This window comes from Bradyrhizobium agreste (assembly GCF_016031625.1).
Taxonomy (GTDB): domain Bacteria; phylum Pseudomonadota; class Alphaproteobacteria; order Rhizobiales; family Xanthobacteraceae; genus Bradyrhizobium; species Bradyrhizobium agreste.
In genome coordinates, this window is record NZ_JACCHP010000032.1 from 1 (window position 1) to 56,492 (window position 56,492).

Genomic DNA, 56,492 nt, shown 5'->3' on the forward strand with positions numbered 1-56,492 from the left:
AACGTTCCGAGGTCCGTCTGGCCGCCTCCGCCAGCATCTCCTCGCAGGTGAACGCCTCGTTACGCAATAGCCGGGTCAGGCGAATCTCTCCCGCCCGATTGCCGCCCAATCGACGCACCCGCAGCTTTCGGCCGCCCGACGCGACCAGCCGGCCCAGGAGAAAGGCCCCCCTTTTTCCAGGCGACGGTCGCCAAACCGTCCCAGTCCAAGCTCCATGCCATCCTCCTCGACAATGAGAACAACACGGAATCAGACATTCTGCCCGTCTTCAACTTCGATGTGTGAATGCCGTAGCCCTGGAGGGGGAGGGTCGCTTCGCATGAAGCGCAGCGGAATGCGGAGCGGGGTGGGGTGATCTCTCCACACGGGCAGTCTCCGTGTGGAGAAATCACCCCACCCCGCTCGGGCTGGCGCGCGATCGACCCTCCCCCTCCAGGCCAGCGTTGGCTTTAACTCGCGAACACCTTGGCCAACCCCGCCTGGGCTTCCTCCTGAATCCGTTTCAGGTGCTCGGGGCTGCGGAAGCTTTCGGCGTAGATCTTGTAGACGTCCTCGGTGCCGGACGGCCGCGCGGCGAACCAGCCGAAATCGGTTTCCACCTTGATGCCGCCGAAGGGCTGGCCGTTGCCGGGCGCCTTGCTCAGCGTCGCGCGAACGGGATCGCCGGCGAGGTCCTTCAGGCCGAGCTGCTCCGGCGTGACGGATTTCAGGATGGCCTTCTGCGGCCCCGTGGCAGCGACATCGATGCGCGCGTAATGCGGCATGCCGAACTCGGCAGTGAGCTCATTGAAGATCTGGCTGGGATCGCGGCCAGTCCTGGCCATGATCTCGGCAGCGAGCAGGCCGAGGATGATTCCGTCCTTGTCGGTGGTCCACACCGCGCCGTCGCGGCGCAGGAACGAGGCCCCTGCACTCTCCTCGCCGCCGAAGCCGAAGCCGCCGGTGAGCAAGCCATCGACGAACCATTTGAAGCCGACCGGCGTCTCCACCAGCTTGCGGCCGAGCTTTTTGGCGACGCGGTCGATGATCGAGCTCGACACCACGGTCTTGCCGATCGCGGCATCCTTGCCCCAGTCCGGGCGGTGCGCGAACAGGTAGAAGATCGTGGTCGCGAGGTAATGGTTCGGATTCATCAACCCGCCGGAGCGCGTGACGATGCCGTGGCGGTCGGCGTCGGTGTCGTTGGCAAAGGCGACGTCGAAGCGGTCGCGCATGCCGATCAGGCTCGCCATCGCGTAAGGCGAGGAGCAGTCCATGCGGATCTTGCCGTCCCAGTCCACCGTCATGAAACGGAAGGTCGGGTCGATCGCCTCGTTCACGACATTGGCGCTCAGGCCATAGCGCTCGATGATCGGATGCCAGTAATGGACGGCGGCGCCGCCGAGCGGATCGATGCCGATCTTGACGCCGGCGGATTTGACGAGGTCGAGATCGACGACATGGCCGAGATCGGCGACGTAGGGCGTGACGAAGTCGTAGGCGTGAACATTCGCGGCCTTGCGCGCCTTGGCATAGTCGATGCGCTTCACGTCCTCGAGGTCGCCTGCGAGATAGGCATTGGCGAGCTTCTCGACGACGCCCGTCACATCCGTATCGGCCGGGCCGCCGTGGGGCGGATTGTATTTGTAGCCGCCGTCCTCGGGCGGATTATGCGAGGGTGTGATGACGACGCCGTCGGCGAGGCCGCTGCTGCGGCCCTTGTTGTAGGTGAGGATCGCATGCGAGACGACCGGCGTCGGCGTGTAGCCGCCGTCCTTGTCGATCATGACCTCGACGCCGTTGGCGGCGAACACCTCGATGGCGCTTGTAAGCGCCGGCTCGGCCAGCGCATGGGTGTCGATGCCGATGAAGAGCGGGCCGGTCAGGCCCTTCTCCTTCCGGTAATCACAAATCGCCTGCGTGGTCGCGAGGATGTGGCCTTCGTTGAACGTGTTCTTGAACGAGGTGCCGCGATGGCCCGACGTGCCAAAGGCCACGCGCTCTGCCGGATCGGACGCATCCGGCTTGCCAGCGAAATAGGCCGTCACCAGCCGCGGAATATTGGTGAGCGCGTCCGGCGAGGCCTGCTTGCCCGCCGCGGGATGAACATCAGCCACTGGAATATCCTCGTCCTGTCGTGAGTGCGGGACACCATAGCATCGGCCAAGCCCCCGCCAAGGGCTCAACACGCGCGAGGGGGAAGGCGTTCCTGGGGAAGCGAAAGTGGTGTTCGTGCTATGCTCGGCAGCATCGCCCGTTCGAATCGCCTCATGATCCCCTCTCGCAAGCTGCTCGTGCTGATCGCCGGCCTGATCCTGGCCGGCGCACCCGCGCGCGCCGCGGAGTTCTACATCGAGGACCTGCGCATCCCGATGGCGGAGGCCGGACCGCAGGGGCTGGAGGCGTTCCTGGTGCGCCCGGCGGGGACGAAGCGCTATCCGTTGGCGCTGCTCAGCCACGGCTCGCCGCGCAAGCTCGCAGACCGCGCGGAGATGTCAGCGCACAAATACTACGGCATCGCGCTGGAATATGCCCGGCGCGGCTTTGCCGCGCTGGTGGTGATGCGGCGGGGCTACGGTACTTCGCCCGGCGGACTCGTGGACAGCGCCGGCAGCTGTGCCCATGCAATCTACCTGCCGGCGAGCGCGGTCGCAGTGGCGGACCTGCGCGCCGCGATCGATGCGATGGCGCACCGGGCCGACGTGACGACGTCTGGCATGATCGCGGCCGGGCATTCCGCCGGCGGGCTCGCAACGGTCGCGCTGAGCGCGCAGGCCCCGCCCGGTCTCGTCGCCGCGATCAGCTTCGCCGGCGGCCGCGGCTCGCGCGACGTTGACGACGTCTGCAATCCGGATGGGCTGGTGCAGGCTTTCGCCTTCTTCGGCAAGACCTCGCGCGTGCCGATGCTGTGGGTCTATGCGAGCAACGATTCATACTTCGACCCCGCCCTCGCGCGCCGCCTTCATGAGGGGTTTCGCAGCACCGGCGGCAACGCGACATTCATCGCGGCGCCGGCTTACGGCGACGACGGCCATTATCTCTATTCGGTCGCGGGCCGGCCGCAATGGACGCCGTATCTCGACGCCTTCCTGCGCGAGCGCGGGCTCGGCCGTGAACTCCTGAGCCTGCCCGATCCGCTGCCGCCACCGCCCATGCTCAACGAGACCGCACGGGCCGAGTTCGCGCGCTATCTCGCCAGCCTGCTGCCGCACAAGGCCTTTGCGGTGTCGCCGAACGGCGGTTACGGCTGGCGCACCGGCCGCGCCACGGCTGAGGAGGCGAGGCGCGACTCGCTGGCGGCCTGCATGAAATGGTCGCCCAGCTGCACGCTCTATGCGGTCGATGACCAGCTGGCGGAGCCGTCGCAGGCCAGATCCACCGACCAGAGCGCCCGCGCCCGACAGTGACACACCCGCCAGAGGCCGGTTTGTTAACTCCGGCGCTCTATGAGAAGCCCATGCTTTGGGATCGGGCACGCTTCATTCTCGGCGCGACGTGGAGGCACGTTGCGGTCGCCCTGCTCGTGTCGGCGCCGATCGGCGCCCATGCGGGCGACGGCAGCAGCGAACTCGGCGCCGGCGAAACGCCGTCGTCGCGGGCGATGATCCGGAAGATCATCGAGCGGGAAACCAAGAGCACCAATCTGCCGGCCGATATCGCCGAGGCGGTCGTCTTCGTCGAAAGCGGCTATAACCCGTTGGTCATCGGCAGCGCGGGCGAAATCGGCCTGATGCAGGTGCGCCCCGAGACGGCGGCGATGCTGGGCTTCCGCGGAAGCAATGCGGAGCTGGCCGAACCCGACGTCAACATCCATTACGGCGTGCTTTATCTCAGCCAGGCCTGGCGGCTTTCGGGCGGGGACCTCTGCCGCGCCCTGATGAAATACCGGGCGGGTCATGGCGAAGAGGAGATGACCGCGCGTTCACAGGTCTATTGCAACCGGGCCCGCAACCGGCTTATCGCGATGAGCGCGATGCCGGGAGAACGCGAAGCTGCGGCTGCTCCGGATCCGGCACCCGCGGTTGCGATTGCTGCGCCCGTAACACCGGCGAGCCGCCCGAAGGTGCCGGTGCAGCCCAAAGCGGTCTATGCCCGCTATCGTCAAGGCACCGCGGCCGCCAGCCGGGCCTATTGGGCCGCCCACGAGGCGAGGGTCAGCCAGATCAAGGCGCGCATCGAAGCACGCTGGAAGCGCGTCGCATCGCGCTGACCACGATGTTGCGGGACCCTTCGCCATCGGATGCGCCGGCTCCCGAAAGCTTGGATCCAGGCACCCCGCTGCGGCTTGCTCCCCCGTGAGCTTCACATCTACTGTGCGTCCAAAGGTTTGCATTCGGAGGTGGCGCATGGAGGTCATACTGCTCGGCACCGGCGGTCCGCGCCCGGACCCGCGTCGCATGGCGACGACCACGCTGATCAGGCTCGGCGACGAGAACATCCTGTTCGACGCCGGCCGCGGCGTCGTGGTGCAGCTCAGCAAGGCCGGTGTGCCGCTCGGCGGCATCAACACGGTCTTTCTCACCCACCATCACTTCGACCACATCGGCGACCTCTACGACGTGATGCTGAATTCATGGATGCACGGGCGCAAGGACGAGCTCCGCATCTATGGACCGCCGGACACCGAGCGGCTCGTCAACACGCTGATCACGCAGGTCTACGACAAGGACATCATTTGGCGGGACAAGGGCGAGCCCAGCTTCGGCGGCTGGAAGCCTGTCGCCGCAAAGGACATCGTGCCGGGTCCCGTTCTCGACACCGGCCGCTGGAAGATCAGCGCAGAGCTGGTCTCGCATGGCGATGGTCTCGACATGCCGCCGGCCTTCCTGGCGCGCTGGATGTGTATCGGCTACCGCTTCGAAGCGGAAGGCAAGGTCATTGCTATTTCCGGCGACACCGTCCCTTGCCCCGGGCTCGAGCGGCTCGCTGAGGGAGCCGACCTGCTGGTGCAGTGCTGCTTCCTCGCCACGCCAGAGATCAACAACGAGCATTTGCGCCGGCTTGCGAAATACACGATCGCCTGCGGCGACACTGTCGGCAAGATCGCGGCCAAAGCCGGCGTCAAGAAGCTCGCGCTGACCCATCACCGTCCGCGCACCGACGATGCGATGCTGACCGCATTGCTCGATGATGTCAGGCGGGACTACGCAGGACCGGTCGTGCTCGGCGAGGATCTCACGCGCATTGAGGTCTGAGCATCATCGATCAGCTCGCCGCCTCAGAAGGATCCGACCTCGATGCGGAACGACAATTGCTCTTCCGCGCCGGCTGCGATGTGCATCAGCCCCGGCTTGCCGGTGAACTCGCCTTGGAAGCCGGCGGGACTTGCATAGCCGCGCCAGGGCTCGATGCAGAGGAACGGCGCGCCTGATGGTTTCGACCAGACGCCGAGCTCGCGAAATCCGCGCCAGGACATCTTCAGCCATGGCCCGGTCGATGCATCGCCCGCCGCTTCATAGCGGACCGAACGGCTCTCGATGCGGTCGAAGATGATGGCGTCATCGACGAACAGGGAGTCCGATAAAGGAAGCGAGGTGCCTTTGACCGGGCTCGGCTCCGCTGCCTGCCGCAGCAATCCAGCCTCGAGACGACGGATCGGAGCCGGCTCTGCGCTCGCGAAGGTCAGCGCATAGCTCTCCTTTGCGGCGCCGGGCTGCAGCGGCCAGTTGAAGGCGGGATGGCCGCCGAGCGACGCCGGCAACGTCTCCTTGCCGGTGTTGGCGATCGTGAGCGTCAGATCGAGGCCGGACTCATCGATCGCGTAGGCCGCCGTCAGCCGAAACGGGAACGGATAAAGCGCGCGCGTCGTCTCGTTGTCGTCGAGCACCAGGGTGCAGCGGCTCTCGCTGCGCTCTGCCCACACAAAGCGGCTGTCGCGGGCAAAGCCGTGCTGCGTCATTCGGTACGTCTTGCCCTGGTGCCGCAATTCGTCACTGGCAAGGCGCCCGACGATCGGAAACAGCAGCGGCGCGTGACGCGGCCATTCCGGCCCGGCCTGCCAAAGGAATTCGGTGTCCCCGCCCTTCAGCGAGCAAAGCTCGGCGCCGTGCGCCTTGACAGTCGCGCTGAGCGAGCCGCTGCGAAAGGAGTGGGTGTCGTCGGTCATGGCCGACCTCTACACCGCGGCCTCGCACGCAGCAAGGCGGCGCCGGCCATGCAGGCGGCGCCTCCGAGCCATGCCGAGCTGCGTCATATTTCTGTACCTAACGATTGCTCACGTGCGGCTCCTCCACCGCGAGCTCCCCGCGAACCCGGCCGGAACTCCATGAACCATCGTGGTAGTCAATTGAAATTGTTCATCAACGGCCGCTTTCTGTCGCAAAAGCTCACGGGCGTGCAGCGTTATGCCGCTGAAATGGTCAAGGCGATCGACCTGCTGCTCGCATCGGAGCAGATTCCGGCCTCGCTGCGCAACGCAGACTGGCAATTGTTGAAGCCTGCGGATGCAAGCGAGGTACTTGATCTCGACCGGATCAAGATTCGCCCTGTCGGCCGGTTGCATGGGCACGCGTGGGATCAAATCGATCTCGCCCGCGCCGCCGCCGGAGGCCGCTTGATCAGCCTGGCCAATTCCGGACCCGTCTTCCATCGCGACCATATTGTCGTGATACACGATGCCCAGGTCTTTCGCAGGCCCGACTTCTTCAATTGGCGCTATCTGACCGTCCATCGCACGATGGGTCGGATGCTCGCCCGGCACGCAAGCATCGCAACGGTGTCGGGATTTTCCCGCAAGGAGCTTGCAGACGTGCTGAATCTCTCGGCATCGCGCATTCCGATCTTCCCCAACAGTGCCGAACACTTCGCAGCCACGAAGCCCGATTCCGGCATTCTGGCCCGACTTGGCGTTCAGCCGCAGAAGTTCTTCCTCTTCGTGGGCTCGAAGACCAAGAACAAGAATCTGTCCGTCGCCATCCGCGCCATCCAGTTGCTCGATCGGCCCGACGTTCCCCTGGTCATCGTCGGCGGCGACAACAGCAAGATCTTTCAGGATAATTCGGGCGAAGGGGCTTCCGGCCTGCTGCTGGCCGGCCGCCTGACCGACAGCGAGATTGCCGCTCTCTATGCGCATGCATTGGCCTTCGTGTTTCCCTCGCTCTACGAGGGGTTCGGCGTGCCGCCACTCGAAGCCATGATCTTTGGCTGCCCGGTGATCGCCTCGAGGGCCGACGCCGTCGTGGAGACGTGCGGCGACGCGGCTGAGTATTTTAGCGCCACGGATGCCGAAGCGCTGAAGCAGCTCATGCTCGAAAGACTGGCAATCGGCGCGATCTCGGACCAGGAACGCAGACGGCAACAGGATCGCCTTGCATTCTATTCGTGGAAGAAATCGGCGAAGGCGTTGCTCGATCACCTCGCAGCGCCGGCGAGCGTCGCCAGCGCTGCGTGAAACGCGGCGCGGTTCGCCTATCGCGCGCAATGGTTTTTGCACAAACGATTTGCAACTCGCGGCTCTCGGCACGGTTCCATGAAACTTCTTCGTCGTTCTTGCGATGATCGCAAGCACGCGCGCCTTGGCGCAACATCACCACATCGCTGCCCCATTATCGCTACGTATTCGAGGAACTGTGTTTCGCACTAGCGAACACAGAACAGGGATACTCGATGTCCGGCTCTCCAACGCGGCCCTACGCAAGGCAAACGATGAAAGTGCTGCACATCGCCGAAACGATCCGTGGCGGGATCGCGAGCTATCTGAACGAGTTGCATCCGCAGCAGCAGGCCAGCTTCGGTGCCGAGAACGTGCATTATGTCGTGCCGTCGGATCATCGGGACGACCTCGGCGCGATCGATGACAACCAGATTACGACATTCGAGCGATCCGGCCGCAGCATCGCCGGCCTATTCCAGATGCTACGTGCCAGCATGCAAGCGCTGGATGCCTTCAGACCGGACGTGGTGCACCTGCATTCCTCGTTTGCAGGGCTCGTGCTCCGGCCCGCGCTGGCCGCCCGCTCGGGCGGGCCGCGAGTCGTGTACTGTCCGCACGGCTGGGCGTTTTCGCGCGAGACCGGGCGCCTCAGTCACGTACTGACGAAGGCGGCGGAGAACCTGCTTGCGCGCACGTCGGACCGAATCATCTGCATCTCCGGCGACGAGTATAGCGAGGCGGTGCGTGCGGGAATTCCTGCCGACCGCCTCACCGTGGTCCACAACGGCATCTCGAAGAGCCGCACGCCCCAGCCGGTCTCGGCGGACTGGACCTCCAAGAAGGTCAAGGTGCTGTTCATCGGACGCTTGGATCGGCAGAAGGGCTTCGATCTCCTGATCGAGGCGGCGAGCGCGCTCGAGGACGTCCTCGACATCCGCATGATCGGCGCCTCCGTGGTCAACAAGTATGAAGGCCCGACGGTGCCGTCCAACGTGTCCCTGCTGGGCTGGCTGGACCGGCCGACCATCGAGACCCAGCTCGAGGCCGCCGACCTCGTCGTGATTCCGTCACGATGGGAAGCCTTCGGCCTCGTTGCCCTGGAAGCGATGCGCGCGGCCAAACCCATCCTGGCATTCCGCAGCGGCGCCTTGCCCGAGATCGTCGTCGACGGCGTCACCGGCGTGCTTTGCGAGCCGGTCGCGGTGCAGCCGCTCGTCGACGGCTTCCGTCGAGCGCTCGATCTCGACCTCAAGGTGCTGGGACAGCGCGGCTACGACCGTTTCAAGCAGCTCTATGACGTCGAGAAGACGCATGCACAATTGCAGCAGGTCTATGTCGAGCTGCTTCAGGACGACCAGACGCCCGTCGAAGCAAAGGCGGGGCTGCAGTCGGATCTCTCCAAGAATTTCTGATGATCGACATGCTCGCTTGCCCTCGCAGATGCGGGAGATCGCGATGGCGATGCTCTCGAATGTCACCGCCCCTGCTTCGCGCGTGAGCATGATCTAAACATGACACGCCCACGCACGTTGCTTCGCGACAATGCCCTTCGCCTCGCGGGCCTCATCTCGGCCATCGTTTTGTCGGTGCCCGCCTGCGCTCAGCACGCGCAACCGCTCGACGCCCGATTCCTGCTCGGTGTCGGCACCCACCAGGGGCTGGGCGGGCCGGTGAGCGCGCGGGGATACGTGCCTGCCGAGAACATCGCCCAGATCAAGCAACTCGGCCTCAACGCCTTCCGCGACGATTTCCCCTGGTCCGATTTCGAAACGGCAGGGCGCCGGATGGGCTTCACGCCCAGACTGGGCCGGCTCGAGGCGCAGGTCAGGTCCGGCATTGCACGCCCGCTGCTGATCCTCGCCTTCGGCCATCATCTCGTTCCGAATTCCTCGCCGCCGACGACCAATGAGGCGCGGCAGCGGTTCGCCGACTATGCGGCAGCGGCGGCGCAATCCGTGGTGGCGCAGCATCCCCTGTTCGAGCTCTGGAACGAGTGGAACCTGGCGGCAAAGAAGGATGCCGCGTTCTCGCCGGAAAATTATCTGGCGCTGGCACAAGTCGCACGACCTGCGGTCAAGCGCGCTGCGCCGAATGCGCCGTTCCTGGTCGGCGCCCTCGGCGACGACCTGGGCTGGACATGGACGGAGAAGATGCTGCGGACCGGCATTCTGCAGTATGCCGACGGCGCTTCGATCCATCTCTACAATTTCTGCATGGGCCCGAGCAAACGGACCTCGGCCGAGATCATCGAGCGGCTCACGGCGTTTCACCGGCTCGTCGGCCAAGCCAGTGGAAACCCCGACTTCCCGGTTTATGTCACCGAGACCGGCTGGACCACGGCCAGCAACAAATGCGGCGTCAGCGAGCAGGCCCAGGCCGACAATAGCGCGCAGCTCATCCTGTGGGCGGCGACCGCGGCGCGCTGGCTCAAAGGCATCTGGCTCTACGAGCTCAAGGACAGCGGGCAGAATCCGTCGGAGCTGGAGCACAATTTCGGTCTCTACCGTTTCGACAATTCGCCCAAGCCCGTGGCCTGTGCGGTCCAGAGCGCCTGGGCTTTCATCCGATCCAGCCTGAGCGCCGAGCGACGCGAGCTCGCCAGTGGCGTCGTGTCGATCGCTGCAACAACGACGTCCGGCGGCAGAGTTGCGGTCTGGTCCGAGACTCCCGACCGGCGTTACGAGATCCGGATCAAGGGCGATCAGGACGGCGCAACGTTTGCGATGCCGTGCGACTCGGCCGCAAGACCGGCGTCCGGTGCCTGGATTCCGGTTTCGAGCACGCCGGTTCTCATTGCAGCGAGCAACGGTGCGATGCCCGTCCTGGAGATAAGGCCGGCGCGGTAAGCGCGATTTTTGTAAAACATGAGGTTACGCGATGAAAGTTCTTTTGACGTCCACGCTTTATCCGACGCCTCAGGCTCCGAAGATCGTCGGCGGCGCAGAGATCTTCGCACGGCGCTTCGCCGAAGGCCTGGTGCAGCGCGGAGACGAGGTCGAGGTGATCCGGGCCGCATCGGCCCATGGGCAGGAGCGCGAAAGCTGCAACGGCATCAACGTCTATTCCGCGCCAGTACAGAACATCTATCTGCCCTTCACCGAGCAGAAGAACGTCGCGCTGCGCAGCATCTGGCATGCGGTCGACGACTGGCAGATGCAGGCGCCGCTGATCGCGGAACGCATCCGGGCCTTCAAGCCGGACGTGCTGCACTCCAATAATTTGTCGGGTCTCACCACCGCGATCTGGCGCGTTGCCGCCCAGCTCGGCGTCCCGGTGCTGCATACGCTTCACGACTATTATCTGACCTGCCCGCGCTGCTCGCGCTTCGACAAGGGACGCTCCTGCGAGCACACCTGCACGAGCTGCGGGATCCTGACCTTCCATCGCAAGCGGGCGACGCATTGGCTGAGCGCCGTGGTCGGCGTGAGCGAGCGCGTGCTGTCGATTCACACCGACATCGGCATGTTCGCGGAGACGCCGATCCGCACCGTGATCCGCAACGCCTCGACCGAGCCGCCGCGTGAGCCCTACCCTCGCCCGGTCTGCACCACGGAAGTGACGTTCGGGTTCATCGGCCGGCTCACTGAGGAGAAGGGCATCGACAACCTGATGCATGCCCTTGCCATGCTGCCCCCCGACCGCATCCGGATGATGATCGCCGGCCGGGTCAGCGAGGAGGAGCAGCGCCGCCTCAAGGGCCTCGCGCCGCATGCGCGCATCGAGTTCATGGGCTTCGTGGCGCCGGACGATTTCTACCAGCAGGTCGACGTGGTGGTCGCGCCATCCATTTGGCACGACCCCGGTCCGCTCGTCGTCGCAGATGCCAAGGCGGCCGGCAGGCCGCTGCTCGGAACGCGCTTCGGCGGCATGCCCGAGGTGATCGAGCATGGCGTGACGGGCTGGCTGACCGAGGCCGATCCGCAATCCCTGGCCGACAGCATGCTCGCAGTCGCGTCCGATCCGCACAAGATCGACGAGATCAGCCGGCGGCTGATTGCCGATACCAGCAAATGGATATTTGCCGACGTGCTGTCATCCTACAAGAATCTGTATGAGCAATTGCGTGGGCAGCGAATGTCGCGCGTGCGCGTGGCAAAGACTGAAGCGCCACGGGCCGTCGGCAAGGAGCGCCTCATTCCGAGATGACACGCCTCTTCGCGATGGCGGGCTACGTCTATCAGAGTGCCGCGGCGATCGTCCTGATCTTCGCGCTCAGTCATCTGTTGCCCGCCGCCGACTACACCAATTTCTCGTTGGCACTGGCTTCGAGCCAATTGCTCTGCGTCCTGATGTTCGAGTGGCTGCAGCTCGCCGGATTGCGTTTTCTGGCGGCAGCCGGGGAGAACCAGGCGGCGCGGCTGAGGTGGTCGCTCTTTGCGGCAGGCCTGTCGAGCGCGGGCGCGCTCGTCGTGGTCGGCAGCTGCGCATCTCTGGCCAGCGTGCTCCCGGCCGGGATCATCGCGCTGGGCCTCGGCATATCGGTGCTGCAGGGTCTGACCGATCTCTATTTGCTGTCGGTCCGCCTGTCCGACCGGCTGGGTATCGCCTCCTCTCTTCTGGCGTTTCGCGCGACCGCTCTTCTGACCGGGGCCGCCGCAGGGGCGGCGATTTGGGGAACGGCGGAAGCGGCGATGCTCGGTGTCAGTGCGGGCCACGCACTGGGCCTGCTCGTTGGGCTGGTGGCCTATCGCACCCCACTGGAGCGCGTTCCGCTGCGGACGATGCTGGCCGACTGGAAGGATTTCTCCCGCTACGGCATGCTGGCGGCAGGTGCGTCCGTCATCCATCTGTCGGTGCCGGTGCTGCTCCGCTTCATCATCATCGGCCGGCTGGGCGCGACGGGCGCCGGCGCCGGATTTTCGATCGCGCTCGATCTGCTGCAACGCCCGTTCTGGGTCCTCAATGCAGCGATCCACACGGTGAGCTATCCCGATGTCGTGAAGGATTTCGAACACGGAACCGTCATGAAGTCGGTCCAATCGGCGCGGCGGATGTTCGAGTTCATGGTCTGCACGACCCTCGTGCTGCTCGGCGGTCTCATCGGCTTCATTCCGGACGCAGCCCGGATCCTGGTGCCGCGGGACAGCCTTGACGGCTTCCTGACGACGGCGCCTGTTGTGGCCGTCTTCTATTTCCTGCACACGCATCTCCAGGCGACCGTCGCGGTCGTTCCGCACCTGGAGAAGCTCGCGACGAGGCTCGTGGTCGTTGCAGCCGGCCAGCTCGCGATCGTCGCTGCCGTCGCGCTGGCCGCCGCGTGGGTCGGCCTGTCGCCGCGACAGGCGGTCGGCTGCGCTTGCCTCGCCACGCTCGTGACGATCGTGGTCGCGCTCGGCCCGACGCTGCGGTTCGAGGCATTCCCGCGCTGGCCCCTGGTCGCGCAGGCGATGGTAGCCGCGATCCTTATCGGATCGCTCGGCGCGATGCCGACCGAGCCCGCGGCCTGGCTCGCCGGCAAGATCGTGATCGCCGCGCTCGCAACGGCGATCGTCGGATGGCGCGGCGACTTTCTGATGCTGGCCCGCCGCGGCTAATTCGACGCTCGCATCGTTTCTTGCCCGCCCGATAGCGATCCTGTTCCTGCGCGGAACCGTCAGCCCTTCCCGGCAAGCCGAGCGACCAATCTCCGTGAAAATACGGACACAACCACCGCGCTCAAATCCATCACCTTACTCGCGCATGAAAGCGGCATGACTGCCGGCTCGCTGTGCAATCCGATGATCTCGCACCTTATGCGCATATATTCAGCAACGCAGATCGCGAAAATCTTCAAATCGCCTTCCTGACGCCACGCTGCACGGGCATCGCATCGAACATTCCGCTGCAACGCGAGTCGAACTGTTCCTCCACAAGGAACAGCATTTCGCTCGCATTTGTAGCTCCGGTTTTTATCTGAAATTCACACTCGACAGAGAAGGTTGAACGCAAATCCCCTGCGAGCAATTTCGTTCGCGCTGAAATTCGAGTGTGCAATGTCCGATCAAACCATCCTATCTGCCAGCGGCTTCATCAACTCCATCGGCGTCAACACGCATGCCGGCTTCGGGTGGACCGGCTACAACAATCTCGCGCTGATGGCCGATGACCTCAAATATCTCGGCGTGACCCATCTCCGCGACGCGATGGGAACCAGCCCGGCTGCGCAACCGGTGGTCGAGGGTCTCGCCGCTGCCGGTTACAAGTTCGACTTCCTGGTCTCGTCCGCTTTGCCGCAGACGGGCACAGTCGGGCTGCAGAACTACATCGCCTCGCTGCAGAAGTTCGCGACGACCCACGCGGGCAGCATCAGCGCCATCGAGGGCCTCAACGAGGCCAATCACCAGCCCTTCAGCTACAATGGCAGTTCCAGCCTCTCGGCCGCGGCTCAGTTTCAGAGCGCGCTCTATCAGGCCGTCAATTCCAACGCCGCGCTCGCCAGCATCCCCGTCTACAATCTGTCATTGGCCTACAACGATCCGCAAGGTTACAGCCAGCTCGGCAACATGTCGGGCTCGGTCGACTATGCCAACGCCCACGCCTATGTCAGCACCAGCCTGACCACCGGCAGCTCCATCGCGGCAACGCTCAGCGCCGTCATGAGCGCGGCACCGGGAAAGCCCGTCGTCATCACCGAGACCGGCTACACCACGCAGGCCAACACCCAATATCTCGGCGTCAACGAGACGGTGCAGGCCAAATCGATCCTGAACACGCTGGTCGACGCCTACAAGGCCGGCGTCAGCGCGACTTATCTCTACGAGCTGTTCGACCGCGACTCCTCGGCCGCCAACACCAATCCGGAGGCGAACTTCGGATTGTTCAATTCCGACGGCACGCCCAAGCTCGCCGCGACGGCGATTCACAACCTGACGACCATTCTGGCCGACGACGGCAAGGGCGGCCTGCAGCCGACTGACCCATTGAACTACACGTTGAGCAACATGCCGGCCACCGGCAACAGCATGGTGCTCGGCAAGAGCAATGGCGCCTACGAGCTCGTCGTCTGGGCCGAACCGAAGCTCTGGAACGACGCCACCGATACCGAGCTGTCCAATGCGGCCCAGACGGTCACAGTGAACCTCGGCTCCGTCCACCATACCGTGAAGGTGTACGACACGCTGACCGGCACCACCGCGATCGCCAGCTACACCGACGTCAGCTCGATCACGATCCCGGTCAGCGATCACCCGCTGATCATCGAGATCGACGCGCCTGCGACGACGACGCCGCCGCCGGACACGCGGACCAGCGTCAGCGGCACGGCGGCCGAGATCGTGCCGCAACTGTCCGACCTCAGCAAGTCGACCGCGCTACAGACCATCACACTGACCGACTCGCATGTCCTGCCGGTCGCCTCGAAGGCGACCATGGACTACATCATCTCCCATTACGACAATGCGCTCTCCAAGATCCAGGGCGGATACTCGTTCTCGGTGACGAATGCGGCCGCGACCTGGAGCAGCACGAAGACCTACAACGCCAGCGGAACGCTGCTGTCGAAGGCCGACACCGGCCTGAATTCGAGCGGGCAGCCGACCTCGACCACCGTCGCCTACACCGACGGCTCGAAGGACCTGATCAGCTACACCAACGGTGTGATGACGAAATTCGTGCATATCGGCACCGATGCGACCCGGACCACCGATACGTACAACACGGCGGGCACGCTGCTGAGCGAGGTCGTGCAGAAGCCCGACGGCTACTATTCCACCACGCTCTACACGAACGGCGTGAAGACCGCCGCCTACGTCAAGAACGCCGACGGCTCGCAGGACAACTACACCTACGGCATCACGGGCAAGAGCTTCACCACGCAGGTGCAGCACCTCGATGCCTCCGGGAAGGTCACCTCGGTGACCCGCAGCCATGCCGACGGCTCGCTGGACTCGACCCAGGTCTACAACAGCGACGGCAGCAGCGTGATCACCACCTACAGCGCCACCGGCGTCAAGCTGGTGCAGACCACCTATCATGCCGATCACAGCAAGGACGTCTGGACCTACAATATCACGGGCCAGAACTACACGACCGAGCACGACGTCTACAGCTCGACCGGTTTCCTCACCAACCTGACGCGCCTGCACAGCGACGGCACCCTCGCCTTCAAGCTGGTTCAGGCGCCCGATGGAACCAAGACGACCGATTGGTACAACGCCGCCGGCAGCCTCACCAGCGAGGTCGTGCAGAAGGCGGACGGCACCACCTCGACGACGACCTACAGCAACGGTGTCAAGACCAACACCTATGTCAAGAATGCCGACGGCAGCCAGGACAATTACGCCTTCGGCATCACCGGCCAGAGCTACACGACCCTGATCCAGCACGTCGATCCGTCCGGCAAGATCACGGCGGTGACCCGCAAGCATGCCGACGGCACGCTCGACTATACGCAGGTCATCAACGCCGACGGCAGCAGCGTCGTCACCAATTACGATGCGGCGGGAACGCGGATCAAGGAAGCCGACTTGCACGCCGACGGCAGCAAGGACATCTTCCTCTTCAACATCACCGGCCAGAACTACACCACCGAGCACGACATCTACGACGCGACCGGCTTCCTCACCACGCTGATCCGCAAGCACGCCGACGGCAGCATGGCGTTCAAGCTGGTGCAAAGCAGCGACGGGACCAAGACGACGGACTGGTACGACGCAAACGGCGTGCTCACCAGCGAGGTGCTGGAGAAGGCGAGCGGCTACAGCTCGACCACGGTCTACACCAATGGCGTGAAGACCGCGGCCTACATCACCAACGCCGACATGAGCCACGACAATTACAGCTACAACATCACCGGCCAGAGCTATACGACGCAGTACCAGCACCTCGATCCGGCCGGCCGGACAACGGAGGTGATCCGCTGGCATGCCGACAACTCGCTCGACTACACCCAGGTGATCAACAGCGACGGCAGCAGCGTCGTCACCAACTACGATGCATCAGGCGTCAAGAAGACCGAGACCGACTATCACGCCGATGGATCGAAGGACGTGTTCCAATTCAACGTCGTCGGCCAGAACTACACCAACGAGCACGACACCTACGATACGACCGGCTTTCTCACCAACATCGTGCGTACCCACGCCGACAACAGCCTGGCCTTCACGCTGGTGCAGAGCGCGGACGGCACCAAGACATCGGACTGGTACGACGCCAACGGCCTCATCACCAGCGAGGTCACGACCAAGAGCGACGGTTACAGCTCCACGACGGTCTACACCGCCGGCGTGAAGACCGCCGCCTACATCAAGAATGCCGACGGCACGTCCGACAACTGGAACTACAACGTCACCGGGCAGTCCTACACCACACAGCATCAGCACCTCGACGCTTCGGGTAAGCTGGTCGAGCTCACCCGGACCCACGCCGACGGCACGCTGGACTATACCCAGGTCATCCACGACGACGGCAGCAAGCTGACGGACATCTACAACAGCGCCGGCGTCAAGACCCAGGAGATCGCCAACAACGCCGACGGCACCAAGGACGTTTTCCTGTTCAACTTCAACGGACAGAGCGGCACGACGCAGCACGAGAACTACAACAGCGCCAACGCGCTGCAGTTCTTCGATCAGACCAAGACCGACGGCACCCACAACGTCACGGCCGTCGCTGCCGGCGTGACGATCCAGGGCGGGTCCGGCAACGACGTGTTCTCGGCCGCGCCGAGCTCGACCACGATCGCCTACGATCACGGCCAGGACCAGATCCTGAACTTCCAGGCCGGCGACGGCACCACCCACGACGTGGTCCAGATCTCGAAGCTTCTGGCCGCAGATTACAGCCACCTGCAAATGACGCAGTCCGGCACGAACGCGCTCATCACGTTCTCGGACAGCGACTCGATCCTGCTGAAGAACGTCTATGTCTCGAACCTGACGAGCCACGATTTCGTGTTCGTCTGAGCAGGGCGCGATTTGCCCAAACGGGCATCAACAGCGCGGGGGCCGGGACCATGTCCCGGCCCCCGTTCGTTTGTCGGGCGGCTGCCTCAATGATGAGCAGCGGCGGCAGCCATCCGCAATCGGATGGGCCGCATGAATTCGGATGGATCGCCGCGACGGCGCTGCGCTTGCGAACTTGCGTCACAATTCGTCTCTAGAAGACAGACGACCCGTGCAAGGACTCCGAGGCCCGATGGAAGCCAGTGAAGCCAGACGTTTCGTCGTCCTCGACTTTTATCGCTTCGTTGCCGCCCTCGGTGTCTTCATCTTTCATCTCAAGATGATCGACCCGGGCATCTCGCCGGCCTGGAACGGGTCCTTTGGCCTGTTCGTGGACATGTTCTTCATCCTGTCCGGCTTCGTGATCTCCTATTCCTATCCATCCGACGCGCGTGGCCTCAGGGCCTATTCCCGGTTCATGATCCGGCGCATCGCGCGGATCTATCCGCTGCACCTGCTGAGCCTGCTCATCTTCGTGGTGCTGATCGGCGTCGGCATGGAGCGCACGGCGCGGTCGACCTCGCTGGACTTCCTCTACAACCTCCTGCTGCTCCAGGCCTGGGGCGTCACCGACCATCTCAGCTTCAACTCGCCGTCATGGTCGATCAGCGCGGAATTCTTCTGCTATCTGATCTTTCCGGTCCTGATGCTGCTTGCGCGCAAGGTCCAGCCGGTCGTACTCGGCGTCATCGTGGCCGCGCTCTATCTGGTCCTTGCCCACGGCCATCTGCCGATCTGGCAGGAACGATCGCAGATGTACGGCGCTAATTACGACTACGGCATGCTGCGCGCGTTGCCGAGCTTCCTGAACGGCATCCTGCTCGCCATCCTGTTCCGGATGTCCGGCCCCTACCGGCAGAAGCCGGTGGTGTTCGCCGGCATCGCCGTGTTCGGCCTCTCCGTGCTCGTGCTCAACGTTTTTGCCAAGCCGGATTTGGCCATTCTGCTGTTCTCCTGCGCCATCCTGCTCACCGCAATCGGCGAAAGCGCCTTCAAGGAATTTCCCGGCGCGCGGCTGCTCGGACGGCTCGGCAACACCTCATACGCGATCTACATGCTGCACGACGCCATCCTCATTGCCGTGTTCAAGCCGCTGTGGACCTGGCTCGAGCTGCGCCCGGATCAGTTCGGCCTGTTCGCCCTGGCATGCTGCGTGGTCCTCACCGTCATCGCGGACCGTACCTACGCCTATTTCGAGAATCCCGCGCGGCGCCTGATCAATCGCTGGGCCGACATCGGCGTCGCGTCCCCGCGCAAGGCTCAGGCGGCCGAACCGGCCCTGCGCTTCGACAACACCGAGCGGGCGGTCAACTGACGCCGTGCCGATGACAAGAGCATGATCCGGAAAAGTGCGTAGCGGTTTTCCGAAAAGATCATGCTCAAACAATAAACCTAAAGCGCGATGACAATTCATCCTGATCGCATCGCGCTTTAGGAGGCGTTCAGGCCACCTTGCCGCCGGCCTCCGGTGCCATCCGGATTGCGCTATCGCCGAGTAACGGTGCGATATTGGCCCGCGACAGCTCCATGACATCAGGCAGCGCCTGACGGACCTGGTCGCCGGCAGCCTCGTAGGTACCGAGGAAGTGGGCCACAAACTGCTCGAAGCTGTCGCCGTTGAGGAACTGGGCCGGCGAGAGCAGTAGCTGCTCGCTGATACCGAAATGCGCGAACAGGCCCTGGAACTTGTCCTGGTAGGTGATCGCCGCGACGGGCGTTCCCTGTCCGAGCGCCGCAATGGCGAGGTGCATGCGGCCGGTGATCACGCCATCGACCAGCCCGACGACGGCCTTGATCTCGCCCGCCGACAGCGTCTGTTCGACATGGTGCACGTGCTCGCCGAGCGTGGGCTTGAGCCGGTCGGCCAGCGGCCGCAGGCAATTGTCGTCGGCGATCTCGGGGCGGTAGTCATGTGCAAGCAGCACCCAGCTGACATTGTGCTGCCGCGACAGACGCTCCATGGCGCCTGCCGCGAGCTCTATCATCTTCCGCAGCTTGGCCGGCTCCGGCTTCTTGAACAGCATCGGGTGGATGTTGAAGACAAAGACCTTGCGACCCTGCGCGCGCTGCCGCGCGATCGTGGTCGCGATCGCCTTCACTGCGTCGGTGTCTGCTCGCGGCGTCAGCATGAACGCGGCATCGGCCACGAGCCGGGCGCGCTTCCGGGCGAAGTCGTCGAACCGCCGAAGCGATATCGCATCGCGCAGATTGAGGACCACGCCGGGATCGATCAGCCGGAATACTTCGCGCAGCGCTTTCGCGGGACGGGAGTTGAAGCTGAAGCCGAGCACGCTGACCTTGGCGCCGAACGCCGCCATCAGGTCGGCGACGAGCAGCATGCGCGCGGCATCCACCGGAGAATAATAGCCGTCGAGCACGTCGGCGCCCAGGATGACGCCGAAATCCGGACGGGTGATCGAGAGCTCCTGCGCGACCGTCTCATAGGAAAACGGCTGCTTCCAGAGTTCGAGCGGCTTGAAACCCATGGCGCGAACGTCGGCGCTGGCCGCTGCGGTGGCGGTGACGATGTAGATCTCGAGGTCCGGATAGGCCCGCTTCATCTCTCCGGCGGCCGCCTCGATCATGGCCTCGTCGCCGCGCGACTGATGAATGCTCCAGGGATCGGAGGGCAGCACCAGGAGGCGGCGCGGATTGTTGCGCGGAGCGGCGTTGACGCCGACATCCTTCCGGGCGATCTGCCATCTGCGCAATTCGAGCAGATCGACCGCGAACGGCGTATTCTTCGCGCTGTTGAGCCAGCCTCGAAGCTGCCTGCGCACGGGTACGGGGATCAATTGCTTCACGTCGTCCTCCTCGTCTTCCTCAGGCGGTCACACCGCGCTTCACGACGAAATCGATCAGGGAGAAGAGCTGCTTCCGCCAGAACAGCAGAATGCTCATCAGATAGGTCGCGCCGAAACATGACGACAGCAACCCCATCCGCAAATACGGGTTGATGTCCGGCGTCGCCGCGCGGCACAGTACGACCGCGCCATAGGCGAGGACGATGGCGCACAGGCAGCCCGCAATGGGCCGCAGGAACTGGCTCCAGCTCAAGCCCAAGAGCCGGAGCGCCAGCGCGAAGGTCACGGGGGTCACCACGAGCTGCGCGAACGCGAAGATCGTCGCCAGCTGACCAATGTCGCGCGAGGGCAGCAGGAACATCGCAGGCACGACCGTGCAGAACTTGAGGATGTTCAGCGCAAAGACGTAGTTCGGCTTGCCCAGCGCGCCGAAATAGGCGCTGTTGACGAATTGCACCGTCTGGATCGCGCCGACGAGCATCAGCGGCCGCATCACCGCTTCGCTGCCGCTCCACTTCGCGCCGAACAGCAGCAGGGACACCTCCGGCGCGATCGCCGCAAGCAGCACGAAGACGGGCGATCCGACCAGCGCGCCGAGACTGACGCTGCGCAGATAGGCGCCGGCGATCCGGTCGCGTTCATGCGCGATCCTGGACAGCGCACTGAGCGCGACGTCCATCACCGCCTGGGTGAGCAGCTGCATCAGGATGATGTAGACCCGCGCACCGACCGTGTAGATGCCGAGGGCCGCAACGCCATAAAGCGTCAGGATGATCATGTCGATGGTGCGAACGATGGCGAAATCCAAGAGCCGGTTCAGCACGACATGGACGCTATAGCCGGAAAGCTCGCGGAAGCTTCTGGCATCGTAGCCGCGCATCGGCAGCCAGCGCGGCTGGCTCCAGAGCCACAGGCCGCTGACCGCGCTCTGAACCACCACCTGGATCACGAGGCTGAGTGCACCGAACCCGGCATAGGCGCAGGCAATTCCCACGACACCGGAGATAGCGGTCGCCACCATGGTCCTGACCGCGAGCACGCGAAAATCCATCTGACGCTTGTAAAGCGCCTCCTGGAACAGGGTCGCGGTGCCGATCGGAAGCGACAGGCTGGCGGCGGTGAGCAGCGGCGCGAGCCCCTTCACGTCGAACCAGCGCTCGATATCCGTCGCCAGGACGGCAATCAGAATCGCCAGGATCGTCGACGCTGCAAAGGAGCAGAAGAAGGGCAGCGTTACATCGGCCGGTTCGAGCGTCCGCCGCTGGATCAACGCATCACCGAAGCCGAACTCGGCGACCGAACTCAAAAGCAGCAGGATGAACGCGACGAGCGCAGCCAGGCCGAAATCCGCAGGATTGAGCAGCCGGGCCAGCACCAGGAACAGCACGAACGACAGCGCCCGGCCGCCCCAATTCTGGGCAAGCGACCAGAACAAGGCAATCACGACCTGATGCTGTTTGCCCGTGACGTTCATCAACAATTCGACCCAATTCCGACAGATCCGACCACAATCGTAGGCTAGACGCGTGACATGCGATGCTGCCGCGACGTCACCATCTCCGATCACGGCGGAGCACTGAAAGCTCGCTACATTACGACGGAGTGATGGCAATCAGATGAGTGCCGTCACGATTCCGATTTAGAGTGGAAGTGAGTTCAAATCGTGGACTACACTCCGATCAACTTTGCGAAGTGATGCAAAATGGATGCCTTGATGAATCCGCCTGCTCAGCGTTCTCTCCGCAGCTCCAGGCGCTTGCGTGTGGCCATCTACGCACCGCATTTTGCGGAATATTCCTATCGTCTCGCGTCCGGATTGGCCCGCCATTGCGATGTCCGGCTGGTGCTCAACCGCAAAGACGCCAACCAGCAATGGGAACTGGCCGATATTGCCGTCACGGCTCCGTTCGAGACGAGAATTCGCGACTTGAGCCTGCGCCGCGGCGGTGCGATCGGTATCCCGGCCTCATTCCTGGACATCATTTCGTTTCGCCCGGACGTGATTCATTGTCACGAAGTTCCGGAGATCTACACGTCCAAGCTGATCCAGTTTCTCCGTCCGCTCGGCATTCCCCTGGTGTTGACTGTTCACGATGCGATCCCGCATTCGGAAGGCGGCTCCGGCACGTCGGCGCGCGAAGATGCATGGCGGGGTCGCATGCGCGCGGCAGCATCCGTCGTCACCACGCATGGCGAGAGCTGCATCGCCGATTTTCGCCGCGCCTCGCCCGACTTCAAAGGCGAAACGATCTCCAGCATGCACGGCGTGCTGATGGTTCCGCCGGCCGGAGGTGCGATCACCGCGCCTGAAGCTGCACGCATCCTGTTTTTCGGGAGGATGTGGGCTTACAAGGGTCTCGACGTCTTCATCGATGCGATCGACTTGTTGACCAAGCGCGGGGTGGCCCATGAAGCAATCGTCGCCGGCCGCGGCCCCGAAATGACACGGCTCGGCGCGCGAATGGAGGCGATGCCGACGGTCAAGACCATCAACGCCTATATCTCGCCTGCGGATACCGGCCGATTGTTTCAGTCCGCCAGCGTGGTTGCCCTGCCCTACAAGGATGCGACGCAGAGCGGCGTGCTTGCATCCGCCTATGGCAATTCCCGGCCAGTCGTTGCCAGCGCGACCGGCGGCATTCCCGACGTGGTGACGGATGGCGTCAACGGGCTGCTGGTTCCACCCGGCGACGCCACGGCATTGGCCGACGCACTCGAACGCGTGCTGACCTCCAAACCTCTGGCCGCGACGTTGACCGAAGGCGCGCGCCAGACTGCGGCCGGCCTCCTCAACTGGGATCGCATCGCCGACGGACTGCTGGGGTCCTATCACAAGCTCGCCGGCCGCACCGTGAGCTGAGCGCGACCGGCGCCCTCAAACCGATTGCTCGATCTGCGGCCGGAAGAACATGCCGCGGATCGCGCCGTCCAGCAATCGCCGCAGCCTGACCTCGATCAGCTCATAGCTGATCGCGCTTGCGACCAGCGACATCACCAGCCCGAGCCCGATGAAGCCGGCCCACAGCAACCAGCGGTCGACACCGACGGCGACCAGCTTCAGGCCGATCACCTGCAAGGGGAAGAGCACGAACGGGTGCACGAGATAGAGGCTGTAGCTGATCTTGCCGACATATTGCAGCGCCGGTGCGCTCAGCGCCTTGCCGAGGCCCGAGTCAGGAGCGAGCACCATGCCGAACAGCAGAAATCCGGGAATGAGCCCGACAAAGGGGTGAAACAGCACCAGGCTGGCATACAGCGCAGCCCCGCAAGCAAGGCCCGCGAGCAAGCCGGCGCGCCCCGGAATCGAGATACGAAATCCTGTGGCGCTGAACAGCATGCCGACGCAGAAGAAGGCGGTGATCGGCCAGTGCATCAGGCAGGCGACGCCGAGCAGGAGCAAAGGCGCCGCCAGCAATCTGCCACCGCCGCGCCAGACCGAGAACGTCAGCGCAAACCAGATGTAGAACGCCCACTCATATGTCAATGTCCAGGCGTTCTGCTGGGCGATGGGCAGGCCAAGCGCGTCCTGCACGAAGAAAAGATTGGCCGCAAAGATAGCGAGGTAACTGCTCAGATCGATGCCGCGGAAGAACTTGTAGGCCACGATCGGACCGATCGCGAACAGCGCAAGATGCAGCACGACGAAGACCGGCATGATCCGAAGGACGCGATCGAAGAAGAACCGCGACAGCGAGCCGTGCCGCACCAGGCTCGCCGGGATCAGGAATCCGCTGATCATGAAGAACAGCTCGACGCCGTGCCCGCCGACATTGATCACCGATTGCAGCCAGGACCAAAGCGGCGGCAGGAAGCCGGGATCCGGGATGTCGTACATGCCGCCCTTCGGCATGTCGTAGAAATGATCCATCAGCACGCTCAGCGCCGCGATGCCGCGCAGGCCCTGAACCGACGGAACGAACGATCCGTCATAGACGGCGCCCGGCTGGTGCGGTGTCTTGATCACTCTGCGGCACCCTGGGTGCTGAGGGCGGGCTCGAGTACGACCGGCTTCCGTCGCGCCGAGCGGAACCTCTGCCCGAAGGAAATGCAGGGCTTCTCGACGAAGGCGTAGGTCATCCAGCTGACCAGGATCGACAAGGCCAGGATCACGCCCATGAAAAGCGACCATCCGAACGGCCCGTCGCCGAACCAAACGAGGCGATGGACGGCGACGATCACGAACGGCGACATCAGGTAGACCGAATAGCTGATGACGCCGACGAACGCCATCGGGCGCCACGCCATTCGCTCACCGAACACGGCAAAGGCGATGAAGACCAGCGCGGCGCAGACATAGGCCGATCCGATCGAGTAGCTGTAGAAGAAATTCTCGTGATACACGCCACCGAAACGCCGATCGGCCAGGGTTGCGGCGAAGACCGCATACAGCAGCGTGCAGACGGTCACATGGGTCCATCGCAGCTTACCGCCGATGACGGTGTCGCGGATGATCTTGCCCAGGAACATCGCCGACAGGTTCAACCCGACCTCCATCACCGAGGAGACGGTCCTGCTCTCGAGCAGAAGCGCAGCGGTGGTTCCGACCAGCGCCGCCGCGATGACGATCGTCACCGCCGTGAAGCGCTGGTTCAGCAGCCCCATCGCAAAGAGGATCGTACATCCGACGTAGAACAAGAGCTCGATCGCCAGCGTCCAGTAGAACACCCAGAGGTTCGGGACGTTCACGAACGTCTGCAACATCGTCACGTTGGCGGCGACCTGCCCCAGCGGATAGACTTTCGAGTCCAAGAGCTGCATCGTCACGAGTCCGACGACGAGCGAGGTCCAGTAGGCCGGATAGAGCCGGAAGAAGCGGCTGATGGTAAAGTCCCGCACGGGCGTGGCGCTGTCCGGGAAGCTGAACGGAATGACGAAGCCGCTGACGAAGAAGAACAAGACGACGCCGAACCGGCCGAAGTTCATGTAATAGCCGAACACGTCGTGGATCGGCCAGTAATAGGCGCCCGTCGGGTGCTTCTCGACGATCACCTCGAATACGTGCTGGACCAGGACCGACAACACGGCAATGCCGCGCAGCGTGTCGATGAATGCGAGCCGTTTATGCATCATTCGTTCTCACCTGCTTCCGCTCGCCGCCGGTAGATCCGGGCGGAAGCCATCCACTGGCCGCATCGGCGGCCGCATGACGATTGGCACGGCGTCGGCCCCACGTGCGGAGGTCGCACGCCGCGAGAACACTTCGCTAAAGCTCAATGCGATGATCAGGAGGCCGGAGGCCGGGCCGTAGTTCAAGACCGTGATCGTGAACAGGTTGACGACGAAGAGCAGCGTCAGCTTGTACACGTCGGTCGCACCGAATGTTGCCCGGAACACCATCACCATGAACGCGACGAAGGGAAGACCGAACATCAGGTACGTCCCGATGTAGAAATTGTCGACCGGCACCCAAAATGGCGCGAGCGGCGAGAACAGCTGCTGCGGATAGTTGAAGCAACCCGCGCCGCAGCCCGTCACCAGGCCGACCGGCATGAGCTGGCTCAGGTAGATGAACGGCTTCTGCCAGCTGTTGTTGATGCGATCGACAATGCTGAACAAGGTCGAGTGCGGCACGGCGGCGGTGCCGGAAGCGATCACGATCATGAAGAACGGCGCGAAGATCGAGGCGAAAGACCACTGCGCGATGGTCCGGATGGCGGGGAAGCGCGATTTTTCCGGCAGCATCCGCACGAACACCAGCAAGAGCAAATAGAGCACGAGGACGATCATGGTGGTCTTGCTCGTGGTCAGCTTGATGGCATAGATCGCGATGGAGCCGAACAGGAGGCACCACGTCGTACTCTTGCGAATGGAGGTGATTGCGAACGACACCAGGATGAAGAAGGCAGCCATGGTATTGTCGGCCGCAAAGCCCATGAGGCGCTGGTCGTCGCCGCCATAGGCCCACCACAGCCGGCCGGCTTCGCGTACGGCGCCGAAGGATTCGTATTTGTAGCCGACCCAAGGCATCAGGTAGAATTTCGTCAGCAAGACGCCGATCATGGACAGGTAAAAGGTCACGGCGATCACCGAAAGCAGCTTTCGGTATGAGCCGAGGCTCGAATCGCAGAAGCAGAAGCCGACGAAGACCGGCAACATCATCTTGAAGGCCGAGATCGCTGCGTTCATCGTACCCAGCATGAAATAGCCGAGCACGAGCGACAGCATGATCTGCACGAACACCAGCAGGGCCAGGGTGCTACGATTGCGCAGGATGCAATGCACGAAGAACTGGGCCAGACACAGAAGCGCAACGCCGTCGGGCACATACCACAGCGGATTCAAGTGGTAGATGCTGGTGTAGTAGCGGATCACGCCGCCGAAGGCGTCGCGGATCAGATAGACGCCGAGCGCGATCGCCTCGATGTTGAGGCTGATCAGCGTCATTTTCGGCCGGTTCAGCGCGAGAATGGTCATGTCCGGCTCAGTTCGTCGGCCGCGCCGATGGCGCCGGAGAAGCGGAGAAGTCGGTCCGGCTGCCCAGAGCGTTCCGCATCCACCGGCCGCCGGGAAGCTCGACGTAGCGATAGGTGAAGTGCGAAACCACGAGCACGGCGGCGAGCGAGACCACGAGGTTCAGCGTGGCCGGCAGGCCCGCCCAGACCGAATCGAGAGCGGCGATCCGCCCGGCCCCGAGCGCCCGCACGAAATACTCGGCCAGCAGCACCACGAGCGCGTGCACCATGTAGATCGAATAGGAGCGGCGTCCGAGCCAGACCAGCGGCCCCGCCACCAGCATCCGCGGCACCAGCATCGCATCGGGAAATGCGAGCAGGCTGCCGAGGAAGATCGCAAACGTCACCGGCGCAAGGAAGGTCGCCGCGGGATTGGTCTCCGCCAGGCTCACCAGGACAACGCTGGCGATCATGGCGACGAGCTGCACCAGACCCTGGACGGCGGGGCCCGGCTTGGCGGGCAGACGGTCCACGATCCGCACCGTCAGCACGCCGAGAAAGAAGCTCACGAAGCAGCGCAGGATACCGAAATCGGTCTGCAGCCCGAGACTTCTCTTGTCGAGCACGAAGATGATGACGACGAGACTTGCCACCGCGAGCAGGCCGCAGAGAACATAGAACCACAGCAGGGAGCGCATGCGCTGGGCAAACAGGACGATCAGGCCAAACACCAGATATGTGTAGAACTCGACGCTGATACTCCAGCTCGGCGCATTCCAGCTGAGATAGTCGATGAAGCCCATCGAGTGCAGCAGAAAGACGTTGAGCACGAACGAATAGGCGTTGTTCACCTCGAAGGCCGCCGGTGCGGCCACGACGACGCCTGCCATGACCAGGCTGATGCGCAGGAGGCGAAACAACAGATTGGCGACCAGCATGACGATATGCAGCGGATAGACCCGCGCCAAGCGCCGCACCATGAATTCGCGCAGCGAGAAGCGTCCGAAGTCGCTCTCGACGTAGCTGAGCGACATGACGATCCCGCTGAGAACAAAGAACAAGTCGACCAGCAGCCAAGCGCTTCTGAAGAACGAGCAATTGATCCAGGCATTGTGCGGAAACGCCGCGAGGAATGTCGGCATCAGCAGGAGGTGGTGAATCACCACCGACGTCGCGGCGATCCCCCGGATGCTGTCGAGCGGCAGGACATGCGCCTTCTCACGATGAACCAACTCCGTCACATCAACATTCCATAGCTATTGCACCGCAGCAGTGTGTATCAGGTCTCGGGCATGTTCAATCTTCGCGATCCACGGACTCGCACGCGATGCATGACGACCGACGATAGTTTCAACGCTCGCAGATCATTCGGACATGCGAGCGCCAACTTCACGCCACTTTTTGTTTGAGGCGCCGCGTGCTTCGGGCGCAACTTTCATCAGCCGAGATGATTGCGAGTATTTGCGTGGAAAGTGTGCGCGAAATTCGGCGCTGGTGCGATGAAGGCCGGCGAACATTGATCTGTCTGCGGATGGATGCCGCAGTCAAAATTTCTTTCTGTGCGGGGGAACAATAGAAGAGGATCGCGACTTGTGTCGGTTTTGCGACGTGGCGGTCTGCGAGTGCCCGATATGTTTTCAAGCTGCAACATTCGTGAGCGCAACATGCCGATCCCGCAGGCATTGTAAATCGTGCTTCTGCAACCGACGCGAAATCGAGCAAACGTTGTTTGTCGTCGACGATCGCGCTCAGCTTTTGCGCCGCACAAAAAGATGACACAGTTACCTGCCAAGTTTCGCCTGTTCTCCTGTTGCAACAGAAGCAAGGAACACGGATGGGCCGCGGACTAACACGTCGCCATGCACAACCGCGATGGCTACCGACTGTCTCGATAGGTGCTGCGCTGATCGTCTCGAGCGCCGGTGCTTGTCGCGCTCAGTGCGTCGAATTTTCGGACCGTGCCTCGCAACTGGAACTCGACACTTTCGTAAAGTCGCCCTCCTCGCTGCTGGAGCGGCTGCGCAATGACAAGGAAAAGTTGCGCTATCGGCTCGCGACTCTCATCGCGACCAATCCATCTTTGCTGCCGTCGGTTCAAACGCTTATTTCGGCATCGGCTTCGAGCGATCGTTCGGCCATCGGCGCCGCATTGCGGATCGCCGAGGGGCGGTGCACGACGACGAAGCCGGATGCCGCGCGGAAGATCAGGGATTTCGCTCAGCGGATCGGCGATCTCAACGTGCAGTCCGGTTATGCCGCCGCGGGCGAAGACAATTCCGGCGTCCAGGCGCAATCGCAAATCAAGGGTCCGCCACAGCCGCCCCGAGGCGGCGCCCTGCTCGACGGCGAGTGGAAGACGAAGCTGGCCAACCCTTTCAAGCCCGTTCCCCTTCCGAATTGATCGATGATCATCAAAGGCAGCGAATTAGCACATGTACCAGCCTAGAGAACATTTCCAGTCGGGACACCGATTCGGCATCGAATTTGGCGGGGCAGTCCTCAGCTTCGAGCGTGTGGCCGACGTGCTCCGCCGCCAGTGGCCGATCATCGCGGCATGTGTCGGAGCTTCTCTGGCCCTGGTGATCCTGTATCTGGTCACGGCGCAACCCATGTATACGGCGAACGCCCGCATCATGATGGACACGCGTCAGGCGCAGGTGCTGGACAAGGAGAGCAACACCAGCAGCGCCCTGATCGACACAGGTTATGTCGACAGCCAGGTCGAAATCATCAACTCGGACGACCTGATCCTGTCCGTCGTCCGTCGCCTGAAGCTGACAGAGGATCCGGAGTTCAATGGCTCCAATCCAGGCCTCCTCTCCCTGATCGTCGGCAAGGTGACGTCGCTGTTCGGCTCCGGTGAACCGCCGAACCAGGAACGAATCGAACATGCGGTGGTCGAGCAGGTTCAGAAGAACCTGAGAACCGAGCGCGTGCTGACCACCTACGTCTTGTCGCTGAATTATCGCTCACGGAGTCCCGACAAGGCCGCCAAGATCGCCAACGCCATCGCCAATGCCTATCTGGTCGGCGCTCTCGAGGCCAAATATCAATCCACCAAGCGGGCCACCGAATGGCTTCAGCAGCGCAGCCTCGAGCTGAGCGAGCAGGCGTCGGCCAGCGACCGCGCCGTGCAGACCTTCAAGGCCGAGCACAACATCGTCGGAACCAGCCGCGGCCTGATGTCCGAGCAGCAATTGTCGGACCTGAACACGCAGCTGGTTCAGGCGCGGGCGGCGACCGCCGAGGCCAAGGCCCGGCTCGACCGGATTACCGCGATCTCCGACCAGGATGTCGCGCAATCAACCGTGACGGACGCTCTCAACAACTCGGTCATCACCCGCCTTCGCGCCCAATATCTCGATCTCCAGGCCCAATATGCTGATTGGTCGAGACGCTATGGCAAGTCCCATCTTGCGGCGGTCAATCTCGCCAACAAGATGGAGGAGTTGCGCAAGAACATGGCCGACGAGCTGCATCGGATCGGAGACGCCTATCGCAGCGATTATGAGATCGCCAAGAGCCGGGAAGCCTCTCTCGAGAAGAACGTGAAGGAGCTGGTCGCCCAGGCCGGCGATACCGGCCAGGCCGCAGTCAAGCTGCGCGACCTCGAAAGCGCCGCGGACACCTACCGCAACCTCTACAACAACTTCCTTGAGAAGCTGCAGAGCGCGACGCAGAACCAGAGTTTTCCGCTCAGCGAGGCTCGGCTGATCAGCACCGCCACCAAGCCGGACCGCAAGAGCTCGCCGCGGACGGTCCTGGCGCTGGTGGGAGGCCTCGTCGGCGGTCTCTGTCTCGGCTTCGGCGTCGCCTTTGCGCGCGAGCTGCTGAGCGACGTGCTGCGGACCCCTGGCGAGGTCGAGGACGAGCTCGGCGTGAAGTGCCTCGGCGTCCTGCCGGATATCAGTCCGGCCTCGAAGACCGGCGCATCCGACGTATCCCGCTACGTCGTCGACCATCCGTTCTCGCGGTTCGCCGAGACGTTGCGCAACATCAAGGTGTCGATCGACGTTGCGCGCCTCACCCGCGAGATCAAGGTGATCGGCATCGTCTCTTCCCTTCCCAAGGAGGGAAAGACGACCGTCGCCGCGAATTTTGCGCAATTGATCGCGCTCACGGGCCACCGCACGGTTCTGATCGACGGCGACCTGCACACGCGTTCGCTGACGCGGGAGCTCGCGCCGAACGCCAAGAGCGGGCTTGTCGAAGCGCTCAACGACCCCGCGAGCCTCGGCTACCACGTGCAGCGGAGCAAGGAGACGGGACTGGATTTCCTGCCCTCCGTCGTGGCATCGCGCATGGTGAATTCGGCCGACGTCGTCGGGTCGAAGGCGATGGCCGAGCTGCTCAAGGTGCTGAGGGAGCACTACGAGTACATCGTGATCGATCTCGCCCCGGTAATGCCGGTGGCGGACTCCAAGGCCGTCAGCCTGCTGATCGACGCCATGGTCTACGTCATCGAATGGGGGCAGACGACGCGAAGCGCGCTTCAGGAGTCGGTTTCCGGGTCGGAGATCCTCCAGAAGAAGCTGCTCGGTGCCGTGCTCAACCGTGCCAATCCGAAGATGCTCAAGCGCATCGAGGCCTACAAGGGCAAGCACCACAACAGCTATTACGTCGAGCACGCCTAGGCGGAGGCGAGGCGCCGCCCCACCAACAGCTGGAATGAGCTCAGGCCCGCTGCCAATTGGCGGCGGGCCTTCTTCGTACTTGGCGGACGCTTGAATGGCACAGCCCTCGCGCACGGTCCGGAGCCTGCGAGGCGCGCGGAACTGCTCGCGAGTCCGTATTCGTCCGGAATCCACAACTTGCAGTTATTGCTCTAGCCAAAAGCTAGGATTGACGGATACGGTGGTCGCCGGGACAGTGCGCCGAGGGACAATCATCCGTCGATAAGATGAGACAATCCGAGCTTGACGCCTGAAAGCGCCGAAACTTTAGGCATCTTTCTTTCTCGGTTCCCCGAGGCTAGTCTCGGCTCATACTCGCAGTTCGTTTCCGGTAGGCTCGGATGCTGATCGTCCTGACGATTTTGACTATTTGGGTTCTGCTCAACATTCTATTCGTGTTGATCGTGGTCCCTCCACGCAAGCCGCTCCGCCAGCCCATGGCGACGACGCTCTCACCCGCGCCCATCGACCCGAGCCGGCGCCAGATCGAGCAGGACGAGCCCTTCTCGATCCGCCACATCATCGTCTCCGTCGCGATGGGAGCCTTCTTCGTGCTCGTGCCGCCGCTGCTCGCGCTGCGCGATGCGATCATGCGGCTCTTCCGCAGGCCGCCGCAAAATGGATCCTGAGGCCCCTGGGCCGGAGGTCCCAGGCGATTGAGATATCGAGCGCCTAATAGGCTTCCTGGAACATCACTGCGGACGCTGTGCGGGCCATGATCTTCAGGTCGAGCCAGATGCTCCAATTGCTGACGTACCAGACGTCGTACTCGACCCGCTTTTCCATCAGATCGATCGTGGGCGTCTCGCCCCTGAATCCGTTCACCTGAGCCCAGCCCGTCAGGCCCGGCTTCATGTGATGGCGGTAGACATACTTGCTGATGAGTTCGTCGTAGTAATTGTCATGGGCGAGCGCGTGCGGACGCGGTCCCACCAGCGACATGTCTCCACGCAGCACGTTCCAGAGCTGCGGCAGTTCGTCGATGCTGGTCATGCGCAGGAAGCGGCCGATCTTGGTGACCCGCGCATCCTTCTTGGTCGCCTGGGTCACCGTCTCGCCATTCTCGCAGACCGTCATGGTCCGAAACTTCCAGATCTCGAACGGCTTGCCGTTGAAGCCGCGGCGCGACTGCCGGAATATGACGCTTCCCGGGGAATCCAGCTTGATCAGCACGGCTACGGTCAGCAGCAGCGGCGTCAGCAGCACGAGCGCGAACAGAGCGACCCCGACGTCGAGACAGCGCTTCTGCAGCCGCTCGAGAATGGTCAGCGGCGGCCGCTGGATCTCGACCGCGACAGTTCCGCTGACCGGCAGGAAGGGACGGGTCACCAGGTCGGCAACCGGATCGTCAGGCAGCAGACGAATGGGCTGCGGGACGGCGCGCAAATACGGCCCGAGCTTGCGCAACATCGGCAATTCATTCCAGTCGATCGCGAGCAGATATTCATCGACATCGGCCGAGCGCGACTGACGGATGACGTCGCGAATCTGCCGCTCCCATTGGCCATCATCCCGGTCGTCTCCGAGCACGAAATGGCGCATGACGTCGAAGCCGTTCCTGCGCAAATCCTTGAAGCGGCTCGAGGTGAAGTCGAGCGGCTTGAGGCTGAGCAGGATCACCTTGCGATCGACCAGGCGGCTTCTCGCAAAGCTCGTGCCGAACACGGCCTGCCAGGCGAAGCGCAGGCTGGTCAAGCCGAGCCCGCCGATCACGGCGAAGACGATGACGGTGCCGCGCGACAGATTGTCCGTCGATTTCAGCAGGAAGGCCGCAACGGCGAGGATCGTGAGCGACGTCAGCCAGATAAACGCCGCCATTCGAAGCTGCCAAACCAGATTGAGCAGCCGATGCGTGGAATAGACGTCCCGGAAATAGGCGATCCCGACGAACACCACGCCGACAAACAATCCGGCTCCCACCGATGCACCGTCGGGCGGCGAAGCGACCGCCACACCATACAGCGAAGCCCCCGCCGCGTAACTCAGCAGGATCAACAGAAAGTCGGCAGCGATGACGACGACCTGAAACGGCCTCTGAAGCGCACTGCCGCGCGCAGATGACAGCGCATGAGCGCTTTCAGAACCATAAGTTGCAACAGCCATTCGAACCTCTGCGTATCGAGAGAGTGCCTGACGCTCATCGTGATGCTGAAGACTCGTCAATCCCCCGCGCGGAAAGTGTTGATCGATCGCAGCGACATTGTGGCGCTGCACGCGAAACTTTTGCGGCGCACGGACGATGCGTCGCGTTGAGATGCACGGCGAAATTCGACGCGCTGAAAATGTCGTCACAGTGCTGACATATGAGCGAACGGACTGCCCTATTTTGAATCAAGTTCCGCATCCGAGGCGACGCTATCGCTGCAAGAACTGCTCTTCGCTCAACTTTGAGGCGCTGCTTTGCTGCCGACGAACGCAACATCGGATCACTCACGTGAATTTCCAGGAATTTCTATCTGCGGATGTATACGAGAATCTGCGACGAGTCATGCAGACTTGCCGCACGCTTCGAATCAGCGATGCAATTCCTGCGCACCCAGCTCGTTCCTGACGCCATCAAAAACAACTCGGCAAAAAATGCCGTGCCCTTCTTTTGGCGTGATCGGGACTGACAACGAGCTGCGGCCCCACGGAACTCGCGTTGTTTGCGTTGGATGGACGCTCTCCGGTGCCGGTGACTTGGGGATATTTTTCCGCCCACCCGATCGATGAGCGCCATGAAATCTCTTGCGCGATCCCACCCGTCGCCTCCCAAACCGCAATTGCCGGATGGCGTCCGCATTTACGCGATCTCGGATATTCACGGCTGCGCGCATTTGCTCGAGCCCATGCTGCGGGTGATCGACGCGGACGTCGCGCGCAGCCGGCCGCGCTATGCGATCGAAGTCTTCATGGGCGATTACATCGATCGCGGCCCGGATACGCGTTCCACCCTCGACATCCTGGTCGAGCGCAGCCGCCGGGGGAATGCGGTCTTCCTCAAGGGCAACCACGAGGCCTTTCTGGTAAGTGTGTTCGAAGATCCTTCACTGTTCGAGGACTGGATCGCCTTCGGCGGGACCCAGACATTGATGTCCTACGGGCTTGCTCCGCCCGATCTCAGGCGCGACGAGCCGGCATCGATCCTGCGCGATCTGATTCGCGCGATGCCGACCGAGCATCTGGAATTCATCGACAATCTGCGGCTGAGCTTCAGTTGCGGAGACTTCTTTTTCGTCCACGCCGGCGTTCGCCCGGGCGTGCCGTTGGCCGAGCAGACCGAGCGCGATCTGCTCTGGATTCGCGAGGAATTCCTGCGGAGCGAGGAGCAGTTCGACAAATATATCGTCCATGGTCATACGCCGGTTCGCAGCGCCGAATTGCTGGCCAACCGGGCCAATATCGACACCGGGGCCTATGCGACCGGCAACCTCACCCTGATGAGCATCCAGGGCAGCCGCATGCTCGCGGTGTAATGAGTTTCAGCCTCTTGCCGCCGACGCGCGAGACGGCCTCAAGGAGGAAGTGGACGCCCCGCGGCTTCTAGTTGAGCGACGGCAGCGGCGACTGCGCCGGCCGCGCACGCGTCTGGGCCATCCAGTCACTCCAGGCTCGCTCGTGCTTGACGTAGAGTTCTACCCAACGCTCGCCATGCCTGGCCTGGCGGACGCGCGCCGCCTCCCCGAGCAGCTCGGCGCCGGGACGGGTGTCCGGCTTGTCCAGCGCTTCGAACTCGATCGTTTCCGAGATCGTCAGACCAACGAGCACACGGTGCCCGGCGCCGTCCACGATATAGCGTCGCGGCGCATCGTTCTTGGGCTCACTCATGTCTTCATGTCCCATCGGGTTCAGTGTGAAGCCGGATGCCGAGAGCGAATGGGACGATGCCTAAAAGGCTCGCCGGGCATGGCCGAACGTCGAGGTCGGAGCGGGCCGCGACGAACGGCGCGAGGCGCCGCTGGATGAGTTCACGGTTCTTCGTTCGACGCGCCACGCGCGCAGCGCGTATCCGAGAATGAGGCCAGCGCCGAAAATGGAAGCGGAGACAAACGTAGAAGTCATGGGAGCGTCCTGGATCGTGCGTCTCCTATCAAGAGCGAGCAGTGTGTCGACATCATGGTTCTCGAGGATTCAGCGGCGCCGAAAAATTGTTCAAGGTTCGTCGCTTCCATGCATGCCGCGCGCGGCAAATCTGCCAACGCCTGATCTCGTCTCGGCCGGTGGTGATCTTCGAGCACTCTATATATGGCAACCACATATCTAAGAGACGTTCTCGCAGCTATGCATCCAGGCCCCGTCGCGGTCAGGCCGATGCGCGTGGGCGAGACCGTGCGCCCCCGCAACGGAAATTTGGCGTCAACCGGCCAGCCCGTGCCCTTGCAACCATCCGGAACCCATCGCATTATCGCACGTCGCATTTCATGAGGGATTCAATCCAATGAACGTCCGCGCCGTTGCTTCATCCATTGCCCTGTCTGCTCTCGGCCTCACTCTGGCGACATCCATGGCGCCGGCCGCCGAGCTCGCACTTGCTCCGTCACACCGCGCGGCCGCCGTCCAGGGCGGACTTGTGTTCTGGGACGACGTCTACCCGCCCGCGATCTATGGCCCGCAGCTGCGCTCCGTGGAGGAAGTCGCGGCCATGAAGGCGCAGGCGCGGCCGGTGTCCCAGCGCTGGTGGGGATATTGGTACGTGCGGTAGGAGCGGTCGGCCGAGAGCCGAGCTTCGCTCAATCGTGAACCGCCGCCATATGGGCAAAAGCTGGCGGCGGTTTTCGTTTGTCCATCCCGCTAGCGGCGCAGCGCCGATGGGTTGATCTGGTCGCGCTGCGACCATGCGCCCCCGAAACAAGGCGAAGAAGAGCGGCCTCGAATGCGGCCGCCACGTCACCGACGATACATTAAACTGTCAGCTACGGCTCTCCGATCTCGACGGCTTTCGACCGATCCAGGATCGGTTCTTCTTACGGCTGATTATTTGGCGGCCTTTCAATGAAGCGCCGGCTGCCATTGAGAAGCTCGAGGTTATTGGCGATAACCGGGTTGCCTGGGTCGAGCGAATAGGCCTTCTCAAACTTTCGCCGCGCCGCGCTCAGATTGCCGCGCAGCATGTACGAATATCCCTGGTCATTCAGGACTTGCACAGTTTCGCCGCCGAGCCGGATCGCTTGGGCATAGGCCTGGTCCGCCAGATCAAACCGACGTATCCGATCATAACTCGCAGCCAACCCGACCCAAGCGGTCACGTCCTTGGGCGACTTCTCCACGGCGTCCTTGAAGTAGCGTTGGGCAATCCCGTAATTGCCGCGGTTAAAATGCTCCAAGCCCAGCCGTACCGGCTCATCCGAGGGATAGTATTTGACGTCCGTCGGCTCCTGCACGGGGTCCCCGCCCGGCGGCTCGACGGGAGCCACGACGGCAGCCTCCCTCAGCGTTTGGTCACACCCCGCAAGGCCGATCCCCAACCAGCAACAGGTCAGCATTAGAATGAGACGCCGCATAAACCTTAGTCCCCCGCGCGGCCCAGCAGACTCACTGCACCGTCCGTAAAAACAAAACCAGTTACCTATTCACCGCGCCACCAACCGGCACTGATACTCCAGCAGTCGATCCAGCCCCCAATCCTTCTATGTTGACGTTCTGGGTTGGGGCAGTCCGCACGCCCATTTGTTTCGTCGCATCGCCAACGTCGGGAAGCTGATCCACCGGCTGTTTCGTGTTGCCATAGCGTGTCACGGCGGCGCCCACGCGCCGGGCGTCGTACGCGATCCTGCGATCACCGACGTTTCGCGGCCACGGATGGATGGTGTGGGTGACCGCGTTGACCTCTTTGGCATTGCCGGCACTCATCGTGATGGTGTCGGAACGCTGGAAGTACCGGTCCACCTCGTCATGACCGGCGACCCCGTAACATCCCCCGAGCAGGAGCGGCGCGAACAGAGCCAGATACCTGATGGTCATCTCCCGCTTCCTTCTCAGTTGAGCGTTTTTACGACCGGCTGGTTCGCAGCGGCCGGTGCCGGGATGGTCGCCGTCACCTCGGGAGCGATGATGTGCCCATAGGGTCCTTTAACGTCGCCTCCGGAGTTGACGTAGTCGTTGTAACGCTTGCGCACTTCCATCTGGCCATTGAGAAAGAAATCGACGTCGTTGGCTGGAAGGCGGGAGTCGAGCGGCGACGCCAGTTGCTGACCGGGTGCGGCCGGTGCCACCAGGCGCGGCGTCACGATGATGACGAGATCGGTTTCCTCCTGCTGGTACGACTTGCTGCTGAACAAGGCTCCCAGCACGGGCACCGAGCCGATCCAGGGCAATTGCGAAACGTCCTGACGGTTGCGGGTTTGCAACAGGCCGGCGATTGCAAAGCTCTGGCCGTCGCGCAATTCCACCGTCGTGCGCGCATCGCGGCGGGTCAATGCCGGAACGGTCGTGCCCTGAATCGTCACCGCATTGGCGAAATCAAGCTCGCTGACCGACGGCTCCACCCGAAGGTTGATCACGCCCCGCGAGAGCACGGTAGGGACAAAGGCTAGTTCGACACCGAACTTCTTGTAGTCGATGGTGATGGTGGGAAAGCCGTTCGCCGTTGTGTTCGGTATCGGCACTGGAAACTCACCGCCAGCCAGGAAGCGGGCGGCATCGCCGGAGAGCGTGGTCAAGTTTGGCTCCGCCAGCCGGCGGGCCAATCCTTTGGTTTCCAGCGCCGAGATCAACAAGTCCACCGAACCGCCATTGCTGGTTCGGACGATGCTGGTCAACAAGCTTCCGAACGGGATGGGAGCCACACCACCCGCGGTGCCAAGAAGAGTCCCCACTGTTCCGAGTATCGGAAGACTGCCAGCAGGATTGGCGCCAACAGGAGTGCTGCTGGGACTAAGAGCGCTAGTGGTGCCGGTGGTAGGTACCCTAGTGAGACCATTGACGCCGCCGATGGGTGCCCGCCCGATGGCCGTGGTTGAACCAAGACCGGTATTCCCCACATTGGTGCCATTAGCATTCGCCGCATACAGATTGACACCGAGGTTGCGGCCGGCATCCCGGGTGACCTCGAGAAAGCGCACCTCCAGCATCACCTGCTGCGGCGCCGCGACACTCATCGCGTTGACGACAGTGCCCCCCTTCGCGACTGTGCTGGTGGCGATCGCCATGGCCCGCTCGGCCGTAACGGCATCGGCGGCCGTTCCGCTGAGCACCACCTGGCCCTCCGAAGCCGAGACGCGGATTCCGTGCCCGCCAGTGCTGCTGCGGATGTTCTGCTGGAGATTGCCGGTATCGATCACGACCTCGACGTCGAGGATGCCGATCTGCTTCATCGAGGAGTCGAGCAGGATGACATTGGTGGTGCCGGTCTGCTTGCCCTGGACGTAGATCAGGTGATCGCTGAGCGACTTCACGTCCACAATGTCAGGCGAGCCGGCCACGATAGTTGCGAAAGCCGTATCGACCTTGAAGGTGCGTGACTTGTTGACGACCACCTTGACTCGCTGGACGTCGTTCATTTCGCTGACGAAGACGCCGCCGGAGGAGCCCCGCCGGTCTGCAGCCGTCGCGCGGTCAGCGGACGCAAAGGAGGCGAGCGCCGCGCCAAGACCCATCACGCTGAAGGCCAGAAGCCCCCCTACCTTACCCGAAATGCGACCGCCACCCATTCGAGTCCCCCCGCTGCGATCCGCGGCATCCCCGCAAATCTACGTGCTCGATATCCCCAACAGTTGCCCTCTGCGCACCACGTCCCAGAGCTTACAAGCTGTCCGACTACAATTCGTTACTTCGCGTTTCCAAGATCATCGTCCTTGATGCTGCCTGCTTGCAAGAAGAGACGCTTACCGCACAGCCTCAAGTCGCAAAGAAAACTTTCCAATGTTGCCGGCGCGCATCATTTCTCTCTGCAGAACTGCTGCAGCACAGCCACGTTTGCGCGAGATTCCGTCGTCGCTCACGATCGAACGGCGTCGGCTCGCAGTCTTCAAACGGCACTTGGCCAGGCTCAGATCGCTTTGGCGCGGTTCCATTCCGAGGCGACTGTCCAGCTCGAGCGCCGACCCGAGGCCAAGATGGGTAAGGTACGCTGCCATATTTTGCGCTAAAAGGGAATTTGCGTTGACGCGCTCGGCGCATTGAGTGCCGTGCCCCATATCGGCATCAGCATGGTGAAGCCGGCTTGAGAAGCGGTCACGGTCAAATTGCTGCCGCTGGATGCCACGTTCAACGTCGGCGTGAGACCGCCGCGATACAGGAACGGCGCCGCGTTCTGCTTAGCGGTCGTGGACATGGGATCGCCCGCGCAGCTTGACGGCGACTGAGGCGGGCTTTGAAGCAAGGCAGGCGTGTAGCAGTTGATCATGACCGCTCGGGCCCCGGCGCTCGCGAGCGTCCGCAAGGACTGCATCGTAATCGCATACCGTCCGAGATCGAAGATGGCGAAAATCAACATAAAAAGAGGCACGAAGGCGAGGATGAATTCGAACGATGCCATGCCCCGCTGATCGAGCTTTCTCATCACTGCACCAAGCGGACAACTTGGGTGTAGGGGACGGTGACCGGATTACATCCATCCGTGCTCAGGAAGCCGCCACCGCCCATGGTGAGTGTTTTGGCGATCACTTGTGAACAGGTCGTATTGGAACTGCTAGTCGATCCGTTCCACGTAACATCGACCTTCGGGAAATACATCGCACCACCCAGTTTAACGGTACCACCGTTGATGTCGACTTTGTTGCTGCTCTTGCTTGGTGCCTGATCATCAATCAGAACGCCGTTCAGATCAGAAGAGAAAGGGTTGGTGTAAGGCGCGGACAGCTCAACTACAGCGCCGGCTGCGATGGAAAGGCTGGAATCCCCGAGTAGTACGAGGGTTACACCTTTACCTGTGCCCGATGGTGAAGCGGTCGGCCAGGGCGTGCAGGCGGTGCAGGTGACCGTTCCGGCAAAAGTTATCGTTGCATTGTAGAAAAAGTACGTTCCGGGGGCAAAATCTACGGTGCCTCCGGCGTTCACCTTCAGACTGCTGTACACCCCGCTAGCGCTGTTCCCGCTCAGCGAACATGTATTACCATTGGTAACATTGCCACTACCGCATGGTTTTGTTGATGGGCCAGTCCTGCTGTTGAACGATTCACTGTCCAATTTGCTGAGCGGATTGTTGGCGTACGGCATGAAATAGTTGTGCGTGACGCCGGGATTGGCGCAGGTGCTCGTTGGACTACAGCCGGTTGCACCAAGAACAGCCCATCCCGAACCGGTGAACGTGGCAGTGCTGGCAAATTGAACACTGGCGTCCGACATTATCGGGCAACCCGTGCCGTTGTTGCTGACGTTACCGGCAATTTTGAGCGCCCCTCCGCCGCCGTTCGGATCAGGTCCAAGCGCCAAGGCGCACACCTTGCTCGGTAGTTCGACCAGAGCGATGGCTTGGGCGGGGATATTCACGGTCGTCAAACCCAGCACTGCCGACAAGTAGGCCGGCTGTTGCTGACTGACGCGGGCGCGAACGGCGTTACCGCCGCCTCCTGCGGGCGGCGTTGTGAACGCACCCGCACTGTAGCTGCCGATATCGATCTGCACGGCCCGCGAGATTCCTGTTGGAAGGCTGGTCGCACAGTTGGTGCCCGGATAGGCCGTATCGCCGAGGTTGCAGAACCCGTTCTGTGCCGCGAATTCCTTGGCGTGATAATCCACTGATGTATCGCAGAGCACACCAGCATTCCCGCATGCGAGTCGCAAGGCACCCGAATAGGCCGCTGCATCGGCGGCATTCTGCGCGTGCTGCCTGGTGACGTACCATGATCCGGCCTCGGCCCCGAGTGCGACCACGCCGATGAGCGGCACCAGGGCGATCACAGTCGCGAATGCGGCCGAGCCTCGTTTGGAACGGAGCAGACTACGCATGGAAGCACCTACTGGAAGCGTTCAGAGTAAGGCAGCGTGTACGTACAGCTGTTGGGGCACAGCACCGACGTCAACACAATCGGCGCCAAAGTGACAGTTGTCGAAAACGTAAAGTATTTGGGAGTCGCACCGAGATTGCCGGAGTTGCAGACAGTGCTTCCGCACATGACCTGGATGTTGCCGATGGTATACCCAGCGACTGTCGTCTGCAGCGTCGACACCCAGGTCCCCGGGTTCGCCGGGTCGGGCGGATTTTTGTATTGGATGTATTGCCCGAAAGAGCGCAGCGCCGACCACGCGGAGATGAACCGGAAGCCCGCGGCAGCGACGTCGGCGAGCGGCATCAGCAGGCTCGCCACCAAGAAAATGTAGACGATAACCGTCTCGAACGCGACGGCGCCGCGCTGATCGGCGATGAAGGACCCTCTACGAGACGCGCGCCTGCCTCGACGGGGACTTGCCACGTGCGATCGCGGCAGCCGAGCCGCAGCGATTTGAACCAAGTCCACCACAATCCGGCCACGCATAGCCGCTCACCAAACGTAAGGAATCACTCGCCAACGTGATGCTTCGTAACTCGAATACTCAGGACAATTGCGCCGAAGCAGGTCTTCCTCGTAAAGGATTCGGCAGACCTGAATGCCTATATGCAGGACCAGTACGATCAGCGTAACCGGTGTCAGGTATTGCAGCACGACGCCGAGCACCACGATTTCTTCCGCGACATAGAGCGGGTGCTTGATCCATCGATACGGACCGGTCTGGACCACCGAGCGCGCCTGCGGCACTAGGCTGAACGATCGACCCAGATGTCGGATGGTGACAAGCATCATGATCGTGCCGACCAGCACGCAGGCCGTCGATGCCAGGTTGGGCAGCGTGTCGTCGGTTTTGCCGAGGAAGCTGATCGTCCATGGCAGATAGCTGCCGACGAAGGCAGCTATTCTTGGAAGCGGGCCGTCTGCATGCGCCTTTGCCGGTGAGCGTGTCATGATCAACAGCGCCAGGAGCATGTAGAAGATGCCAAGGCAAAAGCTCGACAGGAGCGAGGGCCATGGATCGGTCAGCGACGCCCCGATTCTGACGGCGACGCAAAGAGCCAGCAACAAGAACCACAAGCTGCCGAGCAACCGCATGATCCGGTCGTAAGATCCGCTCTTAGTGAGGGCAATTGTGCTCATGGCTACTTTCCGAAGCTGGCGAACGAACGCACGAGGTGCAGAACGGGACTTCCTCCCATGATGACGAACATGGCTGGGAGCAGGAACAGCACCATCGGAATGGTCAGCTTGGCGCCCAACTTGTGCGCCCTTTCTTCCAGCTTGGTGATACGTTCCCGCCGCAGGTCGAGCGCGATACTGCGTAGCGCCTGGCCCAACGGCGTTCCGTATTGCAGGCTCTGGCTGATCATCGTGCCGAACCGGCGGAGACCATCCGAAGTGGCCGCCAAGTTCTCGAATGCTTCGACGCGACTTGGCAGTATCCGGAGATCATCAAGAAGACGGTGCAGCACCCAGGCCATGGCAGGATTGGTCGACTTCATTTCTTCGGCGACACGCCCCAGCCCGCTTTCCAGGCCCATTCCCGCCTCGCTGCATACGATCAGCAAATCGATCATATCCGGCGTGCCCAGCCGAATGGCAGCATCAAAGCGCCGCTTCATCACCGACAGAGCCAATCGCGGACCCAAGATTCCGATCGCCACACCCATCAGCGCGAAGACCAGCACGTCGGCAGGTCCCCTTCCCGAAACTTGCGCCAGCAGCAGCGCAATGACCGGCAGCGCGACCATGCTGACGACCTTGATGCCGATCCAGATCGGCAAGGTTCTATGATGATTGAAACCGGATGAGTGGAGGATCGTTCGGAGCTCCTCCAGATTCTCCTCGGCGTAAAAGCGCCGATACCGCGTGCCCAGCCATGAAAACAAACCGGTCAGGTCTTTGAAGGGGGCTGACCGGTAAGGGATACCCATCACCGCGTTTGACACCCGCGTGTCCAATGCACGGATGTGTAGTTCGCGGATAATCAACATGCAGGCCGCAGTCCCAGCTGCGACTGCGAGGGCCACCAGACTGAGACCAAAAGTCATAGTTCTGTTTCCCGCCTGACCATCCAACTTATCACCAGATGCCCGACGAGCACCGAGACTATCGCGTAAGCCAGAAGCTTGTTTCCAGTCGGATCAGAGAACAGCAGATCGACATTCTGCGGATTGGCCGCGTATAGCAATGCTCCGGCAATCAAGGGCGAGATCGTGAGTGCCCGCGAGGAAAAAATCACTTCTCCCGCGAGCGCCTTGGCGCGGGCTGCGAGAGCAACACGCTGACTCACTGTGTCGCCCAGCGTCTGCAAGGTCTCGGCCAAGCTGCCGCCGGACTTCAACTGGACTGCAAGTGTCACCGCAAACATCGCATACTCTGCCACGTGCGTTCGCCGATAGACGGCTTCGACGGCTTCCTCCGGAGGTCTTCCCAGATTCACTTCGCTGCATACGATTGCAAACTGCCCGGAAGTTGGCTGCGGCATCTCGCGCGCGATGGTGCGAAATGCTTCGTGCACGGGCAGACCCGATCGAACCGTACTCGTCACCAGCTGAATGGCGTCAGGCAATTGTCGGAACAGTTGACTGGCGAAGCGACGTTGTTGCCAACCAAACAGACCTCGCACGACCACTATGGCGGCAATTGCAGCCGCGACAGACACGTAGAAAATGGAAAATCCCAGCAGGCGATTAGAGCAGAAGATCGCTGCTACCGTGATGACGGCAGCAAGCAGCACATACGCCGGATGCCAGGCGTGAACCATCTCGGGCCTGTAATTGGCCAAACGATGGAGAAGCAGATGCCGGGATCCGGTCTCCGCCCGGCGAATCGATGGTAGGTTGGCCGGATGGGAGGCCGGTAGAGCGACCGCCAGCCGGCGGTCCATGCGTCGCTCCCGACCGTCGAGCCACAAGGAGCTGACGGCTGCACACATCGCAAGCACCAGAACAGCGACGATCACGAACTCTGGTATCATATCTGCCTCACTGCCTCGGCCCAGGCGCGATCAAGCCCGAAATAGACAAGACGGCTTTTGAATTTCGGGACTGCAAGGCTGGCCCTGTAGGTGCCCGAGATCCGCCCATGCTCATCCTCCTCCTGGTATTCGAAGGTTGCGATGTCATTGGTGGTGATCACATCCGATTCCAGCCCCATCACCTCGCTGATCTGGATAATGCGACGTTGCCCATCGCGCATGCGTTCGACTTGCACGATGAGATCCAGCGCAGCGACGATCTGGGTTCGAATGGCTCGGGACGGCAGATTCACCTGCCCCATCTGCACCATGTTCTCGATGCGGGTCAGGGCATCGCGGGCGCTATTGGCATGGACCGTGGAGATCGAACCATCATGGCCGGTGTTCATCGCCTGCAGCATGTCGAACGCTTCAGCGCCGCGCACCTCGCCCACGACGATCCGGTCGGGGCGCATGCGCAGGGCATTCCACAAGAGATCGCGCTGTGTCACCTGCCCCGTGCCTTCGAGACTGGGAGGCCGGGTCTCCAGGCTGATCACGTGCGGCTGCTGAAGCTGCAACTCTGCCGCATCCTCGATGGTAACGACCCGTTCGCTATGATCGATGAACTGGCTCATGGCGTTGAGCAGCGTCGTCTTGCCGGACCCGGTGCCGCCGGAGACCAGAATATTGAGCCGACACCGGGCGGCGATCTCCAGCAATTGGCCGATGGCCGCGGTCATTGAACCGTTTTCGACCATTGCGGCGATATCCAGACGGCGGCTCGGAAATTTTCGGATCGAGATGCAGGGGCTATGGATCGCCAGCGGCGGGAAGATGATGTTGACGCGGCTGCCATCGGGCAAGCGGCAATCCACCATCGGACTGGATTCGTCGATCCGCCGCCCAACTTGCGCGGCAATTTTCTGGGCCACCGATGCGATGTGATCATTGTCGCGGAAGCGCACCGCGATCCGCTCCAGCTTGCCGGCTCGTTCGACATAAACGTTGCTCGGTCCGTTGATCATGATGTCGTTAATTGACTGATCGAGCAGAAGCGGACGCAGCGGTCCATAGCCGGTCATGTCGTCCGCAATCTCATCTGCCAATTGAAGCTGCTCGCGGCCCGACAGTTCGAGCCGTTCCTCATTGGCAATTCCATGGATGATTTCCTCGATCTCCCTCCGAAGGACGTCACGCGAAACAGTTGCGGCCACCGATGGCTCAATCTGCTCGATGACGCGTTCGCGCAGTGAAGCTGGCATCACTGGCCGGGCAATCGAAGGCTCGTCGCGCCTTGACGTTGATGCAGGCACGCTTGGCGTCGATGCAGGCAAGCGAACCGGCGTTTCCTCGTCGCGCCTACCAAACTTTCTCATAGCCCCAGCAGCCTCCTCAGCCGTCCCTTCTGCTCGGCGCCGAGCCCCGTGATCTCCCGTACGATCGGCGCGAGATGGCGTCGCAGTCCTGATACGTGCTTCAGCGCGGGAATTCCGAGATTGACCGCCTGGGTCATGCCCTTCCCAAGATCGGGTACAACCATGTCAGGCTCTGTCCCCAACGCCTTGACCACCGCGGCCCTGGGAAGGCCGCCGGGGCGATTGGCACGGTTCAGCAAGGTAAAGACCCGATCCCTGCCGGCAATGTTGGTGACGGCGGTCCGCAGTGCATGGGCATTGCGAAGTCCGGTCACCTCGGCCTCCAGCAGCACCAGCACGTGCCGGGAAAGAGAGATCACCGGATGGATGGATGGCGGAAACGGAACCGGGACATCGACAACGATGTAATTGAATCGTTGGCGGAGCAGACCAAGGACGTGCCTCACGCCCGCTTCAGTGATGTCGAGCTGAGCATCCAGCTCCTCATCGGCGGAAATCAGGCTAACTCGCTCGTTGACTGCAATTGCGGCACGCTCGAGGAACAACGTGTCCGCGCGCATCGGGTTCTCCAGGGCGATGCGCAAGCCTGGTCCGGGCTGAACACCCAGCATCACGGCTGTTTCGCCGCCTTGAAGATGAAGGTCGAGCAGCGCGACCTTGGCCTTGGTGGTCTCGGCCAGTTGCAGCGCGAGATTGATTGCGATGCTCGTTGCGCCGGCACCGCCCTGTGCACCACAGATCGAGATCACATGCCCGCCTCGGTCGGTCGGCCCCGGCGCACGATCGCCAAGCAGCTTTGGACGCAGCTGGTCCAGCACCATGTCCCGCGTGATCGGCCGCGGCAGGTACTCGGTCAAGCCGAGCTCCATAAGCGCACGGTAGAAGGTGATCTCCCTGCTTTCACCGATCAGAGCCACCCGGACATCGGGTGGACAGACGCCGGCCAGCTTCTCCAGTTCGGCAAACGGATCATCGATTCCGCTGATGTCCGTCACCAGCGCGAATAATTCGGTGTCCGTTTCGAGCATCCGTATGGCATTGCGGATCGTGCCCCGCTTGATCGAAATGTTGCTGCCTTCGAGGCCCTTGCGCAGAGCCGCAGCACTCAGCTCGTCATTTACGAAGCAGACGATTCGATTGCGCGCGACAATAGAGGTCGCTTCTTCAGGCGTACTGATGGCCGCTATGTTGACGCTCATCAACGTTTCTCCAGCAACTTGCCTGCCTGGACCACCATCGTCCCCCCGCGGCGGGAAACTTCCGACCCGTCGCAGTTGATCAGAACGTCGCCGTCGGCAGATTCCTGTTTCCTGACCGAGTATTGTTTTATCTGACCACCGGAATGAACGACGACCGCTGCAGTCCGGCCGGCAATCGCATTTTGGCGGGCGATTTCCGGCGACACATCGCAGCTGGACATGGCGCCAGTGTCCGCCGTATCCCACTGCTCGACTGCGGCCCGCACCGCCAGGGAAAGCGTTCCGAGCTGCCTTGCGACCGTGATCTTCTTGACCTGGTCCGGGGCAAGCTCCAACGACACAGTCTGCGCTTGCTTGCCGGCCACCGAGCCGGCGACCGAGCTTACGGTCCGGCCGCCCTGCATGATTTCCTGGTCAACCGCGATGACTCGAACGTTACCCAGAACGGTCTCGCTCAGGGCCCGGCGCGCGGGATCTGCCTTCTCGAACACCTGGGTCAACAAGACATCAACATGATCACCCGGCCTGATCAGCCCCGACACGCCAGACTCCTCGTCCACCTTGATGCTGATTGCACGGCTATCCGGTGCCAGGACGCTGGCCAGGAAGCCACGATCCCGAGGTCGCAATACGTCCTGCAAGGTGATGGGACTGCCAGCGTCGACGAACTTGCGAATCAGAGAGCCGGGAAGTCCGGCCTTCGAGTCCGGTGTTTCCAGGATCGCTCCTGCAGGGAGGCGTTCAGGCGACACCGAGCGCACCGCGAAATCTTCTTCGCGGGCCAATGTACCTTTCGACAGCGGACGTGCCGCGACGAAATACCCGACAGTCGAAGGAGGCGCCGGCCCTTGCGCCGTAACCGTTACCGGAACCTGTTTCGGCAGGTTCATGTTGTAGGCGATCAGCCCGAATGCGGTGGTTGCGAGCAACAGCACCAGAATGATTGAGAGGCGCAACGCGGATGACATGTCAAAATCCTCTGCTCAAGATGGTCCAGATACCGCCGCACGCTATGGCCACGCCGTAAGGCAAGGGTGCATGTCGCACATGGCGCCAACGCTCGATCGCGTAGACCCGGCGTGCGAGCGACGATCCGACCGGCGCCAATCTCGGATATGGCAGGACGCGCATCATCAGATGGACCACGGCAAGAACGCCGCCGGCCAACGAGGTTATCGTCAACAGCTGGACCAAGCCTGCCAGCGGCAGACCAATGGCCAAAGCTACCAGCAACTTGACGTCGCCGCCGCCAATCCCTCCACGCTGGTAAAGCGCGAACAGCAGCACGAACAGGATCGTCGCGGCGACGAGGGATTCGGCAAGTTGCATCGGGCTGGCAAGCTGACCGGCGATCCCGAGCAGCGCCAGCAAGAGGCAGACGTCATTTCGGATCAAGCGGGTCGCGACATCGAGCGTTGCGACATACAGCAACAACGGGATTTCCAGTATCGAGGCGATGTAAGAAACCCAGCTCATGGAAATGCATGCCTCAAACAGGTGGAAGGCACACTAAAGGTAGAGGGAGAACATCTGAGAGGGGGACACATTCCGATGCCCCCCTTCTGACGTCAGATGGTCGTATCAAACCGCCGCAGTGAAGGCAGTGGTGATCGCGGTGATGCCGCCTGTCAGCGCTGTTCCGATCGCACCGCCAGCTCCCACGCCGAACACGGCCGACACTGCGCCGATAATGCAAACCGCGACGATGATATACTCGAACGACACCACGCCGTCCTGGTCGGCACGCAGGCGCTTCAAGGCGTCGGTGGTCTTGATGTAATAGCGCAACATAGGGAAAGCCTTTCTTTCGAAGATGGATTTGCAGGACACCCTTGGCAAATTTCAGCGGCTGCGAACGACCAGCGCCCACGCCGCCCGTAAACTCTTTATTAAATATTATCCTTAGTCAATATTTAATATGCTTCGGATTTTAAATTTTTGATATCTTCGGCCATCCAGATCCGACAACGATCCCTAAATTCATTTTCCTCCAATAACTTACCTTAATTAACCATCAATCATCGAGATTCACCGGAATAATACGGGCGGCATCCGCAGACCACGCGACCTCTCTCCGTTTCAATGCTATTAAATGATGCGCCTTTATCTTATTCCCATCCAAATTCAAAGAACGCCCGCCCAAAAATGCAAAAGACGCCGGCGATCAATTCCCTGCTTACAGGGACCTTTGCAGGGAAAGTGCCCGCCGCAGGCCGCAGGGAAACCGCATGAGCCAGCGACCTTCGTAGCGACGGGGGCTTATCGCGGCCGCGATGTCGTTTGGCCGATCCACTTGCTTTGTATGAGCCGCGGGCACTTGCGATGCGCCTTCAAAACCTCAGCTTTGACGATTGGCTGGAGCACGCATTTGGACGCGAAGTTCGCTCTCAGCAAGCACCGTGGTACTTCGATCCCGAGCATGATTGGTGGGATCCGCCGGCGGGAGACGCCGTGTCTTATCTCACTCGACTGTTTGAAGACCCGGAGCCAGCGTTACAAGGATTTGCTGACAGCCAAATCGCGCAGGGCCTAACCTATCTTGTGAATACCAATGCCGGCGGCGATAGCCGGTGGCTCTGTTCCACCGATGTTCCGATCGAAGACCGTGTTCGCTGCGTCACGTCTGTCGCTGCGCTATTTGCGAAATTGTTTGAGCCTCGTTGCGACCCTAGCCTGTCCCACCTGAGCGAAGCCGCTAGCAACGCGCTCAACAATGTTTGCTATATGTGGTGGGATGCGTTTCCGAGCTTGGCTCTTCCTGACGACCCCGACCTGCCAACGCTCCACGATTGCGCGCTGCACACCATGGACCGTATCCTGCAGCTCAAATCGATCGCCTGTCAGGAAAGTGCTCTACACGGACTTGGACACTGGCACCGCGACTACAGCGAGAAAGTCTCCCAAATCATAGACCGCTTCTGCGCGGCGCATTCCGGGATCGACCCGCGCCTTTCGGCCTATGCCCAATCGGCTCGGTGCGGATGCGTCCTGTGATCCGCGGCATTGGCGCCAATGTTGCGTTGCGTCCCTCCCCCGCATTAAGTGTATCGTCGAGACCTCGTGTTGAGGACCAGACAGAGAAGCCCGCATAGCACAAACTGGGCCGCGTATTCATGATCGCCTTGCCGCTTGATGCTCGCTCAACCTCCGACAGCGGTCGAAGGGACCAAATCGCGCCGGATCAAGGTTTGGCGGGTCTTTCTTCGGATTGCGATATTTGGCGCAGGCAGACAAATCGGGAATGACGGAGCAGACAAGCCGTCAGTTAAGTCCAAGCCGTATAATCCACATTTAAATGCGGGAGATTGCAGGGAGAAGGGCAGCGCTAATGTCATGGCGGAGTATTTAATTTGCTATGGGGAGAAAGCTTCGCTGAGGCCCGCACCGCGGGATCGTGACATCCTGAGACTTACCGCCCCCAGTTGCGCGTTCGCATCGCCAGTTACCAGCGGACAGGAGCGCAAATGTGCCCGCAGCGATGCCGATCAGACTGGCGGCTGCGTCGCGGACCGCGGGCGCGAAGCGATGTCCGGCGACACGCCGGTGGCTCGATTGATGGGAGCGGCGGCCGCGTGCAGCAACCCAAGCGGGCCGGACGAGCCGATTAATTCGGCTACCAGGACCATAATTAATTCATCGCGCTGCCCGATTTAAGTCGCATGGGAGCCCATGTCGCCGCGAAGGCTCGTGCCGGGTGGGGCGCATCACCGGGAGTTTTCGATGTCCGGTCATCTGCGATGTTATTTCGCCAGTTTGGTCCTTGCTGGAGGTCTTACGGCCGCACCTGCGTTCGCCAACTCATTCACCGACTTGTTCAATCCTGCGCCTCGCGAGCCCGCTGCACCCTCTTCGGCCCAGCCGGAATGCTTGGCACAGCCCGGCAACCCGCCCGGTCCCGGCCTGCACTGGGTATATCGGCGGGACGGCCACCGCAAATGCTGGTTCTTGGCCGAGCAGATTGCACCGGTGCGAAAGCCGGCTCATGGTCGTGTGGCCAAGCGCTCCGCCCGTCCCGACGAGAACGCGGCCGCGCGGCAAATCCGGAGTCCGGGGATCGATGCGCGCGCGGAGTTGCTCAGTGCTTCGCCGGCCGAGGAGGCTTCGCCGACGCCGCCGGCACGCGAAGTGAGGGTGGCTGATGCCGCTTCTGTTGTCGATGCGGGCACGCCGGCGCTGATGACCGCGGCAACCGTCACCAATCGCCCCACCGGCCCGCTCACGCCCGAACACTCCGCGCCGCCGCAACTGGACCTGGAGAAGCCCGCGCGAGCCGTCTCGCCTCCAACTATGCCGATGCGCAACGAAGAGGCGCACGACGAGGCGCGCAGCCGGATGGTAACCTGGCTCGGTGTGCTGCTGGTGACGCTGGGGGGCTTCTCGCTCTTGAGCTCGAGCCGCACGCTTCGGCACGCGGTGCGATTGCGATACTAGCTTACCTGACGCGCTCACCGCGAAGTCGATGCGGTCACGCGGCCATAGCTGAATTGCCACACGTACAAAGGTTCCGCGCACCGCCACTTAATTTGGCCCTGACTTGGACGGACATTCGATTACGATGACGGTCCCCCTTCGGGATCGGACGACCATCATGCGGTACAAAGTGTTCGTGGTGGACAGCAGCCGCCGAGTGATCTGCGCCGCAAAGCTCGACTGCATCGACGAGCAGGCGGCAAGGCATCGAGCCGGGCAAATGTCTGGCGAGCACGATGTGGAGCTTTGGGACGGTGACCGGCTCGTTGCGATTTTTCAAGGTGCGACGTCGAACGCAGATCGGCGCGGCCGCCCTGCCCCTGAATAGACGGCCGGTCTCGCCGCCGCGTCAGTTGCGCGTTCGACCCAGCGCATCTCGCAGCTGACGCATGATGATGTCGACTTGCACGATCTTGCTAGACCAATGTGCCGCGCTGGTCGGAGCAGCGACCGCGATATCGGATAACGCCCGTATGAATCCGGTGCTTCCCGCCAGCAGCGAAGCAAGCGCCGCTTGGCTGCTGATTTTCAAGCATTAATCATTAAATGTGGACAATGAATAAATAAATGGACCGCCGCATTATTTTAATCTAGCTTTAATTTAATCCCGAGCCAAACGATCGTGATCGCTCCTGATCACGAACGGCGCTCGGGAGCCGAAGAATACTGCAGATCAATATTGTCAAACGTGGGCGGACCAGGACCGCACACGAAGGGCAGGGGGAAAGTTCTAAATCTCTTCGCGTCACCGGTAGCGTTGGCTGGATCTCGCGGGTGGGCGGACCCATTCGTCCGACCGAGCGCTCGCGATTTGCGTGAATTGATTTTGCGATGTCCCCCCTGCTCTGCATTGGCAGACGAGGGTTGCAAATGACGTGCACGCGTCTTGTGTGTGAGGCCGGGGCGATCGTCGACCCGACTCGAGCGATTTCGAGTTCTTCTCCGTCGAGATGTGATCCTTCGATCGAGCCAGTTTGCCGTTTGCGGACAGTGCGTGAGCCATCGCATGCCGGTCGGCGCCGGAGCCTGCCTTCCATCTCTCCAACATCCGACCGCGAGTCCGGAGCGACCGCTCGCTCCCAACAGGCTTGAGCTCGTCACATGCTCGCTTTGCACATTTTCGCGGCCCTCGGCAGGACGGCAGTCAGGCTCAGCAGCACGGCATTTGTCTTCAACAGCATGGGCGCGGCAACGGCCGATCATCGCCGCGTCATTGCGCAATTTGTGCGGATCCGTGAACGCGGACGCCGCATTATCCGGAGGATTTAGCTATGGCGACGCAAACAACGGGCGGCGGCAGCACGGTTTCTTTTGGAAACACGCCGCAGGCCAACACCGACATTTTCTCGTTTACGGAAGACGCCAGCAACATTCTGATCTTGAACGTGCTGGCAAATGATCTTGGCGGCACGGCCAAGACGCTGTTCTCCCTGGATGATGGAACGAGCGCCTCCGCCTCCACCAAGAGCTACGCACCGGCGGATTTGCTGGTCAAGGATGTGGCGTACAGCAGCGATGCCGCCGGAATGGCCGCAACCAGTGACCGCAGTGCCCTCGGTGCGCGCATCTGGGCCGCCCCGGACGGCACCGTTCACTACGACAAGGGCGACATCAACGTTCAGCTTCAGGCGTTGGCAACCGGGCAAACGCTGACCGACACATTCACCTACGCCATCCAGCTGGGTAACGGTACGCTCAGCTGGGCGACCGTGACACTCCAGTTCAATGGCGCAAACGACTCGGTCCTCATCACATCGAATCCGCAGAGCGGCGCGGTGGTGGAAGACGCGCCGTCGGCACTGGCCCTGTCGGATTCCCCGAATACTGCAGGCACCATCAGCTTCACCGATGCGGACCTGAGTGATACGCACACAGCGACCTTTGTCGCGTCGTCCACGAATACGACCTCGCTTGGCACGTTTTCGCTCGATCCGGTCAACGAGGCAGCCAATGCCGCGAACGGCTCGGTGCAGTGGCACTATGCCTTGAACGACAGTGCCGCGCAGTATCTCGCCGCTGGCCAGAGCGTCACCGAGAGCTTCGTGGTGACGGTCAACGACGGCCACGGCTCGACGGCCACTCAGACGGTTACGGTCACGATCACCGGGACCAATGATCTGGCAACCGTCAGCTCGGACTCGAAGTCCGTGACCGAGAGCGACACGGCCGCCGCGCTGAACACCTCCGGCCAGCTCAGCATCACCGACCCGGACAGCGGCGAGGCCCACGTCATGGCGCAGAGCAATGTCCACGGCGCCTACGGCGACTTCACGATCGATGCCAACGGGGCCTGGAGCTACACCGGCAACGGTGCCCACAACGAGCTCACCGCCGGCCAGCAGGTCCAGGACCAGTTCACGGTGACCAGCCAGGACGGCACCGCCACCGGCACCGTCACGGTGACCATCACCGGCACCAACGACGCCGCGACGGTCTCTTCTGACTCGAAGTCCGTGACCGAGAGCGACACGGCCGCCGCGCTGAACACCTCCGGCCAGCTCAGCATCACCGACCCGGACAGCGGCGAGGCCCATGTCGTCGCGCAGAGCAATATCCACGGCACCTACGGCGACTTCTCGATCGATGCCAGCGGGGCCTGGAGCTACACCGGCAACGCCGCCCACAATGAGCTCACCGCCGGCCAGCAGGTGCAGGATCAGTTCACGGTCACCAGCCAGGATGGCACCGCCTCCGGCGCCGTGACGGTGACGATCACCGGCACCAACGACAACGCGACCGTCTCTTCGGACTCCAACTCCGTGGCGGAAGGCGACACGGCAGCAGCGCTCAATACCTCCGGCCAGCTCAGCATCACCGATCCCGACACCGGCGAAGCCCACGTCGTGGCGCAGACGAACGCGCCCGGGACCTATGGCGACTTCACGATCGATGCCGACGGGGCCTGGAGCTACACCGGCAACGGCGCTCACAACGAGCTCACCGCCGGGCAGCAGGCGCAGGACCAGTTCACGGTGACCAGCCAGGACGGCACCGCCACCGGCACCGTCACGGTCACCATCACCGGCACCAACGACAACGCGACGGTCTCGTCGGACTCGAAGTCCGTCACCGAGGCCGATACTGCCTCCGCGCTCAACACTTCCGGCCAGCTGACCATCACCGATCCGGACACCGGCGAAGCCCATGTCGTCGCACAGAGCAACGTCCACGGCAGCTACGGCGACTTCAGCATCGATGCCAGCGGGGTCTGGAGCTACACCGGCAACGGCGCGCACAACGAGCTCACCGCCGGGCAACAGGTGCAGGACCAGTTCACGGTGACCAGCCAGGACGGCACCGCCACCGGGACTGTGACAGTGACCATCACCGGCACCAATGATGCCGCCACTGTCTCATCGGACTCGAAGTCCGTCACCGAGGGCGATGCTGCCGCCGCCCTCGACACCAGCGGCCAGCTCAGCATCACCGACCCCGACACCGGTGAAGCCCATGTCATTGCGCAAAGCGATGTTCACGGCAGCTACGGCGACTTCACGATCGATGCCAACGGCGCCTGGAGCTACATCGGCAACGGCGCCCACGACGAGCTCACCGCCGGCCAACAGGTGCAGGACCAGTTCACGGTGACCAGCCAGGACGGCACCGCCACCGGCACGGTGACGGTGACGATCACCGGCACCAACGACAACGCGACCGTCTCTTCGGACTCCAACTCCGTGGCGGAAGGCGACACGGCAGCAGCGCTCAATACCTCCGGCCAGCTCAGCATCACCGATCCCGACAGCGGCGAAGCCCACGTCGTGGCGCAGACGAACGCGCCCGGGACCTATGGCGACTTCACGATCGATGCCAATGGCGCCTGGAGCTACATCGGCAACGGCGCCCACAATGAGCTCACCGCCGGGCAGCAGGTGCAGGACCAGTTCACGGTGACCAGCCAGGACGGCACCGCGAACGGTACCGTCACGGTGACGATCACCGGGACCAACGACAACGCGACCGTTAGCTCGGACTCGAAGTCCGTGACCGAGGGCGACACCGCCGTTGCGCTCAACACCTCCGGGCAGCTGACGATTGTGGATCCGGACAGCGGCGAAGCTCACGTCATCGCGCAGAGCAGCGTCCACGGCAGCTATGGCGACTTCACGATCGATGCCAACGGCGCCTGGAGCTACACCGGCAACGGCGCCCACAACGAGCTCACCGCCGGCCAGCAGGTGCAGGATCAGTTCACGGTCACCAGCCAGGATGGCACCGCCTCCGGCGCCGTGACGGTGACGATCACCGGCACCAACGACAACGCGACCGTCTCTTCGGACTCCAACTCCGTGGCGGAAGGCGACACGGCAGCAGCGCTCAATACCTCCGGCCAGCTCAGCATCACCGATCCCGACACCGGCGAAGCCCACGTCGTGGCGCAGACGAACGCGCCCGGGACCTATGGCGACTTCACGATCGATGCCAACGGGGCCTGGAGCTACACCGGCAACGGCGCACACAATGAGCTCACCGCCGGCCAGCAGGTGCAGGACCAGTTCACGGTGACCAGCCAGGACGGCACCGCGGCCGGCATTGTGACCGTGACGATCACCGGGACCAACGACGCGGCAACGGTGAGCTCGGACTCGAAGTCCGTGACAGAGGGCAATGCCGCCGCCGTGCTCAACACCTCCGGCCAGCTGACGATTGTGGATCCCGATTCGGGCGAAGCCCATGTTGTGGCGCAAGCCAACGTCCAAGGGACCTACGGCGACTTCAGCATCGATGCCAGCGGGGCCTGGAGCTACACCGGCAATGGCGCCCACAACGAGCTCACCGTGGGCCAGCAGGTCCAAGACCAATTCACGGTCACCAGCCAGGACGGCACCGCGACCGGCACCGTCACGGTGACCATCACCGGCACCAACGACAACGCGACGGTCTCGTCAGACTCCAAGACCGTCACCGAAGGCGGCACGGCCGCCGCGCTGAACACCTCGGGCCAGCTCAGCATCACCGACCCGGACACCGGCGAGGCCCACGTCATCGCGCAGAGCAATATCCACGGCAGCTACGGCGACTTCACGATCGATGCCAACGGGGCCTGGAGCTACACCGGCAACGGCGCACACAATGAGCTCACCGCCGGCCAGCAGGTGCAGGACCAGTTCACGGTGACCAGCCAGGACGGCACCGCGGCCGGCATTGTGACCGTGACGATCACCGGGACCAACGACGCGGCAACGGTGAGCTCGGACTCGAAGTCCGTGACAGAGGGCAATGCCGCCGCCGTGCTCAACACCTCCGGCCAGCTGACGATTGTGGATCCCGATTCGGGCGAAGCCCATGTTGTGGCGCAAGGCAACGTCCAAGGGACCTACGGCGACTTCAGCATCGATGCCAGCGGGGCCTGGAGCTACACCGGCAACGGCGCCCATAATGAGCTGACCGCCGGGCAGCAGGTCCAGGACCAGTTCACGGTCACCAGCCAGGACGG

Annotated in this window: 45 protein-coding genes; 20 read left to right on the plus strand and 25 right to left on the minus strand. The window is 62.4% G+C overall.

The features are described 5' to 3' along the window. Window positions 1-449 precede the first annotated feature (449 nt). The gene (pgm, locus tag HZZ13_RS33245) at window positions 450-2,096 is read right to left on the minus strand and encodes a phosphoglucomutase (alpha-D-glucose-1,6-bisphosphate-dependent) (RefSeq protein WP_197963669.1); all 1,647 of its coding nucleotides are present in this window, start codon (window positions 2,094-2,096) and stop codon (window positions 450-452) included. 153 nt (window positions 2,097-2,249) lie between these two features. Between pgm and HZZ13_RS33250 the strand changes: the two genes are divergently transcribed. From HZZ13_RS33250 to HZZ13_RS33260, 3 genes are all read left to right on the plus strand, one after another. After that, on the plus strand, window positions 2,250-3,386 hold the full coding sequence (locus tag HZZ13_RS33250; protein WP_197963670.1) for an alpha/beta hydrolase family protein: 1,137 nt from the start codon (window positions 2,250-2,252) through the stop codon (window positions 3,384-3,386). Window positions 3,387-3,436: 50 nt separating this feature from the next. Continuing rightward, entirely contained in the window at window positions 3,437-4,189 is a 753-nt protein-coding gene (locus tag HZZ13_RS33255; RefSeq protein WP_197963671.1) for a transglycosylase SLT domain-containing protein, read from the plus strand. Window positions 4,190-4,325: 136 nt separating this feature from the next. Beyond that, window positions 4,326-5,174: an MBL fold metallo-hydrolase gene (locus tag HZZ13_RS33260; RefSeq protein ID WP_197963672.1), complete on the plus strand. Its 849-nt coding sequence runs from the start codon at window positions 4,326-4,328 to the stop codon at window positions 5,172-5,174. Between the two features lie 23 nt (window positions 5,175-5,197). Here the strand turns inward: HZZ13_RS33260 and HZZ13_RS33265 are convergent, their stop codons facing one another. Further along, window positions 5,198-6,085 carry an aldose 1-epimerase family protein gene (locus tag HZZ13_RS33265; protein ID WP_197963673.1) on the minus strand — a complete coding sequence of 296 codons (888 nt, stop codon included), beginning with the start codon at window positions 6,083-6,085 and terminating at the stop codon, window positions 5,198-5,200. Window positions 6,086-6,265: 180 nt separating this feature from the next. On the opposite strand from HZZ13_RS33265, the gene HZZ13_RS33270 reads away from it, so the two are divergent. The 7 genes from HZZ13_RS33270 to HZZ13_RS33300 all read left to right on the plus strand — a co-directional run bounded on the left by HZZ13_RS33270 (window position 6,266) and on the right by HZZ13_RS33300 (window position 18,586). Continuing rightward, window positions 6,266-7,369, plus strand: a complete 1,104-nt coding sequence (locus HZZ13_RS33270) for a glycosyltransferase family 4 protein (protein WP_197963708.1) — start codon at window positions 6,266-6,268, stop codon at window positions 7,367-7,369. A gap of 254 nt (window positions 7,370-7,623) precedes the next feature. Continuing rightward, complete coding sequence (locus HZZ13_RS33275) at window positions 7,624-8,763, plus strand: glycosyltransferase (protein ID WP_197963674.1); 1,140 nt, start codon at window positions 7,624-7,626, stop codon at window positions 8,761-8,763. A 99-nt stretch (window positions 8,764-8,862) separates the two neighbouring features. Next, window positions 8,863-10,197: a glycoside hydrolase family protein gene (locus tag HZZ13_RS33280; protein ID WP_197963675.1), complete on the plus strand. Its 1,335-nt coding sequence runs from the start codon at window positions 8,863-8,865 to the stop codon at window positions 10,195-10,197. A gap of 31 nt (window positions 10,198-10,228) precedes the next feature. Continuing rightward, window positions 10,229-11,497, plus strand: coding sequence for a glycosyltransferase family 4 protein (locus HZZ13_RS33285; protein ID WP_197963676.1), 1,269 nt, complete (start codon window positions 10,229-10,231; stop codon window positions 11,495-11,497). After that, window positions 11,494-12,885: a hypothetical protein gene (locus tag HZZ13_RS33290; protein WP_197963677.1), complete on the plus strand. Its 1,392-nt coding sequence runs from the start codon at window positions 11,494-11,496 to the stop codon at window positions 12,883-12,885. Before HZZ13_RS33285 ends, HZZ13_RS33290 begins: the two co-directional genes overlap by 4 nt. Before the next feature lie 438 nt (window positions 12,886-13,323). Further along, the gene (locus tag HZZ13_RS33295) at window positions 13,324-17,232 is read left to right on the plus strand and encodes an RHS repeat domain-containing protein (RefSeq protein WP_197963678.1); all 3,909 of its coding nucleotides are present in this window, start codon (window positions 13,324-13,326) and stop codon (window positions 17,230-17,232) included. A 232-nt stretch (window positions 17,233-17,464) separates the two neighbouring features. After that, complete coding sequence (locus HZZ13_RS33300; RefSeq protein WP_197963679.1) at window positions 17,465-18,586, plus strand: acyltransferase family protein; 1,122 nt, start codon at window positions 17,465-17,467, stop codon at window positions 18,584-18,586. Between the two features lie 127 nt (window positions 18,587-18,713). On the opposite strand, the gene HZZ13_RS33305 is transcribed toward HZZ13_RS33300, so the two are convergent. After that, complete coding sequence (locus HZZ13_RS33305) at window positions 18,714-20,075, minus strand: polysaccharide pyruvyl transferase family protein (RefSeq protein WP_197963680.1); 1,362 nt, start codon at window positions 20,073-20,075, stop codon at window positions 18,714-18,716. 19 nt (window positions 20,076-20,094) lie between these two features. Beyond that, window positions 20,095-21,549, minus strand: a complete 1,455-nt coding sequence (locus HZZ13_RS33310; protein ID WP_197963681.1) for a lipopolysaccharide biosynthesis protein — start codon at window positions 21,547-21,549, stop codon at window positions 20,095-20,097. Window positions 21,550-21,837: 288 nt separating this feature from the next. Between HZZ13_RS33310 and HZZ13_RS33315 the strand changes: the two genes are divergently transcribed. Further along, a complete protein-coding gene (locus HZZ13_RS33315) occupies window positions 21,838-22,935 on the plus strand; it encodes a glycosyltransferase family 4 protein (RefSeq protein ID WP_311972871.1) in 1,098 nt (365 codons plus the stop codon). A gap of 15 nt (window positions 22,936-22,950) precedes the next feature. Here the strand turns inward: HZZ13_RS33315 and HZZ13_RS33320 are convergent, their stop codons facing one another. From HZZ13_RS33320 to HZZ13_RS33335, 4 genes are read right to left on the minus strand one after another with little or no spacing between them, the layout of a single operon-like run. After that, window positions 22,951-24,039 carry an acyltransferase family protein gene (locus HZZ13_RS33320; protein WP_197963683.1) on the minus strand — a complete coding sequence of 363 codons (1,089 nt, stop codon included), beginning with the start codon at window positions 24,037-24,039 and terminating at the stop codon, window positions 22,951-22,953. After that, window positions 24,036-25,145, minus strand: a complete 1,110-nt coding sequence (locus HZZ13_RS33325; protein ID WP_246504669.1) for an acyltransferase family protein — start codon at window positions 25,143-25,145, stop codon at window positions 24,036-24,038. The genes HZZ13_RS33320 and HZZ13_RS33325 overlap by 4 nt, the downstream gene beginning before the upstream one ends. A 6-nt stretch (window positions 25,146-25,151) precedes the next feature. Then, window positions 25,152-26,489, minus strand: coding sequence for a hypothetical protein (locus HZZ13_RS33330; RefSeq protein WP_197963684.1), 1,338 nt, complete (start codon window positions 26,487-26,489; stop codon window positions 25,152-25,154). A 7-nt stretch (window positions 26,490-26,496) separates the two neighbouring features. Beyond that, on the minus strand, window positions 26,497-27,708 hold the full coding sequence (locus tag HZZ13_RS33335) for an acyltransferase family protein (RefSeq protein ID WP_311972873.1): 1,212 nt from the start codon (window positions 27,706-27,708) through the stop codon (window positions 26,497-26,499). Window positions 27,709-28,196: 488 nt separating this feature from the next. Here HZZ13_RS33335 and HZZ13_RS33340 point away from each other — a divergent pair, with 488 nt between their 5' ends. The 3 genes from HZZ13_RS33340 (at window position 28,197) to HZZ13_RS33350 (ending at window position 31,769) form a co-directional block, all read left to right on the plus strand. Further along, on the plus strand, window positions 28,197-28,868 hold the full coding sequence (locus HZZ13_RS33340; RefSeq protein WP_246504670.1) for a hypothetical protein: 672 nt from the start codon (window positions 28,197-28,199) through the stop codon (window positions 28,866-28,868). A gap of 31 nt (window positions 28,869-28,899) precedes the next feature. Next, the gene (locus HZZ13_RS33345) at window positions 28,900-31,101 is read left to right on the plus strand and encodes a Wzz/FepE/Etk N-terminal domain-containing protein (RefSeq protein WP_197963685.1); all 2,202 of its coding nucleotides are present in this window, start codon (window positions 28,900-28,902) and stop codon (window positions 31,099-31,101) included. Window positions 31,102-31,481: 380 nt separating this feature from the next. Further along, the gene (locus HZZ13_RS33350; protein ID WP_197963686.1) at window positions 31,482-31,769 is read left to right on the plus strand and encodes a hypothetical protein; all 288 of its coding nucleotides are present in this window, start codon (window positions 31,482-31,484) and stop codon (window positions 31,767-31,769) included. 43 nt (window positions 31,770-31,812) lie between these two features. Here the strand turns inward: HZZ13_RS33350 and HZZ13_RS33355 are convergent, their stop codons facing one another. Then, entirely contained in the window at window positions 31,813-33,243 is a 1,431-nt protein-coding gene (locus HZZ13_RS33355) for an undecaprenyl-phosphate glucose phosphotransferase (protein ID WP_197963687.1), read from the minus strand. 614 nt (window positions 33,244-33,857) lie between these two features. On the opposite strand from HZZ13_RS33355, the gene HZZ13_RS33360 reads away from it, so the two are divergent. Then, on the plus strand, window positions 33,858-34,595 hold the full coding sequence (locus HZZ13_RS33360; protein ID WP_197963688.1) for a metallophosphoesterase: 738 nt from the start codon (window positions 33,858-33,860) through the stop codon (window positions 34,593-34,595). 67 nt (window positions 34,596-34,662) lie between these two features. On the opposite strand, the gene HZZ13_RS33365 is transcribed toward HZZ13_RS33360, so the two are convergent. Then, a complete protein-coding gene (locus HZZ13_RS33365) occupies window positions 34,663-34,947 on the minus strand; it encodes a hypothetical protein (protein WP_197963689.1) in 285 nt (94 codons plus the stop codon). A 610-nt stretch (window positions 34,948-35,557) separates the two neighbouring features. Here HZZ13_RS33365 and HZZ13_RS33370 point away from each other — a divergent pair. After that, on the plus strand, window positions 35,558-35,821 hold the full coding sequence (locus HZZ13_RS33370) for a hypothetical protein (protein ID WP_197963690.1): 264 nt from the start codon (window positions 35,558-35,560) through the stop codon (window positions 35,819-35,821). A 262-nt stretch (window positions 35,822-36,083) separates the two neighbouring features. On the opposite strand, the gene HZZ13_RS33375 is transcribed toward HZZ13_RS33370, so the two are convergent. From HZZ13_RS33375 to HZZ13_RS33440, 14 genes are all read right to left on the minus strand, one after another. Then, window positions 36,084-36,533 carry a tetratricopeptide repeat protein gene (locus tag HZZ13_RS33375; protein ID WP_311972878.1) on the minus strand — a complete coding sequence of 150 codons (450 nt, stop codon included), beginning with the start codon at window positions 36,531-36,533 and terminating at the stop codon, window positions 36,084-36,086. 148 nt (window positions 36,534-36,681) lie between these two features. Continuing rightward, on the minus strand, window positions 36,682-37,080 hold the full coding sequence (locus HZZ13_RS33380) for a hypothetical protein (RefSeq protein ID WP_197963692.1): 399 nt from the start codon (window positions 37,078-37,080) through the stop codon (window positions 36,682-36,684). Window positions 37,081-37,094: 14 nt separating this feature from the next. Further along, the gene (locus HZZ13_RS33385) at window positions 37,095-38,768 is read right to left on the minus strand and encodes a type II and III secretion system protein family protein (protein WP_197963693.1); all 1,674 of its coding nucleotides are present in this window, start codon (window positions 38,766-38,768) and stop codon (window positions 37,095-37,097) included. Window positions 38,769-39,202: 434 nt separating this feature from the next. After that, window positions 39,203-39,619, minus strand: coding sequence for a TadE family protein (locus HZZ13_RS33390; RefSeq protein WP_210349578.1), 417 nt, complete (start codon window positions 39,617-39,619; stop codon window positions 39,203-39,205). Beyond that, window positions 39,619-41,007, minus strand: coding sequence for a pilus assembly protein TadG-related protein (locus HZZ13_RS33395; RefSeq protein ID WP_197963695.1), 1,389 nt, complete (start codon window positions 41,005-41,007; stop codon window positions 39,619-39,621). Before HZZ13_RS33395 ends, HZZ13_RS33390 begins: the two co-directional genes overlap by 1 nt. 8 nt (window positions 41,008-41,015) lie before the next feature. Then, window positions 41,016-41,534 carry a hypothetical protein gene (locus HZZ13_RS33400; protein WP_246504671.1) on the minus strand — a complete coding sequence of 173 codons (519 nt, stop codon included), beginning with the start codon at window positions 41,532-41,534 and terminating at the stop codon, window positions 41,016-41,018. Window positions 41,535-41,540: 6 nt separating this feature from the next. Continuing rightward, entirely contained in the window at window positions 41,541-42,188 is a 648-nt protein-coding gene (locus HZZ13_RS33405) for a methyltransferase family protein (protein WP_197963696.1), read from the minus strand. Window positions 42,189-42,190: 2 nt separating this feature from the next. Next, the gene (locus HZZ13_RS33410; RefSeq protein WP_197963697.1) at window positions 42,191-43,099 is read right to left on the minus strand and encodes a type II secretion system F family protein; all 909 of its coding nucleotides are present in this window, start codon (window positions 43,097-43,099) and stop codon (window positions 42,191-42,193) included. Continuing rightward, window positions 43,096-43,938: a type II secretion system F family protein gene (locus HZZ13_RS33415; RefSeq protein ID WP_246504672.1), complete on the minus strand. Its 843-nt coding sequence runs from the start codon at window positions 43,936-43,938 to the stop codon at window positions 43,096-43,098. Before HZZ13_RS33415 ends, HZZ13_RS33410 begins: the two co-directional genes overlap by 4 nt. Window positions 43,939-44,024: 86 nt before the next feature. Next, window positions 44,025-45,386, minus strand: coding sequence for a TadA family conjugal transfer-associated ATPase (locus HZZ13_RS33420; protein ID WP_197963699.1), 1,362 nt, complete (start codon window positions 45,384-45,386; stop codon window positions 44,025-44,027). After that, window positions 45,383-46,585 carry a CpaE/TadZ family protein gene (locus HZZ13_RS33425; RefSeq protein WP_197963700.1) on the minus strand — a complete coding sequence of 401 codons (1,203 nt, stop codon included), beginning with the start codon at window positions 46,583-46,585 and terminating at the stop codon, window positions 45,383-45,385. The genes HZZ13_RS33420 and HZZ13_RS33425 overlap by 4 nt, the downstream gene beginning before the upstream one ends. Beyond that, entirely contained in the window at window positions 46,585-47,553 is a 969-nt protein-coding gene (gene cpaB / locus HZZ13_RS33430) for a Flp pilus assembly protein CpaB (protein ID WP_197963701.1), read from the minus strand. The genes HZZ13_RS33425 and cpaB overlap by 1 nt, the downstream gene beginning before the upstream one ends. 1 nt (window position 47,554) lies before the next feature. Beyond that, window positions 47,555-48,061, minus strand: a complete 507-nt coding sequence (locus HZZ13_RS33435; RefSeq protein WP_197963702.1) for an A24 family peptidase — start codon at window positions 48,059-48,061, stop codon at window positions 47,555-47,557. Between the two features lie 105 nt (window positions 48,062-48,166). Then, the gene (locus HZZ13_RS33440) at window positions 48,167-48,376 is read right to left on the minus strand and encodes a hypothetical protein (protein WP_197963703.1); all 210 of its coding nucleotides are present in this window, start codon (window positions 48,374-48,376) and stop codon (window positions 48,167-48,169) included. Between the two features lie 489 nt (window positions 48,377-48,865). Here HZZ13_RS33440 and HZZ13_RS33445 point away from each other — a divergent pair, with 489 nt between their 5' ends. The 3 genes from HZZ13_RS33445 to HZZ13_RS33455 all read left to right on the plus strand — a co-directional run bounded on the left by HZZ13_RS33445 (window position 48,866) and on the right by HZZ13_RS33455 (window position 51,383). Beyond that, entirely contained in the window at window positions 48,866-49,579 is a 714-nt protein-coding gene (locus HZZ13_RS33445) for a hypothetical protein (protein ID WP_246504673.1), read from the plus strand. Window positions 49,580-50,305: 726 nt separating this feature from the next. Continuing rightward, a complete protein-coding gene (locus HZZ13_RS33450) occupies window positions 50,306-51,016 on the plus strand; it encodes a hypothetical protein (protein WP_197963704.1) in 711 nt (236 codons plus the stop codon). 157 nt (window positions 51,017-51,173) lie between these two features. Further along, on the plus strand, window positions 51,174-51,383 hold the full coding sequence (locus tag HZZ13_RS33455) for a hypothetical protein (protein WP_197963705.1): 210 nt from the start codon (window positions 51,174-51,176) through the stop codon (window positions 51,381-51,383). 21 nt (window positions 51,384-51,404) lie between these two features. Here the strand turns inward: HZZ13_RS33455 and HZZ13_RS33460 are convergent, their stop codons facing one another. Then, on the minus strand, window positions 51,405-51,587 hold the full coding sequence (locus HZZ13_RS33460; RefSeq protein ID WP_197963706.1) for a hypothetical protein: 183 nt from the start codon (window positions 51,585-51,587) through the stop codon (window positions 51,405-51,407). Between the two features lie 739 nt (window positions 51,588-52,326). Between HZZ13_RS33460 and HZZ13_RS33465 the strand changes: the two genes are divergently transcribed. Further along, a partial coding sequence (locus HZZ13_RS33465) for a beta strand repeat-containing protein (protein WP_197963707.1) occupies window positions 52,327-56,492 on the plus strand: 4,166 nt, incomplete at its 3' end.

Bases quoted from the DNA above. Each gene is read 5' to 3' on its own strand.
- HZZ13_RS33300 (WP_197963679.1), top strand. From the start codon at position 17,465: ATGGAAGCCAGTGAAGCCAGACGTTTCGTCGTCCTCGACTTTTATCGC.
- HZZ13_RS33275 (WP_197963674.1), top strand. From the start codon at position 7,624: ATGAAAGTGCTGCACATCGCCGAAACGATCCGTGGCGGGATCGCGAGC.
- cpaB (WP_197963701.1), bottom strand. From the start codon at position 47,553: ATGTCATCCGCGTTGCGCCTCTCAATCATTCTGGTGCTGTTGCTCGCA.
- HZZ13_RS33360 (WP_197963688.1), top strand. From the start codon at position 33,858: ATGAAATCTCTTGCGCGATCCCACCCGTCGCCTCCCAAACCGCAATTG.
- HZZ13_RS33265 (WP_197963673.1), bottom strand. From the start codon at position 6,085: ATGACCGACGACACCCACTCCTTTCGCAGCGGCTCGCTCAGCGCGACT.
- HZZ13_RS33330 (WP_197963684.1), bottom strand. From the start codon at position 26,489: ATGACCATTCTCGCGCTGAACCGGCCGAAAATGACGCTGATCAGCCTC.
- HZZ13_RS33370 (WP_197963690.1), top strand. From the start codon at position 35,558: ATGAACGTCCGCGCCGTTGCTTCATCCATTGCCCTGTCTGCTCTCGGC.
- HZZ13_RS33350 (WP_197963686.1), top strand. From the start codon at position 31,482: ATGCTGATCGTCCTGACGATTTTGACTATTTGGGTTCTGCTCAACATT.
- HZZ13_RS33325 (WP_246504669.1), bottom strand. From the start codon at position 25,145: ATGATGCATAAACGGCTCGCATTCATCGACACGCTGCGCGGCATTGCC.
- HZZ13_RS33390 (WP_210349578.1), bottom strand. From the start codon at position 39,619: ATGAGAAAGCTCGATCAGCGGGGCATGGCATCGTTCGAATTCATCCTC.
- HZZ13_RS33455 (WP_197963705.1), top strand. From the start codon at position 51,174: ATGCGGTACAAAGTGTTCGTGGTGGACAGCAGCCGCCGAGTGATCTGC.
- HZZ13_RS33345 (WP_197963685.1), top strand. From the start codon at position 28,900: ATGTACCAGCCTAGAGAACATTTCCAGTCGGGACACCGATTCGGCATC.
- HZZ13_RS33405 (WP_197963696.1), bottom strand. From the start codon at position 42,188: ATGAGCACAATTGCCCTCACTAAGAGCGGATCTTACGACCGGATCATG.
- HZZ13_RS33435 (WP_197963702.1), bottom strand. From the start codon at position 48,061: ATGAGCTGGGTTTCTTACATCGCCTCGATACTGGAAATCCCGTTGTTG.
- HZZ13_RS33280 (WP_197963675.1), top strand. From the start codon at position 8,863: ATGACACGCCCACGCACGTTGCTTCGCGACAATGCCCTTCGCCTCGCG.
- HZZ13_RS33440 (WP_197963703.1), bottom strand. From the start codon at position 48,376: ATGTTGCGCTATTACATCAAGACCACCGACGCCTTGAAGCGCCTGCGT.
- HZZ13_RS33255 (WP_197963671.1), top strand. From the start codon at position 3,437: ATGCTTTGGGATCGGGCACGCTTCATTCTCGGCGCGACGTGGAGGCAC.
- HZZ13_RS33410 (WP_197963697.1), bottom strand. From the start codon at position 43,099: ATGACTTTTGGTCTCAGTCTGGTGGCCCTCGCAGTCGCAGCTGGGACT.
- HZZ13_RS33425 (WP_197963700.1), bottom strand. From the start codon at position 46,585: ATGAGCGTCAACATAGCGGCCATCAGTACGCCTGAAGAAGCGACCTCT.
- HZZ13_RS33450 (WP_197963704.1), top strand. From the start codon at position 50,306: ATGTCCGGTCATCTGCGATGTTATTTCGCCAGTTTGGTCCTTGCTGGA.
- HZZ13_RS33400 (WP_246504671.1), bottom strand. From the start codon at position 41,534: ATGCGTGGCCGGATTGTGGTGGACTTGGTTCAAATCGCTGCGGCTCGG.
- HZZ13_RS33385 (WP_197963693.1), bottom strand. From the start codon at position 38,768: ATGGGTGGCGGTCGCATTTCGGGTAAGGTAGGGGGGCTTCTGGCCTTC.
- HZZ13_RS33365 (WP_197963689.1), bottom strand. From the start codon at position 34,947: ATGAGTGAGCCCAAGAACGATGCGCCGCGACGCTATATCGTGGACGGC.
- HZZ13_RS33420 (WP_197963699.1), bottom strand. From the start codon at position 45,386: ATGAGAAAGTTTGGTAGGCGCGACGAGGAAACGCCGGTTCGCTTGCCT.
- HZZ13_RS33355 (WP_197963687.1), bottom strand. From the start codon at position 33,243: ATGGCTGTTGCAACTTATGGTTCTGAAAGCGCTCATGCGCTGTCATCT.
- HZZ13_RS33310 (WP_197963681.1), bottom strand. From the start codon at position 21,549: ATGAACGTCACGGGCAAACAGCATCAGGTCGTGATTGCCTTGTTCTGG.
- HZZ13_RS33295 (WP_197963678.1), top strand. From the start codon at position 13,324: ATGTCCGATCAAACCATCCTATCTGCCAGCGGCTTCATCAACTCCATC.
- HZZ13_RS33380 (WP_197963692.1), bottom strand. From the start codon at position 37,080: ATGACCATCAGGTATCTGGCTCTGTTCGCGCCGCTCCTGCTCGGGGGA.
- HZZ13_RS33290 (WP_197963677.1), top strand. From the start codon at position 11,494: ATGACACGCCTCTTCGCGATGGCGGGCTACGTCTATCAGAGTGCCGCG.
- HZZ13_RS33415 (WP_246504672.1), bottom strand. From the start codon at position 43,938: ATGGACCGCCGGCTGGCGGTCGCTCTACCGGCCTCCCATCCGGCCAAC.
- HZZ13_RS33260 (WP_197963672.1), top strand. From the start codon at position 4,326: ATGGAGGTCATACTGCTCGGCACCGGCGGTCCGCGCCCGGACCCGCGT.
- HZZ13_RS33395 (WP_197963695.1), bottom strand. From the start codon at position 41,007: ATGCGTAGTCTGCTCCGTTCCAAACGAGGCTCGGCCGCATTCGCGACT.
- HZZ13_RS33285 (WP_197963676.1), top strand. From the start codon at position 10,229: ATGAAAGTTCTTTTGACGTCCACGCTTTATCCGACGCCTCAGGCTCCG.
- HZZ13_RS33250 (WP_197963670.1), top strand. From the start codon at position 2,250: ATGATCCCCTCTCGCAAGCTGCTCGTGCTGATCGCCGGCCTGATCCTG.